We start from the raw sequence: 42,059 nt of genomic DNA on the forward strand, positions 1-42,059 counted from the left end.
ATTCAGCGTACCACTACACAGTAACCTTCCTTGAAGGTTGCTGCAACGATAAGTAGATTCTGAAACCGTCGAACTAATCTTGTATTGTATTGAGCGATCAAAGGCTCAGGAATATAGTACTTAAGAGCAACTTTCTGTGTGTTTCCCAAAATTCGAGAAGCTGAAGCTATCGAACCAGTTCTGAACCACTCTAAAACACCTTCAGACGCTCGGATCTTAGAGTGATTTATGGCGCCCGGCCCTAACCCAATACCAAGTAATGAAGGGAAGTGGCTTGATAAGTGTATCTGCTTATGACCTAGCTCAATTGAGCGTTTAGATTCGGATCCTGTTATGATTTTATCCACCTTACAAGAGTCAGGATTAACTAGTCCTTTACTCTTTCGGGAGTAAGCCAAAAATAGGAAATTTTCTTGTTTCTTATTTTTTATTAAATGCAGGTGTTTTTTACGGATTTCATGAAGAAATTCAATGATCTCTAAGCTAACGTCATCAAGGTTTTCTTTTTTCATATCTGACGCGCGAGCTTTAGTAATAGAGAACGACATCCCTAAATCATCAAGCTCCAATAAAGGTTTATTATCTGTATATTTAACCTTAGCTTGCAACAATGATATGTAGGTAAATTTGGGGTTTAGCATCATCAAGAGTGCAATCAAACAACCAATATCAGCATTACGAATGTAACCAAAACACCAATCAAAACGATGTGAAATATCGATATTATCAGTAGATTCAAAACCTAACTTAGGTAAGCATCTAACCGCATCGCTGGTGAATGCCCGATCTGATAATGAGCTGGGTAATTTAGCTTTGGGTAAATCTTGTAGCTTAAAAATGCCATTACATTCCGAACCAACTACATACATGAATAGCATTGAACCAAATAATGACGTTGGATTGGCTATATGTCTTCTACGCGGAGGTTTTGGTTTTCCATCTTTTCCTAAGTCATTCCGGTCATAGGAAAAGTCATAGAGATCACTATTTATATAACGAGCCAATAATTGGGGGTGCTTTTTAGGGAATTCTTCCATCAAAGACTGAGCAAAGTCATAATGTAATTTAATAGCTTGCCAATATTTTAGTAGGCAATCATGCAATGCATTCCTTGAACGCTTCAAATCAAACTGTATTTCATCAAGGTATTCGACATCACTTCTAGAAAGAGAAATTGGAACTAAGACATTGTTAATGGTGTCATCAACTTTAACTTCAGTCGCTTTTTTTTCACCGATCAGCACAGCCTTAAAGCTACTTTTCTTAGTAAGTTCACCTGTCTTTTTCATTCTAGGGATAATCACGTGGGGAGGTATAACGTCTCGATCCTTCAAGAACACTAAGAAAGGTTTGAGGTTCTTATTCCACTCATCAACACGAGTAGATAACGCCTTGTTGTTTGAGGATACTAGTGTCTTAGCATACGCTTGCTTCACTAGTTCGCGCCACTCTGTGGCATTAGTTGGTAGGCAGTCTATGCATATATATTCGAATGTTGCATAGAGTGTACTGTTGATACGTTTAATCCAAGACACATAAGATGCAGATCTCTTGCCTTGACAATAAAGAATCATTAGCTCAGATAAGACATCTCTATCTTTAAGCTGAAGGTGATAAGTTGAAAGCTCAATGAATCGATCGATTCCACGATCGCAAGTATAGTTAAAGCCTGGTTTACCGTTTTGGACATGATATTTCATGAACCCACCTAATTGTCATTATTTTAATCAAAAATAAACACTTAAAAATCAAGCAATATCATTATAGAACATATGCTTAAATTAAGTATTAACTCCGATTTTGACAACTTAGTGTGTTAGGAATAGCCCGGTACGGTAACCTTCGGTGCCGTTTGGCGCGATTTTCCAGTTCTCTAAATGCTCTACAATGTCATTCAGCTGTTTTTCATTGAACTGCTTGAGCGGCTTGTCTTCCAGCTCTTTGCGGTCAATCAACACTTCAACAAAACGCTTCGGCAGTGCTTTCGCCAAGGTGTTTTTCAGGCTCTGATTTGGGTGCTTCTCGCGAGAGTTAGCCAGCAGTTCAGCTACATCGACTTCTGGTACTAGATTAATCGAAACCGACTGACCCGCCTTCCAGAAAGAAGAGATTTGCAGTACCGAAGGACCCGATAGGCCGCGGTGGGTAAACAGCAACGCTTCTTTGAACAAGGTTCCGTCTTGCGCGGTGATCTCGGCAGGAATTGCGATACCAGAAAGCTCTGCGAAAGCTTCTTTATCTTCTTTATGTAGAGTGAATGGCACTAAGCCTGCGGTAGTTGGTATCACAGACAAACCAAATTGCTCGGCAATCTTATAGCCAAATGGCGTTGCGCCCAGCTTAGGCATCGACAAACCACCTGTCGCCACAACCAGTGAGTCACACTCAACTTCGTCGGTATTGAGGTGCATCTTGAAGCCAGCGTCTGTTTTTTCGATGGAGTGAACATCACAACGGTAGCGTTGTTCGACTTTCGCCTGCTTACACTCGTCAAGCAGCATGCTCACGATATCTTTTGCTGTGTGGTCATTCACACAGAACAACTGGCCGTGATCACGCTCTTCGAACTCAATACCGTACTTGCTCACCATCGAGATAAAATCCCAGTTGGTGTATTGAGATAAAGCTGACTTCACGAAGTGAGGGTTGTTACACAGGAAGTTGTTGGCTGAAACATCATAGTTAGTGAAGTTACAACGACCGCCACCTGAGATTAAAATTTTTCTGCCTGGTTTCTTTGCATGATCAACCACCAGCACTCGTCGGCCACGTTTACCAGCTTCCGCAGCACACATTAAGCCTGCGGCGCCCGCACCAATTACGATTACATCAAATTTTTCACTCATGTGGTTCTGCTTTTCTTCACTTTTGCAGCCCGAGTACACCCTGTTCTCGAAATGCCATCAATAAAAAAGGATGTGCATAAACAGCACATCCTTACTAATTGCTCGCTATTCTAGCGGCAATTTTAAACTTTGCAATTGATGTTCAATTGTACAATTTGCAGACAGCAGCAAAACCACTACTTGGCTTAGCGAACCAACAACCGAAGCTTTACACCAAAACCTAAACTCTACTTCACACGTACTAAATAACTTAGACGATGAAAGAAGACAGCAACGTTACACCCAGCAGAGCGGAAGAAAGTATAAACAACTGTCTTACGCGATCACACTTCGACATAAACACTTCGTCGTGATGATGGTGGTACTCTTTGCTTTTGATGTAACTAAACAAGCGAACCTGCTTGGTCATATTGCCATGAGTTGTGAAGAATCCACCTCCGTCTACTTGTTGATAAAGTAGAGGATGTGCTTCTCGCATTATATAAATGAGTGTTCTTAGCGCAGTAAAATATCGCGCCCAGTTCACGCAAGTCACAACCATTAGTGCAAATAGAATAGTGTCGCCGCTGATCATCCTTTCCTCCCTACATCTTCATAAGAAAACTCAAAAGAAAAAGATAATCAGTGTCTTTCCCGTACTACCTAAACGGCAGGAGCTTCCATAATTGAAGATGAACCATCTTTTGCCAATTGCGCTAGGTCTTTATCAATAAAGAACAGTGCTTTACCGTCTTCACCAACAAGCTCTAGCTTATCCAATACACCTTTAAACAACTTCTCTTCTTCGTGTTGCTCTGCAACGTACCATTGCAGGAAGTTAAAGGTTGAGTAATCTTGTGTGCTGAAAGCAACGTGAGCCAGTTTGTTGATCTTTTGAGTAATCATTTGCTCATGTTCATAAGTTTCACGGAACACAGCACCAAGGCTATCAAATTCATGTTTTGGCGCTTCAATCGCACCTAGAATTGGCATTGCACCTGTTTCACTTACGTAAGTGAAAAGACGCTGCATATGTTCCATTTCTTCTACTGCATGAACACGCAGAAACTCTGCTGCACCTTCAAATCCTTTGTCTTCACACCAAGCACTCATTTGTAAGTATAGATTGGATGAGAAAAATTCTAGGTTAATTTGATCATTCAGTTGCTCAACCATAGTTTTTGACAGCATTTAAGACTCCTAATTACATCCTCAATTTTCTCTACTATATCACTATTTAATGAATATCTCGCAGGCCATTAGTTAACCAATATTTCGAGCTGTCATTACGCAAGACAGTGGATATGAGATCACTTCAGCAAAAAAAACCATCGCATAGTGCTAATCTTAAATCAGACAATGAATAAAGGAGGTAGCGATATGAGTTACAAACATATTTTGGTCGCGGTCGATTTATCAGAAGACAGCAAATTAATTGTGGATAAAGCGGTAGCATTGGCTAAGCCATTGGAAGCCAAAGTCTCTTTTATCCATATCGATATTAACTACGCAGAGCTGTATACCGGCCTGATTGATATCAACATGGCCGAAACCCAGCACAACGCGATGGAAGCGTCTCGTATTCAGCTGCAAAATTTTGCGGAGCACGCCCAATACCCGATCACCCATACCTTAGTGGGCAGTGGCGATTTGAGTCATGAGCTGTGTGACACCATCAACGAGTTTAATGTTGATTTAGTGGTTTGTGGTCACCATCAAGATTTCTGGAGCAAGCTACTTTCTTCAACACGACAACTGATCAACGCCTCTCCGGTTGATATGCTGGTCGTGCCTCTAAGAGATTCAGAAGACTAATGAATTAAGGTTAGGTAACATACAGCTCATATCTTATTAACGAAGTTTTACTATGAGCTATTTAGCTGGTGTTACCCTCCTATGGGCCTTCTCCTTTAGCCTGATCGGCGTTTACCTTGCTGGTCAGGTTGATGCTTGGTTCTCTGTACTGATGCGTGTTGCCCTTGCAGGTATCGTGTTTCTTCCTTTCCTTAAATTCCGTGGCGTCTCGCGTAAGCTGATCGCTAAATTGATGGCCATTGGTGGCATCCAGCTTGGCTTAATGTACTGCTTCTACTATCAGTCTTTCTTACTGCTATCCGTTCCTGAAGTCCTTTTGTTTACCGTTTTTACCCCAATTTACGTCACGCTTATTTATGATTTCCTCAAAGGGCAATTCTCTCCGTGGTACTTAGTGACTGCGGCAATTGCGGTATTGGGCGCGGTATTCATTAAATTTGCAGGCATCAATGAGAACTTTTTAGTTGGCTTCCTCGTCGTGCAAGGCGCGAACCTGTGCTTTGCTATCGGTCAGGTGAGTTACAAGGTAGTGATGGAGAAGGAATCGACTGAATTACCTCAGCGAACCGTATTTGGTTACTTCTACTTAGGGGCGTTATGCGTCGCTTCCGTTGCTTTCATGCTACTGGGCAATCCAGAGAAGCTGCCCACCACCACACTTCAATGGGGAATCCTGATCTACCTTGGCTTGATTGCGTCGGGGCTGGGTTACTTTATGTGGAATAAAGGCGCGTGCATGGTGAATGCTGGCGCGCTGGCAGTGATGAACAATGCCTTGGTTCCTGCTGGTCTGGTGGTGAATATCCTGATTTGGAACAGAGATGTCGATTTGGTTCGCTTGTCTATTGGTGGCGCCGTTATCTTATTCTCTTTATTCGTCAATGAGACGTGGGTGAAGAAGCGCGTAGCAAGATCCGCAAGCAACGCTTAGCTGATTTGAACGAGCTACATGAGTCAGCTCGGATAACCCCAAAAAGCAAAAGAGCGACCTAAGGTCGCTCTTTTTAAATCATCGCTGTAGCAATAAACCATTCAAATCAACTTCAGTGGATTTGATTGTGGCTCACTACCTGAGTCTTGGTTTCAGTGAAGGCAACATCATCAAGTTGTAGGTTGATTCGTTCCAATTCACTTTCCAGCTTCTGACTTTTCTTAAACAGCTTTTGCTGCTTCTTAATCATCTTCGCCAGTTTCTTATTGTACTTCTCTTGTTTCTTAGCCGCTTTCTTCGCTTGTTTGAGTTCAGCTTTCTCATCACCGCTCGCCTTCGCCATCAGTTTTTTCAGCTTGGCTTTTTTCTGTGCGGCTTCTTTTTTGGCAAGCTCAGGGGCCATATCAGCGGCGGCTGGATCGAACATTTGTACGCTCGGTTCAATTGCCTCGTTGATTTCCGCAAGCGACAGTTCTGGTGCAGGTAATGTTTCCGCTAGCAGGCCGCATGCGACTTTCTCTTCAACGGGTTTGTTTTGACAACCAAGAGGTGGAATTGCGGTGGGTTTGCATAGATTCGCTTGATCCGCCGAAGAACGCGCGCAAGAACGACACACGAACTTAGGTTCAGTCACCAAGCTGTGGATCTCGCCCAAGTGTTCGGTGATATCTCGACGGTTTAACTTACAAAAGCGTTTAGCCATGCTTCAACTCCAGCTAAGAATAATAATGATTCTTAGTTAGATATACATCTGTAACGCGACTATCGCAAGTGTTAAATGGCAATTTATCGTATTTATGACGGGAAATTTTCTTAGCGTGTATCTAAGTTATTGATGCTTCAATTAAGTCATTGATGCTTTCACATAGACGTCAAAACGGTTCTTTTTGGTTTCGATCGCCATGCTCGGTTTTTGCTCGTCTAACCAAGCTGCGTAATCCGGTCTTTTAACCACAACTCGCTTCGATGCCAACTTCATCGCTGGCTCAAATAGGCCATCAGCATCCAGATCGGCACCCACCAAAGATTGGAATACGCGCATCTCTTTTTTGACCAGAGCCGATTTCTTTTTGTTCTCTGGGTGTGGGTACATTGGGTCGAGGTACACCACGTCTGGCTGTTCGAAGTCAGGATCGTTGCTGAGCTTATCCAACGCATCGTGACTGGATGCGTGAATCAGCTTCATACGCTCACTTACCCAACCACCGATGTCTGGGTCTTGTTGCGCTCGCTGCAAGCCATCATCAAGCAGTGCAGCCACAACTGGATGACGCTCGACCATTTGCACCTTACAACCTAGAGAAGCCAACACAAACGCATCGCGCCCTAAGCCTGCAGTACCATCAAGAATAGTTGGCGTTGCGCCTTTGTTTAAACCAGCTGCTTTGGCAATCGCCTGACCTTTACCACCGCCAAACTTACGTCGGTGACCAACAGCGCCTCCCACTAAATCAACAAAGATAGCGCCAAGCTTGGGCTCATCGACTTTACGTAGCTCAAGTCGCTCACTAGTCAGTACCAAAGCAAAATCGCTGCTTTCATCATGAGATAAGTTCCAGCGGGTCGCTAAGTCATTCAAATGATCGATTTGGGTAGCATCTTCGCAAATCAGTTGTAGTTGCAAGGTCGTCTCCAACAGACAGTAGTATTCAAAACAAAAGAGGCAACCAGTTTACCTGATTGCCTCAACAATACATATTAGCGGTGAAAAGTATTCCCAGCTAAAGTCGGCTTACCTAAACCAATGGCTCTGTCTCTCGCTCTTGTCTTAACTCTTCAACAAGCTCTGCGAGTGGCTTAGGTCGCCCTATGATGTAGCCCTGCGCGTAGTTCACACCCAGTTCGATAAGCTTGTCGATAATCTGGGTATTTTCAACGAACTCAGCCACGGTGTGCTTGCCCATCTGCTTGGCAAGATCATTGATCGAGCGAACCATCACATGGTCCATCTCATTCACATCAATATCACGTACAAACAAGCCATCGATCTTCACAATATCGACAGGCAGCTTTTTCAGATAGCCAAATGACGATAGCCCTGAGCCAAAATCATCCAATGCAATCATGCAGCCAAGCTCTTTGATTCGAGTGAAGAACTTGATCGCCTGCTTCATGTTACTCATGGCCGCTGTTTCGGTGATCTCTAAACAAATCTTATGACACGGTATCGATGAATCGCTCAGGCTATCTATCAAAAATTCGACAAACTCACGGTTACCCATCGAGTGACCGGAAAGATTGATTGAACACATCCCCAGTTCCTCAATAACCTCAGGGCGTTGCTCCAACCAACCCAAGGTTTGACTGACGACTTGGCGGTCAATCAAATGCGCGATGTTATAACGCTCTGAGGCTGGCATGAAGATCCCCGGGGAGATGTATTCCCCTTGGATGTTCTTGATGCGGACCAAGATTTCAAAGTGCATTTTATCGCTGTCTTCATCTAGGCCAAGAATTCGCTGCGCAAACAACTCTAAGCGATCGTTAGCCAAGGCCTCATGCACTAGGTTAACGCACTCCATCTCAAGATGGCGACGACGCAGGTCTTCATCATCTTGATGGTAAAGATGATAGCGATTGCGACCTTCTTCTTTAGCGGCATGACAAGCTGCATCCGCCTGAGCGTGCACCATCTGTGGTGAAGCTGCTGTATGGTCGATCAATCGAATACCGATAGAGCACGTCAGGTTGAGTCGAATATCATCCCACAAGAATGGATTCTCACTCATCATCGAGATAATACTGCGACACACATTCACCGCATCTCGTTCAGTACAGTCTTTCATCAGCACAGCAAACTCATCACCACCCATTCGCGCTAACACCGCATTGTAAGGCAGTACGTCTTCTAGCAGTTTGGCGCTAAACAAGATCGCAGCATCACCCGCTTCATGTCCTGCGGTATCGTTCAGCACTTTCAGCTGATCCAAATCTAGGAACAACATTGCGTGAGTTCGCATGTGGCTCTCAACCTCTTTCAGCGCCTTTTGCAGCTCTTGCTCAAAGTGGTTGCGGTTAAAGGTGTCAGTCAGTAGGTCATAGCGAGCCTGATACTCTAGCTTTTCAGAAAGCTCGTGCGTTTCGGTGATGTCTTCACCCACAATCAACAGCTGATCAGACTCCACCAACGGGCGGATATTTTCACGAATCCAGCTCTTGCTGCCGTCGGCATGGCGATATTCGATATCACGACGCCACACACCACGAATCTTATGCTGAGGTTGCAGCAAGATATGACGAGGAATCATCGCGTTCTCATCAACATAGAATTCTCTAGGGCGATGGCCCAACAACTGATCGAGAGGGTATCCCAAAAGCTCTTCGGCAAACTGGTTCACTTGTTGAATGCGATTATTGCCATCGAGCGTAATCATCATCACCGGCTGTTTGTCGTAATACAGCTTCAAGTTTGCTTCACGTTGGAACAGCTTATTCTCAGCAAGCTTACGCGAGGTCACGTCGCGCGCCTCAAAGAGAAACTGAATGTCTTCGTCTTCACTGCCCGGCATCGGCTTCAATGAAATATCCAACACCATCGCACCGCGATCTCGACACCACACCTCGGCTTCAAATCGTAAGGCTGGGTGCTCACTTTTTGCGATGAAATATTCGGCTAGCACTTCTCGCGCAGAACTTTCCCAATGTTGGTGTTGTTGCAGCGGCGTTCCCAGTTTATAGCCTTGATTATAAAGCAGCTCATGTAACTTGCTGTTACTCGACAGCAGCACGCCACCCTTATCAATGATGCCCATAAATTGCAGGCTCTGATCAAATATCGACTCCAACAGTCGTTGGCTTTGGCGACTTGCACGTTCGCTCTTCTTCAGACGGTTAAGGTAATACACCAACACCGCGATAACACACGACATGCTCAAGAACATTAAACCGATGGTGCGAATTTCATCGCGATAGCGCATTAAGAATGACTTCGGCTTATTGAGGAAGGTTACTGAGGCTTCATTCTCTGCACCCAAATCCCAACGTGAGATCTGTTGGTAATCGAGTTTGATTTCTGGCGCGCCAGCAACCACCAATGGCAATGGAGCCTTAGGATTGTTCAGCACGCTCAACAGCACGCGCCCCGTGTCTCGACCTTGCGTTTCTCCACTGTGGATCACGCCACCAATCGCACCAAACCCAAGTCCTAAATCATGCACAATATACAATGGCATCTGAGTTTTTTTGTTGAGCTGACGCCAGTCTTCTTTGCTGCTGACCCGACCATTGATGTCGCGGTAGTAGGCCCAGAACAACAAGCTTTTAGTTAGATCAGCGCGTTGCGCGAACGTCATCAGTTCTTGATAAGAATCAGGCGTATATTGCTCCACCATCCCAGAAAACTCAGGGCGTTTTTGTAGAAATAAATCCACTTGAGCGCGAATAGCTTCACCCGTTACCGAGTGATCGGTAACCACGTAAACTTTTTTAACCGTCGATTGAAGTCGATTGATCAGCTCAATATTGCTCGCCATATCAATATCTTCAGTGATACCGGTTGCGTGCAAGCCTTCAATCATTTGCGGAGAAAAATTGTTGATGCCACCAAAAATAACGGGCGTGCCATTGAGTTCGGGCGCTAAGCGTTTCATCAGATTGAGGGCGTTATTATCACTGACGACTACAGCGGCAAACTCTTCATGCGACAGCTTAGTGCGGTATAGCTGATAAATTCGCTCTAAGTATTCAGCGTTTTGAGTTCGCTTGGTATCGAGATAAACAACCCGGTAAGATAACCCATCGCGATCGAGCTCATCAGATAGTCCTTTATGGAAATCATCTGTCCAGAAAAAGCCTTGATGATAAGAGTGAATAACCAACACATCTTTTGCCTGAGCTGAAGCAAAAACACTCCAACACATCACAATAAAAAATAACGAAAATCGCACTGAATTCACCCTAACCCTATAGTTACTGCTAATATTATCACCCTTGGCTATGATGTGTACTCAAGCCGGTATGTTTTTCATTCAACCTAAGGATTATGCATGTCCACAACCACAGCTCGTCTAGATGATCTAGACCGTGCCATTCTCAAAACCTTGATGGAAGATGCACGAACTCCTTACGCTGAAATGGCAAAGCAGTTCGATGTCAGCCCTGCGACGATTCACGTTCGCATCGAAAAGATGAGATCGGCAGACATTATCGAACGAACGGAAGTTGTGGTAAACACCAAAAAACTGGGTTACGACGTGTGTTGCTTTATTGGCATCAACCTTAATGCTGCCAAAGATTACCACTCGGCGATCGCTAAGCTGAATGCCTTAGACGAAGTGGTTGAGGCGTACTACACCACTGGTGCTTACAATATCTTTGTAAAGCTGATGTGTAAGTCGATAGAAGAGCTGCAGTTTGTATTGATCGATAAGCTGCAAGCGATCGATGAAGTTCAGTCGACAGAGACACTGATTTCATTGCAGAACCCTATCAACCGCAATGTGAATCCATAACATTGATTCGCCTTGCTTGGCATAACGCACAGACAAAAAAAGAGCCTCTAACTAGAGGCTCTTTTCGCAATAAACTAGATAGTTACCGTGATTATGCGTTGATTCCCGCGTGGCGCAGCATTGCGTCGATTTGTGGCTCACGACCACGGAAGCGTTTGAACAGCTCCATTGGCTCTTCACTGCCACCCATTTCAAGGATGTTGTTCAGGAAGCGATTACCCGTTTCAGTGTTGAAGATACCCTCTTCTTCAAATGCTGAGAACGCATCTGCCGATAGCACTTCTGCCCACAGGTAGCTGTAGTAGCCCGCGCTGTAACCACCAGCAAAGATGTGACCAAAGCTGTGTGAGAAACGGTTCCAATCTAGGCTTGGCAGTACCGACACCTTAGACTTAACATCCGCTAGCGTTTCTAGTACGCGAGCACCCACTTCAGGGTCGTATTCTGTGTGTAGCGTGAAATCGAACAAACCAAGCTCTAGCTGACGCAGGATAAACATCGCAGATTGGAAGTTCTTCGCCGCTAGCATCTTCTCTAGCATCTCTTTTGGTAGCGCTTCACCCGTTTCGAAGTGACCAGAGATGAACGACAGCGCTTCTTCTTCCCAACACCAGTTTTCTAGGAACTGACTTGGTAGCTCAACCGCATCCCAAGGCACACCATTGATACCCGCAACTGCGCCCGCTTCTACTTGCGTTAGCATGTGGTGGATACCGTGGCCGAATTCGTGGAACAAGGTCACCACTTCATCGTGAGTAAACAGTGCTGGCTTATCACCAACTGGCTTATTGAAGTTACACGTTAGGTAAGCAACCGGGGTCTGTAGCTCGCCAGATTCGGTAATGCGACGACCACGACAGTCATCCATCCAAGCGCCACCACGTTTGTGTTCACGTGCGTATAGATCTAGGTAGAAGCTACCACGCAGTGTTCCAGTCGCATCAAAGATATCAAAGAAACGCACTGACTCATGCCAAGTGTCTACGCCTTGACGCTCTGTTACCGACATACCAAACACGCGGTTCAGTACCTCAAACAGACCTGAAACCACATTAGATTCTGGGAAGTAAGGACGAAGCTCTTCATCAGAGATCTCGAACAGTTTCTGTTTTTGTTTCTCACTGTAGTAAGCGATGTCCCACAGGTTTAGCTCAGAGACACCAAATTCTTTCTCAGCAAACTGGCGTAGCTCTTCAACTTCTCGCTCACCTTGCGGTTTGGCTTTTACTGCTAGGTCGTTTAGGAAGCCAAGCACTTGGTCTGGCGTTTCTGCCATCTTAGTCGACAGTGATTTTTCGCTGTAAGTACTGAAACCAAGCATGCGCGCGATCTCGTGGCGCAGCTTAAGTTGCTCGGTGATGATCTCAGTGTTGTCCCACTTACCTGCGTTTGGACCGCGATCTGAAGCGCGCGTTACGTACGCTTCATAAAGCTCTTTACGCAGTTCTTGGTTATCACAGTAGGTCATCACAGGTAGGTATGATGGGATATCTAAAGTCAGTAGGTAGCCTTCTTGCTCTTTAGACTCAGCCGCCGCTTGAGCTGCCGCCAGTGCTGATTCAGGCATACCTGCCAGCTCAGCTACGTCTGTGATCTGCTTGCTCCAACCCATGGTTGCATCAAGCACGTTATTTGAGAATTGAGAGCCTAACTCAGACTGGCGCTTGCTGATCTCGCCGTAACGATGCTGTTCATCTGCAGGTAAGCCAATGCCCGACAATTCAAAGTCGCGCAGTGCGTCGGTAATAGTTTTTTGTTGAGCTCGGTTCAGTGCAGAGAATGCTTCACTCGCCTTGATCGCTTTATACGCTTCGAACAAGCCTTTGTGTTGGCCAACCCAAGTGCCGTATTCAGATAGCACAGGTAAGCAGCTCTCATACGCTTCACGCAGTTCGTCACTGTTCACGACAGAGTTCATATGGCTTACAGGTGACCAAATGCGACCTAAACGATCATCCACTTCTTCAATTGGAGCAACTAGGTTGTCCCAGCTTGGTGAAGTATTACCTTCAAGTACTTGTTCTATCTTGTTGCGACACGCTTCAATCACTTGCTCAACTGCAGGCTTTACGTGCTCTGGCTTGATCTGTGAAAACGGAGGTAAGTCCGTGAAGGTTAATAGCGGATTAGACATATAAACATTCCTTTGGCTTTAGAGACTTTCGTCTTTTTTGTAATGAGGTCGTCTTACAGTCATCAGGCTAAAGTTCGCCCTAAAAAATCACCTGCGAATAGTTATTAAATAGTGCCCAACAAGGCAAATTTCAATAGTAGAACCAATAACTAACTGCATATTGCTAGCGACTGTTCCTGAATTGTTCGAGAATTTATGGTCCATTGAGGGTTATAATAGTCTGATTAACCCCACCTACACTAACCACACTCTAATTCGAGAGTGTTACGAGAGTTTAATTTGTTAAGTTATCGCCACAGCTTCCACGCAGGTAACCATGCCGACGTAGTAAAGCATATCGTACAGAGCCTTATTCTTAATTCTTTGAAACAAAAGGATAAGCCTTTTGTTTATCATGACACTCACTCTGGTGTAGGTCGTTACGACTTAACGCATGAATGGTCTGAAAAAACCGGTGAATACAAGCAAGGTATTGCTCGTGTGTGGGAGCAAACAGACCTTCCTGAAGACATTCAAAGCTACCTTGAGTCTATTTCCATTCTCAATAATGGCGAGAAACTGCGTTACTACCCGGGTTCTCCACGTGTTGCACGTGCACACCTGCGTGACCAAGACCGCATGGTACTGACTGAGCTTCACCCAGCCGATCACCCGCTGCTTGAGCAAGAGTTCCACCGTGATCGTCAGGTATCTATCTACAAAGAAGATGGTTTTAAGCGCTTAAAGGGCAGCCTGCCACCAAAAGAACGTCGTGGTTTAGTACTGATCGACCCGCCTTACGAGCTGGCAAAAGAGTACCGTGATGTCGTGACTGCAATCGCTCAAAGCCACAAGCGCTGGGCAACCGGTATCTACGCAATTTGGTACCCGGTAGTAAATCGCTGTGATATCGAAGATATGATCGAAGGTCTCGAAGGCTTAGGCATCAACAAGATTCTACAAATCGAACTTGGCGTATCACCAGACACCAACGAGCGTGGCATGACGGCATCAGGCATGATCGTGATTAACCCGCCTTGGAAGCTAGAAAGCCAAATGAAAGAGATTCTTCCATTCTTGAAGGAAGCAATTGCGCCAGCGACCGGTCACTTCAAAGTAGAGTGGATCGTACCCGAGTAATCTCGAGTCCACATCATAGACTGAAGAATCTTCAACAGACTGTGATGTGGACGAATAAATTTTAAACAGGGAGATTGAGTTCAACCGATCTGCCCTCAATATAATAATTAGACAATTTAAGAATCTATAGGACGTAGGTATCCAGTGCTCTCACTGTGACTACAACCTTCAATAAATGGAGAAAGTAATGGCGACTCATTTTGATTACATCTGTATCGGTGGCGGTTCAGGCGGCATCGCATCGGCTAACCGCGCAGCTATGCACGGTGCAAAAGTTGCACTTATCGAAGCTCAAGACCTTGGTGGTACTTGTGTAAACGTTGGTTGTGTTCCTAAAAAGGTAATGTGGCACGGCGCTCAAGTCGCTGAAGCAATCAACCTATACTCTGAGGACTACGGCTTCGACGTTGAAGTAAAAAGCTTTAACTGGAGCAAGCTGATTGAAAACCGCCAAGCGTACATTGGTCGTATCCACCAATCTTACGACCGCGTACTAGGTAACAACAAAGTAAACGTAATCAAAGGCTTTGCTAAGTTCGTTGATGAAAAGACAGTTGAAGTGAACGGTGAACACTACACAGCAGATCACATCCTGATCGCGGTAGGTGGTCGTCCAACAATTCCAAACATCCCAGGTGCAGAATACGGCATCGACTCAAATGGCTTCTTCGACCTAATGGAGCAACCAAAACGCGTTGCGGTTATCGGTGCTGGCTACATCGCAGTTGAGATCGCAGGTGTACTAAGCGCACTAGGCACAGAAACACACTTGTTCTGTCGTAAAGAATCTCCACTACGTAGCTTCGATCCAATGATCATCGAAACGCTAGTAGAAGTAATGGAAGCAGAAGGTCCAACACTTCACACGCACTCAGTGCCTAAAGAAGTTGTGAAAGAAGCGGATGGCACACTGACTCTGCACCTAGAGAACGGCAACACTCAAAACGTTGACCACCTAATCTGGGCTATCGGTCGCCACCCAGCCACTGACGCTATCAACCTAGCATCAACTGGCGTTGCAACGAACGACCGTGGCTACATCAAAGTAGACGAGTTCCAAGCAACCAACGTTCCTGGCATCTACTGTGTTGGCGACATCATGGAAGGCGGTATCGAGCTAACACCTGTTGCTGTTAAAGCCGGTCGTCAGCTTTCTGAGCGTCTATTCAACGGTCAAACAAACGCGAAGATGGACTACAAGTTAGTTCCTACGGTTGTATTCAGCCACCCGCCTATCGGCACAATTGGTCTAACGACTCAAGAAGCTGAAGAGCAATACGGCAAAGACAACATCAAGGTTTACACGTCTGGCTTCACGGCTATGTACACAGCGGTAACCAAGCACCGTCAACCTTGTAAGATGAAGCTAGTATGTGCTGGCGAAGAAGAGACTGTAGTTGGCCTACACGGCATCGGCTTCACGGTTGATGAAATGATTCAAGGCTTCGGCGTTGCAATGAAGATGGGCGCAACCAAAGCAGATTTCGACTCTGTTGTGGCGATTCACCCAACTGGCAGCGAAGAATTTGTGACGATGCGTTAATCGCAAATCATAAGATTGAAGAAAGAAGCAGGCTTAGGCCTGCTTTTTATTAACCAGCTTGAACAAAAAAAGAACGCACAACGTACTGATATGTAAAAAATTATAAAAGATTGTCAAATCTCAGCAAAATCTATAGTTCGTGCTTATAGAATCCCGTTCATAGTAATTCTTGAACAAGTGATAATGTCAGTAGCCAACACCCGCATCACCGATCTTTTTTATCAATTATTGGATCTATCTGAGGCAGAAAAAACAAAATATCTAAAAGAATTAAAAGCACACCAAGTCGATCTATATGACAAGATTTATCCCTTTATCTGCACCTCAGAGCTAGAGCCTATTACACATATATTTGGTGTAGGCGCCCTCCAAGCTACAAACAAAAAAGCGACTTATTCTGATACATACATTGATAAGTACCACCTGTCTTACGAAATAGGTCGTGGAGGTATTGGTGTTGTCTATGCTGCTACTCGAGTGGATAAGACATTCCATCAAGATCTTGCCATAAAACTCATTCAACCCGCTTTATCTCACCTCATAGATAAAGAGTATCTGTTTCAAGAAGCACAAGCGCTTGCGACGTTGAATCACCCATATATAACCAAGGTGATCGATGGAGGGACACATGAAGGGTCTGTTTATATTGTAATGGAACACATAAAAGGTTGTACCCTTAGTGAATACCTTGCTACGTATGCATTAAACAAAACAAAGAAGCTCAATCTATTTTTAAAGATATGCGCTGCTATCTCACACGCACACAAACACCAAGTTCTGCATACCGATTTAAAGCCAGAAAATATATTAATCGATTGTGAAGGTCACCCGAAGATACTCGACTTTAATTTAATGAGAGGAATCAGTGACCAATTATCTGCTTTCCCAATCACAATCAATGCCTACAGTCATGACTACGCTAGTCCAGAGCAAATCAGCGGAAGCCCTCCCACAGTCCAATGCGATATTTACGCTCTAGGAAAGATCTTAAACTTCATGTTTCCTAAACTACCGATAAGTCAGGGGGATCTAAACTGCATAATTCAAAAAGCGACACGACGCCACGCCTTACTGCGCTATTCGAGCACCAATGAACTCTATAACGACATTACGCAGCTGATCGCTTGTCGTCCAATCTCCGCATATCAAGACCAACCATTTTATTCCGCTCTGAAGCTATGCCAACGCCGTCCAATTCAATGCGCCTTATCTACTGTGCTCATTTGGTGTGGTGTAGGTTTCTACACGCCTTTGATCAAAAAAAACCAACAACTTCAGATAGAAAAGCGCGCTTCAGAAAGAGTCACAAGGCAATTTGTCCGAACGCTTTCTCAAATAAAAGAGAGCCCTAAGTCGAAAGTATCGATCAATACAGTACTGAAACATACCCATAAAGCGGTTTTAGGCGATCCTGGTATACCAAAAAAAACAAAGATGAAACTGTTACGAATCATTGCCCCACAAACAACTAGGACAGAATCAACAAAAGGAAACTGCTAACCATGAGTAACCAACTGACTAATATAGAGTCGATCATCAGAGATTGGAAAGCGGGGCATAAATGGGCAGAACAGAAACTCTATCGCTTCGCTTACGCCCACCTCTACGATCTCGCTCAAAAAGAGAGAAAAAGGAGCACGACCAAGCATGAGCAAAAGTGTTGGGTCTCTTGGAATAGCATCAACAACACAACGGCGTTAGTTCACGATGCTTACCTAAAGCTCTCTTTTGCTGATACTCAATCAATAAAAGACACTCGTGATTTTCTGTTAATAGCAGCAAAAATCATGCGACAAATACTCATCGATAACGCTCGACGTCAACAAGCACAGAAACGCCAACTCCCCACAAAAGTTCCCCCTCAAGAAGAAAGGCATTTCGAGCAGCTAATTATTATGGATAAGGCTGTTGACCACTTTACTTTGAATTACCCAAGGCAATCACAAGCATTCAAACTGAAATACCTTATGGGGCTTCAAACTCAAGAAATTAGCCAGCTACTAACCTGTAGCGACAGCCTAATTGAAAAGGATTTAAAGTTTTCTCGCTGTTGGTTAACGAGGAAAATAAACACGCAGCACAACCCAATTTATTGAAAATAATTTACGGTATTTCACTCAAATTTCGTGTCTTGTGAAATCCATTCTACAAAGGTAAAAACGCCACAGATCTTAATTAACCTAAAAATAATTACTCTTCAGAGTAAGGATAAAAAATGAAAAAGGTAACGTTATTAGCGGCTGCGGTGGCACTAGGCTTAACAGGTTGTGGGAGTGATAGCCCCCATACGAGTAATACCCCTGGCAATGATGGTACTCCTCCTGGCGGCAATTCAGGTGATAAATCGAGTAGTATTGTAGTAAAGGGGTTTGATGGCTACTTCCATAACGCCGTAGTGTTTGCTGATGTGGACGACAACGGGAAACTGAATCTAGACATCGATACTGTGTTCGGTCTAACAGACGAAAACGGTGAATTAACACTACCGAAAAATACAGAGGTCAAACACAGCCTAGGTTTACAAACACTCCGTCCTGGCGATGTAACTCCAGAGCTGGCTCAGAAACTGAGTACTCTTCCTGACAATACAAAATCACTGGATAAACTGTTAGATCTATATACAAGAGATATGGACCTTCCGGACCAACCTATGTCCAACGCTGTCGTACTGCGCACACCAAAGGTTGATGGCAGTGAAGGTGTCGTTATATCTCCAATTACCGATCTAGTCGCTATCGAGATGCGCAAAAATAACAGCACACTTGAAGCTGCCGTATCAGCAGTAAGTAGCAACCTTGGGGGCACAGAAGAAGCACCGATTGATCTTTTCTCTGACTTTGTCGAAGACTCTAAGAGCAACCTGCAAAGTGCTCGACTTCATAAAACTGCGCAGATTCTTACGGAGTCAAAAGCGAAAAACCCTTCAGAATACGAAAAACAAATTGAGGTAATCACGGACACGGCTACTGAAAAATCAGAAGAAATCGTTACAGAAGACAATATGGGCGATGAGAACCTGGTAAACGACAGGCCAATCATTGATCCAACTGAGCCAGAGACCGCTATTCGCAACTTTAAGTTGTTAGTTAATCCATCAGCAGCATCAGCGATCCAGAAACAGATCCATACACTCAAAATTACCGAAACAGATACTGTTTTAGAAACGATTGAAGTACCAAACAATCTTTTTGAAGATAAGTATTCAGTAGACGGTGCTCTAACTCCGGTAAGGCCTAGAGTTAAAATTGATGGAGAAGGAGAGATCACTGCTGAGCTTGACGAAACTGGTACTACGTTAACATTATCAAGTTCAGGCTCATTGGAGAATCCGCAGCGCAGTTACACAATTACGTTTGAAGCAGAAGACAAAGATACACAAGATGAAGATGCGAAAGTAACCAGTACACTGCGTACTACTTTTTCATTCGATGTTGACCTACTCAACACACCTCCAAGCATTGTGGATACGGAAGAGACACGAATCCAGACTGAAATTGTATCTACATGGAATCTAATCCAAGGTGCCCAGTTTACCGGAGAGATCCCAGTAGATACGTTGTTTGAAGATCGTGAAGATTCTCACCTAACATACACAACAAATATCGACAGTGCAGTTCCTGGTCTTAAATCTGAGTACGATTCAGTATCTGGCGTAATTCACATAACGGGTTACCCAAAAAAGGTTAATAGCAACAAGGTAAACTTCACCATTCATGCTGATGATGGTCACACTTCAACCTTCTTAGCGTCTGCACCAGCGAACTTTACAATGCCTCCAGTGCAAGCTGGCAGCATCAGTATTAACGAAGAGTTAGAAGCAGATCTACAAGCACAAATTACGACGCAATGGTCACTGACTGTTGGTAAAGACTTTGAAGAAGCTTTCAGCGTTGCAAATCTGTTTAGCTCAAAGGTTTCGGGCGATATTGAATATTACGCTCACTATGCGCCACATGATAATGAAGCGCCAAGCAACCCGATTCCGGGTGTATCGGTAAGTGTTGATAGTTCGGGCTTCGTAACATTAAGTGGGCGCCCAACTTCAGAGACCAATAATGTTGTTCTGTATATCGCACAGGGGATCAACTTTTCGGGTGGTGAGGAAAATGATATTGAATCAGAAATGGTAACGTTTAGGTTGCCTAACGTTCAGCCAGGAGATGTTACACCTCCCACAACATCTATCGAAGACCAATATTTGTATCAATCAGCACTAGAAAACTACAATGATGAAGGTACAGGCTTAGCTTGTGAGGTTCGATATTTCGATTCAGAAACACAAACGCTCTACGCATACACTCGTACTCAAGACAGCTTTACTTCTTGCCCTGAGATTAATACTTCGTCGTCTCCTGCTAACAACAATAATTTTGAGTCACTTGGTTCATACACTATTGATGCTAGTGGGGGGTATGTACTTAATATCAATGATGGTGATGAATCATTCACTATTCGCTATAGTGCTCAAAAGTACCAAGACTACTTTGTGTTCCAAAATACAGAAACTTTCGACTATTCAATTGACGACAAAGTAGAAAGTATGACTTTTGAGGAAATGCACCCTGCCTATACTACTCCACAACAGTTGAATGCCTTAATATCTCAACGCATTACTGATGGCGTTACTGATGACGTATGGGTTGAAGGTACTCTTCATTATATTGACCAAAATGGCAACATTAATGATATGGATGTTGACGCAGCTATGAATGATGTAGATGACAATTGCACTGATACTAACATGTGTGAGAGTGGTGTATCAGATGCAGACATTTACCTTAAAATGAGCTGTGAAGAAGTAAAAGCAAACTACACATTCGACGTGTACTCAATGTCGGGAACACCGTTTTCCTGGGAAGTGCAGTACTTTGATTCTGCGAAAAATAACAGCTGTGGTATCGATTTTACTTCTATCACTCCAATCACGAGCGGTATTAGAACCATTCATGGTGAAGTGAAAGAAGAAAAACTTGGTAAATTTGCAGACATCCTGTTTAGTTTCGCAAGATAAAGTTGAATTAGTTCAACATATAATTTAACTAACATTAAGCCTTGTCGCTCTCGACAAGGCTTTTTTATGCGTACGATCTGAACCTTCAGCGGAAATTCCGCGTACGGAAAACAAACCAACACTAAAAGAGCGGAGCTCATTATGAATCTACTAATTGAATCATTTGAAGGCGGGATCTACTTGGCTTACCAAGTTATTGGCGAGCAAAAGCAATTAATTAAAGATGACCACCAGCATCCTATGAAGTTTTTGAGTGTTAACCAAGCACGCGATCACTTTAGCGACCAAGGTGTCGCATCAGCTATGCTGGTTCATAACAGCGCCTACGACGAAATGTGTGGTGAACACTGTGGTAGCACACAACCTTTCGAGATTGATTTGAAGTGGAGTTAAATCAACCTCAAATCAATCGCGATAAAAATTGAAAGGCTTGCATCAATGCAAGCCTTTCTTATGGGATTGACTTTCCCTTTTAACCACTTAGATTAGCGCGATGTCCGTTTAAGTCTTCGTTTAATGTTCTGCTCTTTCACTACAAAGTCGAACAGCGGAGCGAACAGGTTGGCGAACAAGATAGCCAGCATAATGCCCTCTGGATAAGCAGGATTGAGCACTCGGATACCGACCGTCATAACACCAATCAAGATCCCGTAAGCCCACTTACTCTGATTGGTAAACGCGGCAGATACAGGGTCTGTTGCCATGAAGAAGGTACCAAACGCTACACCACCCAACACAAAGTGCCAGTAGAACGGCATCGAAAACATCGTGTTGGTTTCTGACCCTATCCAATTCATCAAGCTAGATGTCACAACGAGACCAATAATCACACCGGCGACAATGCGCCAAGAAGCTATCTTCATCGCTATCAGAATCAACCCCGTCAGCATGATAAGCAGTGACGACACCTCACCCATCGAACCTGGAATATTACCGATAAAGGCATCCATCCAAGTGATCGCCTCGCCAGTCATGTTATTGATCAGTGACGTGCTGCCGCCTTCATACCATTGACTCAGTGGTGTCGCGCCTGAATAGCCGTCAGCGGCAACCCACACAAGCCCACCCGACATGTTGGCTGGATAGGCGAAATAGAGAAACGCGCGGCCTGCAAGGGCTGGGTTCAAGAAGTTTCGTCCTGTACCACCGAACAGCTCTTTGGCGACAACGATACCAAAGGTGATACCTAAAGCGGCTTGCCAAAGCGGGATGGTTGGCGGGAGGATGAGTGCAAACAGCACAGAGCTAACAAAAAAGCCTTCATTAACTTCGTGCTTACGTACAACGGCAAACAACACCTCCCAAAAACCACCGACCACAAACACCGTGGCATAAACGGGTAGAAAATAGAGTGCACCAAGCAACATCTGACTTGCCCAGCCACTTGCCATCAATGACTGCGCATCACCAAATGCCCACGACAGACGCCAGCTACTCTCGATAACCGAGGCAAGTTCATTTAATTGATAACTGGAGGTTAGTGCGAGGACGCTTTGGTGTCCGACGTTATACATCCCCCAGAACATTGCCGGGAAGGTCGCCAACCACACCAGAATCATGATGCGCTTTAGGTCAATGCTGTCACGAACATGGGTTATGCCGCGATTTACGTTGCCGGGTGTATAAAATATTGTCGCGAAAGCCTCATACACTGGGTAGAGCTTTTCGTACTTCCCTCCGGCTTCAAAGCGTGGAGCCACGTCTTCTAATCGTTTTTTTAAACTCATAATCTCAATCACCTTATTGCTTGAGTTATGGTTTTCTACGCATCAACCGTGCTATTTGAACAATTTTTAGCGATTTTTAATCAAATTCGTCTTGAAGAACGAGAGTCTATAAGTCAAACCTATGTTGAAAAAGAAGGGTGTATAAACAACAAAGCCCCAGCAATGGCTGAGGCTTATTTGGTTTGGTAACGGTCGTCGTTACTTAACGCACATCACATTAAGCAATGAAGAACCTTTCAATTGGTTGACGTTACCGTTGGTAAACAGACCTTTCTTATCTGCGCCCCAATAAGGGAGATGCATTGGCCAGTTCTGTTTTTCCATAACCTTTGAGTTCAAGATGCTCTGCCATTGCTTTTCACTCATCAGCTTCATGTTGACCTGATTACACACCAATTCAGCGCTATCGTAATCTAGGCGGCTCCAAGGCTTACCTTGCTCCATGTAGAACTGTTGTTGATGGTCTAGAAGGTAAGGGATCGCATACTGGCTACCCGCAACGTCTGCTTTCACGCGAATCTCGATCTCTAGATCATTGTCTGAGCTCGCGTTGCCGCTTGGTAGCGTCTGAATAGCTGCCGCACTCGTTACCGCCGCCGCTTGCTTAGCAGCCACAGGTTTCGGGGCAGGCTTAGCTTCTACTTTTGCAGTAGCCTTGGGCTTAACCGCTTTTGGCTCTGCTGATTTTGCCACAATAGGCTGTGATGAGGTTTTCGACTTATCAACCATTCGAATAAAGGCTTCACCGTAACCAGGAACCTTACGTACCTGAGTTAGGTCTTTTCTCGCATCAGAGAAGGTAGAGTAAGGTCCGATTAAGCAACGGTAGTCTCCGCCTTCCGGCTTCATCCAAACGTTGGTCGAGATCTTCTCATACAGAGGCTTTGCTCTGCTCAGTGACAGAGGCTTGTTCAGCAGGCCACATTGAACCCAAAACAGTTCGTTATCTGAATGACGTTTTGGTGCTTTACTGCCCCACACGCCCTTACCGATCGGACATGATTGCTCTAGCTGTGGTAATTGGTTGGTGCTTGCCTGAGTTGCATCACATAGAACCGACTCTGCATTCACTTGGCTCGATACCAAAAGAGATGCAGCGATAAGTCCCATACGATAATTTCTCGTCACAGCACGACATACAGCATTCATTGTCAATTTCATAACCACCACTTAAACCCTTGCGGGCTAATTATTACCGAATCTATGTCGATAAAACATGAATTCCATTTTAACTATTATTGACACTGTCAATAATACTAAGTTCCAGATCCATTAAGCAAAAAAAGAGCCGTAATTGCTTACGGCTCTTAATTTAGTGACTTTTTTTACTAAAAATCAAACCGGGCTATCACCCTTTATAAATTTTCGGGTTAAACACGTCACGTAACCAGTCGCCTAATAGGTTAATAACGAGAACCAATGTTACCAAAAGCACACCTGGGAATGCTGTGATCCACCATGCTCCTGAGAAAATGTAGTTAAAACCAGTACTGATCAGGGCACCGAGTGACGGTTGGTCTACCGGAAGACCTAAACCGAGGAAAGAAAGTGCCGCTTCTGACATGATGGCATTTGCCACCTGTACCGTAGAGATAACCAAAATCGGTGATAAACAGTTAGGCAGAATATGGCGGAACATGATGCGAGGCGCTCTAAAGCCCATCACACGTGCCGCTTCTACGTACTCTTTCTTCTTCTCTGCCAATACCGATGCACGAATCGTACGAGCATACTGCGGCCATTCAGCAATACCGATGATCACCACCAGCATAACAACCGCATATTGCGCGTAGAAGTCACTACCGAAACTCGCCTTGAAGATGGCCGAGACAATGATCGCAACCATCATGGTTGAGAACGAAAGCTGAACATCGGCAAAACGCATCAGGAAGCTATCAATACGACCACCGAAGTAACCTGCAGACAAGCCAATGATGATACCGAGAGTCAGCTGAAGACCTACCGCTAGGAAACCGATCGTCAATGACAGACGCGAGCCGTAAAGCATCGTAGATAAGATGTCACGACCCTGCTCATCAGTACCCAGTAGGAAGCGTTCTTCGCCGTCTTCCATCCAAGATGGTGGCAACTCAGAATCCATGATGTCGATAGACGTCACGTCATACGGGTCTGTTGGCGCTAGAATAGGTGCCGCTAATGCCATAACAAGGAAAGCTGCAAAGATAGCGAAGCTCACCATTGCCACTTTGTCACGTAAGAAGTAGTACAGAATGTCTGACTGCTTGAATCGCTCCCAACGAGATGGAGCTGTTGTTGTTTGTTCCATGATTATGCTCCTTTCCCTGTGATGTTCACTGTTGGGTTAATGATGCCGTATAGCAGGTCAACAATGGTGTTAGTTACTACGAAGATCAGGCCAACGAAGATAACGTATGCGGTAATCAGTGGTGTATCCACTCGGTTAATCGCTTCAAGGAATAGGAAGCCGGTACCCGGCCACTGGAATACAGTTTCAGTAAGAATGGTGTAAGCCACCATAGTACCGATTTGAACACCGCCTACCGTTAGTACTGGCAGCATTGTGTTCTTCAAAGCGTGTTGGTAGTAAATCTTGTTCAGCGCTAGGCCTTTTGCTTTACCAAACTTGATATATTCAGAGCTAAGAACCTCTAGCATTTCAGAGCGTACTAGACGAATGAACAGAGGCAGCATGATAGATGCTAGAGCAATACTCGGCAGCACTAAGTGTGCAAGGCCATCGAGCGTTAAGAAACCAGACTCCCAGCCAAACCAGTTTGCGGTCTCACCACGTCCAAACGACGGCAGCCAACCTAACTCAATAGAGAATACATACATCAACATGATTGCGGTTAAGAAAACAGGCACAGAAATGCCGATACTACTGCCCGCCATCACCAGTTTAGTGAAGAAGCTTTTTGGGTGTATTGCAGAATAAACGCCAAGTGGAATCGACAGACAAACAATGATCAGAGAAGCGCCGAACACAAGCTCAAGCGTTGCGACTAGTTTATCTAAGATTACGTCCACAGCTGGGCGTTTAAAGAAATATGAAGTACCAAGATCACCTTGTAGAGCTGCGCCCACAAAGCGAGTGTATTTTGTAATGAAGGGATCATTTAAGCCGAGTTCATCACGCAGCGCTTGACGCTCCGATTCTGAAACAGATTGACCGACTAACTCACGCAACGGGTCGCCCAGGTTATCCTGAATGGCAAACGCCACCAAACTGATCACAAACATCACTATCAGTGCCTGAAACAGGCGCTTGACCAGAAACGTAACCATTCCTTGCCCCTTATCTATCCATGACTATCTAGTCGAAATCCGCGACTAGATAACAAAATTCAGTCTTAAAAAAGGTATTTAGCCAGACTGAAGGAAGACCAAATACCGAAACTTAAATCTATATCTTAATAATTTGAGAGCCTGAAAAGCTTCAGGCTCTCGATTCTAGCAAGCTAGATTATTTTACAACTAGGTCGCCGAAGTAAGGCATAACCATTGGGTTTACTACGTCTGCTGCACCTACGTTAGACTTCGCGCCCCACGCTTCACTTTGCCAGTGTAGCGGTACGAATGCTGCGTCGTTGTAAAGTGTTGCTTCAACGCCTTTCAGCATTTCAGCACGCTTAACTGGGTCAGTTTCAGTGTTAGAAGCTTCTACGATCGCATCCATTTCTGGGTTTGAGTAGCCAGAACAGTTGTATTGACCACGGCCAGTCTCTTCGTTACGAGTCATAGTTAGGAACTCGTTGAAGTTAGCTGAATCTTCTGTATCTGAGTGCCAGCCGATCATCATCATGTCTGCTGAACATAGGTCAAACTCAGGCCAGTACTGTGCTTTAGGCATAGTTTTAAGATCAACTTTGATACCAATCTTAGACAGCATTGCCGCAGACGCTTGCGCTACTTTCGCATCGTTCACGTAACGGTTGTTTGGAGCCATCATAGTTAGCGTAAAGCCATCTTCGTAGCCCGCTTCTTTCATCAGCTCTTTCGCTTTTTTCAGATCGTAACGAGGAACTAGGTCTTCGTTGTGACCCGCGTAGCCTGTTGGGCTTTGCTGACCAGCTGCTGTTGCGAAGCCTTTCATGATCTTCTTAACGATACCTTCGTTGTTGATTGCGTGAACAATCGCCTGACGAACGCGAACATCTTTAAGTGCTTCGTTGCTGTTTTGGTTCATTTGGAACGTGATGATACGAGTACCAGGTAGCGTCACTAGATCGATGTTCTTAGCGTTTTTAACACGCTTGTGATCGTTTGGTGCTACTGGGTGAATCATATCAACGTCGCCAGAAAGAAGTGCTGCAACACGTGTCGCGTCTTCTTTGATTGGCACAAGTGTTAGCTTGTCTACGTTGCCTTCAGTTTCTGTGTCCCAGTAATCGTTGAAACGCTCGAACGTTACTTTAACGCCTTGCTCACGCTGCGTTACGATAAATGGACCAGTACCTGAAACGTTAGTCGAAGCAAACGAGTTACCGTGCTTAACTAGCTCAGACTTGTCTTTACCTTCCGCTGTTTGGCCAGAGTAGAACTTGCTGTCCATTGGGAAGATGTAAGTTGCTGTTTGTAGTACTAGTGGGTAAGCCGCTTTTGATACTAGCTCAACTGTGTAGTCATCCACTTTTACCATTTTTTCGTATGGCGTGAAGATAGACTTAAAGTCTGGAGAAGCTTGTAGACGTTCAAAAGTCCACACAACATCATCAGCAGTCAGTTCGTTACCAGAATGGAATTTCACACCTTTACGTAGGTTGAAGCGGAAAGTCGTTTCATCAACACGCTCCCAGCTAGATGCTAGGCGGCCTTCAAAATCCATCTCTTGAGTGAAACGTACTAGAGGGTCAAACACCATGTGAGACATTTGCAGTGTGCCACCAGACAGCTGCTCGTGCGGGTCAAGTGATACTGGGTCAGCTGCGTAGCCAACGGTAATATCTGCTGCTGCTGCACTAAAGCTTAGGCCAGCTGCCATTAAAGCTACTGCTAATTTGCTTTTCATGGTTTTCATTGCATAACTCCTTCATGCGGGAATCCAGATCCCTAGTTGTTGTATTTGCGTCTGTTTATTGTTGTTAGCAAGCTAAACTCCAGCCTGCTGATTTTTATACCGCGGCTTGTGCCACTGCTTTTTCTTCTCTTAAGCCTGTAAATTCAGGCATTAAAGAAATCAGTTGTTTGCTGTATTCATGCTGAGGTGATTGGAACAGCTGCTCCGTTGGCGCAACCTCCAATAATGTCCCCATCTGCATCACACCAACACGGTCACACATTTGGCGAATAACCGGTAGATCGTGACTGATGAACAGCATGGTTAGGTTTAGCTCGTCTTGTAAGTCTTTTAGTAGGTTAAGAATCTGAGCCTGTACCGACACGTCCAGTGCCGATGTTGGTTCATCACAAATCAAAAGACGTGGGCGAGTCGCCAAAGCGCGAGCGATAGAAATACGCTGACGTTGACCACCTGAGAATTCGTGTGGGTACTTCACCCCAGCCATTTTGCCTAAACCCACGTGCTCTAGCAGGTCGTTCACGATCTGACGAGTTTCATTTTCGTTGCGAGTAAGCTTATGGAATCGGATAGGTTCAGCAATGATGTCGAATATCTTCATTCGAGGGTTCATTGATGTGTAAGGGTTTTGGAAAACCATCTGCATTTGACGACGCATAGGGCGACGTTCTTTTTCAGATTTCAGACCAGTAAGATCAACGCCTTCAAACGTTACCTTGCCTGAGTTTGGTGCGTACAAGCCAGCAATCACACGAGCAATCGTTGATTTACCTGAACCTGATTCACCTACTAAACCAAACGTCTCACCTTCATGCACTTCAAAGCTCACGTTGTTTGATGCTTGAACGTACTCACGACGGCTCTCAAAGAAAGAATCTTTGGTAGTAAAGCGTAAGTTTACGTTCTCAACGTTCAACAGAGGGCCAGTGTAATCACGGTGATCTTGGCTTTGACCTAACCAGTGGTTCTTCACATCCAATGGTTCCATCTCTTGTGCTTCTTCGATGTAGCTAACAAGAGGGAAACGATCGAGTTTGCGATCCGAACGAGGAACCGCAGAGATAAGACTATGTGTATATGGGTGCTCAGGAGTACCCAGAACTTTCGCTGTTGGGCCAAACTCAACTAAGTCACCACGATACATAACGGCTACGCGGTCGGTAACGTTAGATACCACGCCCATGTCGTGCGTGACCAACATGCAACCTACGTTCTTCTTAATACATAGGTCGCGAATCAAACCCAAGATCTGGTCTTGGATAGAAACATCCAGTGCTGTTGTTGGTTCATCTGCGATGATTAGGTCAGGTTCACCTGCCAATGCGATCGCGATAACCACACGCTGACGCATACCGCCAGAGAATTGGTGAGGGTACTGCTTTAAACGGTTTTCTGGTTGTGGGATACCCACTTGGTTCATCAAGTCTAATGAGCGCTGGTAGGCTTCTTGATCCGAAACCTTCATGTTGGCATGAATCGTCTCTTTTAACTGCTGTTCTACTGTGAATAGAGGGTTAAGAGAAGTCATTGGGTCTTGGAAGATAAAACCAATCTTTGAGCCGCGAACAGAACGCATCTGTTCAGGAGATAAACCAGAGACTTTTTCGCCATCCAGAAATACCTCGCCGCTAGCAATGCGGCCAGGAGGGCTCAGCAAATCGATCACAGCATTACCTACTGTTGATTTACCTGCACCAGACTCGCCTACAACACCAACAATCTCACCACGTTCAATGTTGAACGAAAGTGATTTAACTGCGGCGTGAACTCCATGGCGAGATGGGTATTCGATACGAAGATTTTTTACTTCTAAAAGTGACATTACCAGACCTCTACTGCTTTGGCAGCTTTCTGCCCTGTCTGCAAAATTGAATCCATTCTTACCAGAATATTGTTCTGATATTTTATACGGTTGACAATTTGGCAAATAATTCACAGAAAAGCAACAAAAATAGGATAAAAAGTCGACATTAAACGCTTAGCAAGCAAAAGTGCCACATAACTATTCACCAAAAGAGCATATAGTAAGAAAAATCAACATTATATTATCGGCAAGAAATACTCACAAACTCCTTACCACTACTTACTTGTAGAGTTAAATCCGTGCTTCAAAGCAGATCTCACTACCAGTCACTAAAAACAAATAATTATTCCAAAAAACAATTAACACTATAGAAACAAGCGCTAATTTTGTTAATTTGAACAAATAAAACAACCAGATAAACGTTAATTAGCCATACATTTAACCATCTGTATTATTTTGGTAAATACAAAACAGACAAACGAAAGGCCTAATAAATCAGAGGAGTTTTTGAACGACCAAATGCGTACAAAGCTGTCAAATTCAGGCCTTAGTGAGCAAATTTAGGGTCAGGTTTCACTTTTCATAAAAGTCTTTAGACCAAACCCATTAATATGTCGAATTATTGAGCACTCCATTTATATAAAATTAGATATAGAACTGTACATTTGATAAAGAAAGCAACTCTGTAGCAGCACCATTATCAAGCAGATCGTTAGGAATCTGTCTTATATAAGAAGGGGAGATAGATGTAAGAAGCCCCGTCATTTCTGACGCGGACGGCTAGTTGAGGCTTCTTAAGTGATCAGTGAAGAGACATTCTTTGAACATCAGGCGAACCCCACTCTGTTCAAGTTATCTAAGTTTCAGACGTAAAAAAGCCCCGTCATTTCTGACGAGGCTTCTTAAGGTGGTCGGTGAAGAGGGATTCGAACCCCCGACCCTCTGGTCCCAAACCAGATGCGCTACCAAGCTGCGCTATTCACCGAGACGTTTCGTTTGATTTCTCAAACTGGGAACTTCAAAGAAGCTACCAAAATTAATGGGGTGGCTAACGAGATTCGAACTCGCGACCACCGGAATCACAATCCAGGGCTCTACCAACTGAGCTATAGCCACCACTAATTTTTTATATAACCGCTTAACAAGCGATTATTGAAATAGTGGTCGGTGAAGAGGGATTCGAACCCCCGACCCTCTGGTCCCAAACCAGATGCGCTACCAAGCTGCGCTATTCACCGACTAATTTTGTATCGACTCTTGGGAATAATGAATCAACACTGGAAGCCGAAGCTACCGATATTTTGTAAAGAAAGAATGGGGTGGCTAACGAGATTCGAACTCGCGACCACCGGAATCACAATCCAGGGCTCTACCAACTGAGCTATAGCCACCATTATTTCTTTTTTGCCAATTTCTCACTTACCGAAGTAAGAGACCGGATGGCGCGCCTGAAAGGATTCGAACCTTCGGCCTTTGGCTCCGGAGGCCAACGCTCTATCCAGCTGAGCTACAGGCGCATGCCCTGTCGGCGGAGTGGAATAATACGTATATCACCCAATGCCGTCTAGTACTTTTTTAACTTTTTTCTCTGTTTGGTCTCTTTTTCGACAGTTAATATGTGATAAACCCCTTATTTGAGTACTACAACCCGCCACAGCTTATAAGTTGTTGTTTATTGCAACAACTTATCGGGATATAATCACCCATTATTTACATTGGTTTAACAGTTGCTCTTTGCTGGTTAAAGCCAAAACACCCTTCCAACACTATAAATTGGTAAGCATGTACTTACCTTGGGAATGTAAAGTGAGTTTAATGGATATGTCTCGTCGAATTTTAAGCGTTGTCATCGCAGTTTTAACCTTTTCAACTGGCGCAATGGCTGCAGGCCTAAGCGAAGCGGAGCACGATGCAATTGCTGAACGCATCAAACCAGTTGGCCAAGTTTACCTAGTCGGCAGCGAGCCAGTAGCCGCAGAACCAACAGGCCCTCGTGATGGCGCAGCAGTTTACGGTACCTTTTGTATCGCTTGTCACGCATCTGGCGTAAGTGGCGCACCTAAAACAGGTGATGCTGGTGACTGGGGTCCTCGCATTGCTCAAGGTCGCGACATTCTAGCTGACCACGCAATCAACGGCTTCAATGCGATGCCAGCGAAAGGTTCATGTATGGATTGTTCAGACGACGAAATCAAAGATGCTATCGAGCACATGATTGCCGGTCTGTAATTAAAAATGCCAGATTCAGAAAAGGTGACCTCATGGTCACCTTTTTTATTGGCTTCTATATAGTGCGATTAAAGTAGGGCATTACTTCTTGTTGAACATCGCTCGAATATTCGCAATGTGCGCCTGCCCTTTTTCCATTCTTTCTTCAGCGGATTGAGGCTTCTTAACGCTTTCCCACTCCACATCATCGTGCGGCAGCTCATCGAGGAAGCGGCTTTGTGTTGGCTTTATTAATTCACCATATTGACGACGTTCACGACACTTAGTAAAAGTCAGCTCTTTCTGCGCTCGAGTAATCCCCACATACATAAGACGACGTTCTTCTTCTACGTTGCCCTCATCGACACTGGTTTGGTGCGGCAAGATGCCCTCTTCTGCACCCATCAGGAATACATATGGGAACTCTAGACCTTTCGATGCATGCAATGTCATTAATTGGACTTGATCTGCATCGTCATCATCCTCACCACGCTCCATCATATCGCGCAGCGTTAAACGTTGAACCACCTCGCGCAGGGTTTTCTCTTCTTTATCGTAGTTGTCACCCTCAAGATCGGCCACAATCCAGCTATACAGATCAGAGACGTTCTTCATTCGCATTTCAGCGGCTTTCGGGCTCGCTGAGGTTTCGTACAACCAATCTTCGTAGTTGATGTCACGAACCAAAGAACGAACGGCTTCAACCGTATTACCACGCTCGGCATTGTCTGAGATACGAACAATCCAGTCACCGAAGCGGCGCAAATTTTCTAAACCACGCCCCGTCAGTGTCTGCTCTAAGCCCATCTCAAAGCTGGCTTCAAACAAGCTCTTGCCACGCATATTGGCGTAGCTGCCTAACTTCTCAAGCGTCACCGGACCAATCTCTCGGCGCGGTGTGTTTACAATACGTAGGAAGGCGTTGTCATCATCAGGGTTCACCAACACACGCAGGTAAGCCATGATGTCTTTAATCTCGGCTCTCGCGAAGAAAGAGGTACCGCCAGAGATCTTGTAAGGCACACGGTTCTGCATCAGCGCTTTTTCAATTAAGCGCGATTGGTGGTTACCACGGTAAAGCACCGCGTAATCTTTGTACTCAGTACGGTTCAAAAACTTGTGGGCGATGATCTCGCCGGTAATACGCTCTGCTTCATGCTCTTCATTCTTAGCATTCAGTACCTTGAGCTTTTCACCGTCTGGGATCTCTGAGAACAGTGACTTTTCATAAACGTGTGGGTTGTTGGCGATCAAGATGTTCGCCGCACGTAAGATTCGACTGGTTGAACGATAGTTTTGCTCGAGTTTGATCAAACGAAGATTCGGATAGTCCTCACCCAGCAACACCAAGTTTTGCGGTTTTGCACCACGCCATGAATAGATAGATTGGTCATCGTCACCTACTACTGTCAAGCGACCACGCTCTCCCACCAGTAAACGAACCAACTCATATTGGCTGGTGTTGGTATCTTGGTATTCATCGACCAGTAAATAGCGGATACGCGACTGCCAGCGCTCACGCACCTCTTGATTGGTTTTCAGTAGTAATACAGGCATCGCGATCAGATCATCAAAATCGAGTGCGTTGTATGCCTTCATCTGTTTCTGGTACATCTCAAAACAGAATGCAAACAACTGCTCTTGTTCGCCTTGAGCACGTGCTTTCGCCTGATCTGGCGTCAGCATGTCATTTTTCCAATTCGAAATGGTGCTCATTAAAGCGCGTAGCAAATCCTTATCACCATCGATCTGTCTCTCTGTTAACTCTTTTAACAAAGCTAACTGGTCTTGGTCATCAAACAGAGAGAAACCCGCTTTCAAACCCAGCGCTTTGTATTCACGGCGAATGATGGTTAAGCCCATGGTATGAAAAGTCGAAACAATCAGCCCTTTCGATTCGCCCTTACCTAGAGTTTGCCCAACACGCTCTTTCATCTCGCGTGCCGCTTTATTAGTAAAGGTCACCGCCGCAATATTACGCGCCTTATAGCCACATTCCTGAACCAGATAAGCAATTTTATTGGTGATAACACGTGTTTTACCGGATCCAGCGCCCGCTAATACTAAGCAGGGGCCCGAAACATATTTCACGGCTTCATCTTGTCTTGGGTTCAGTTTCATTTGATTCTCAGTTTGGTCTAGAGGGGCGAATTCAATTGCGCGCCTATAATAATGCTGCAACAGCACGAATGCTACGTTCTCTTATACAAGATTTTTACGCTGATTATGTAAAACTTTGTTGCACATGTGTGTGGTTATTAGGCTATAATGAATGAACGTTCATTCATTGGTGGTTGAAATATGACAACTCATGCACCTCGGGATAAACGCCAGCAAATACTTTCTGCAGCTGAAAAGCTAATTGCAGAGGTCGGTTTCCAAGGCCTTTCAATGCAAAAATTAGCCAAAGAAGCGGGAGTGGCTGCAGGCACTATCTATCGCTACTTCGATGATAAAGAGCATTTGATAGAAGATGTTCGAATGCTCGTGACTCAAAGAGTAGCTGATGCTGTTCAACAAGGGGTTAATGATTCGGATCCAATTAAACAACGCTACCGTACTATGTGGTTGAACATATGGAACTTAGCAGGAACGAATTTAGCCGCAATAAAAAATCGGGTTCAGTATGACTCTCTACCCATCACAAATAGCCTAAACTTCAGGGAACTAGAACGTAAAATGTTTGCCCAAGTTGAGCTGCTATTTAATGAGGGGAAAGAACAAGGATTGTTTAAACCACTTAACAATGAAGTATTAGGTGGATTGAGCTTGGCGGCTAGTGTTTCTCTAGCACGCAAGCATTCTTTAGGATTTTACCAACTTGATGAGGCAGAACTAGAATCTGCAATCGAAGCCAGTTGGGACGCAATAATTAAACACTAGATCGGAGTTTTGACCATAATGAAAAAGTGGACTTTCTTCATGTTACTCATCGCTGTACTACTTTTCGGCAGCGTTATTGGGTTTAACATGTTCAAACAACAAAAAATTGCTGAGTATATGGCCAACCGCCCTGAACCAGAGTTTCCAGTAACGGTAACTGAAGTTCAGCCGATCGACTGGGTTCCAGTGATTGAAGCTATCGGCTTCATCGAACCTAACCAAGGTGTGACACTAGCGAACGAAACCAGCGGTGTTATCGATCAAATTTCTTTCGAATCAGGTACTGAGGTTAAAAATGACCAACAACTGATCCGCCTTGATTCTGATGTAGAGAAAGCCAATCTAAAAAGCTCTGAGGCACGCTTACCGGCTGCTGAAGCTAAATACAAGCGCTACCAAGGGCTATTCAAGAAAGGCTCTATCTCTAAGGAAGCCTTCGATGAAGCAGAAGCTAATTTCTTATCGTTAGCGGCTGATATTGAAAGCCTTAAAGCATCGATTGCCCGTCGCGAGATCCGCGCTCCGTTTGACGGCACTGTCGGTATTCGTAATGTGTATCTAGGCCAATACCTACAATCTGGCACTGACATCGTTCGCCTAGAAGACACCAGTGTTATGCGCCTACGCTTCACTATTTCTCAAAATGACATCTCTCGTATTGAGGTTGGTCAGGCGATCGACATCTTCGTTGATGCATACCCAGAAAAACCGTTTAAAGGTTCTATTAGTGCCATTGAGCCTGCGGTTAGCATCCAAAGTGGTCTTATCCAAGTACAAGCCGATATCCCAAACAACGATGGTAAGTTACGTAGCGGTATGTTTGCGCGCGCTAACATCATTCTACCTAAACTAGCAAACCAAGTGACACTGCCTCAGACGGCCATCACTTTCACACTTTACGGTGACAATGTTTATATTTTACGTGAAGAAGATGGTGTGCAGCGTGTGAAACAACAAGTGGTGAAAGTAGGTGAACGTACAGAAAGTATTGCTCACATACTGGAAGGCGTAGAGCCTGGCGATGTTGTCGTGACAACGGGTCAAGTTCGTTTAAGTAACAATGCTAAAGTTCGAGTTGTAGAAAGTGATGCAACGACGCCGCCAGCTGAAACACCAATGCTGTAATTGGAGGAATCATGCGCTTTACTGATGTTTTTATTAAACGTCCAGTTCTGGCTATTTCAATCAGCTTTTTGATCGCATTGCTTGGCTTCCAAGCAATCTTCAAAATGCAGGTTCGTGAATACCCAGACATGACAAATACGATCGTGACGGTCACGACGAGCTATTACGGTGCCAGTGCCGATCTGATCCAAGGCTTTATAACTCAGCCATTAGAACAAGCGATCGCTCAAGCCGATAATATTGATTATATGACGTCGCAGTCCGTACTCGGTAGCTCGACTATTACGGTCAATATGAAGCTCAATACCGACCCGAATGCCGCGCTGTCGGATATCTTGGCCAAGACTAACTCGGTACGTTCTCAGCTTCCTAAAGAAGCCGAAGATCCAACCGTAACTATGTCTACCGGTTCAACAACGGCGGTACTCTACATTGGTTTTACGAGTGATGAACTCTCTGCAAGCCAAATTACCGACTACCTTGAGCGAGTGGTTAACCCACAACTGTTTACCGTTAATGGCGTATCAAAGGTCGACTTGTACGGCGGGATCAAATACGCATTACGTGTATGGCTTGATCCTTCCAAAATGGCAGCATTAAACCTGACAGCCACTGACGTGATGACGGTGCTTAATGCAAACAACTACCAATCAGCAACTGGCCAAGCAATTGGTGAGTTTATGCTGTACAACGGCAGTGCCAATACCCAAGTAACCAATACCGATGAATTAGAAAGGTTGGTGGTCAAAACCAGTCAAAATGGCGGTTCTATTGTTCGCTTAGGTGATATTGCTAAGGTTTCACTAGAAAAAAGCCACGATGTGGTTCGCGCAAGTGCTAATGGCAAACAAACGGTTGTAACCGCCATCAATGCAGCGCCAAGTGCTAACCCGATCAACATTGCTGCTGATGTTATGCAGCTGTATCCTGAGTTGGAGCGAAACCTACCAAGCAATATCAGCATGAATATCATGTATGACTCAACCATTGCGATTAATGAATCCATTCAAGAGGTTATACACACGATTGTTGAAGCCGCGCTGATTGTATTAGTGGTTATCACGCTATTCTTAGGCTCATTGCGTGCGGTTATCATTCCTATCGTAACCATCCCTTTATCGCTGGTTGGTGTTGCGATGGTGATGCAAGTCATGGGTTTCTCATGGAACTTAATGACGCTACTGGCGATGGTATTAGCAATCGGTCTAGTGGTTGATGATGCAATCGTAGTACTGGAAAACGTCGATCGACACGTCAAATTGGGGGAATCTCCTTTCAGGGCTGCCATCATTGGTACCCGTGAAATTGCAGTACCGGTTATTGCAATGACACTGACATTGGGCGCGGTTTATGCCCCTATCGCAATGATGGGTGGTATCACAGGCTCGCTGTTTAAAGAGTTCGCATTAACCCTCGCTGGCGCGGTATTTGTTTCTGGAATCATCGCTTTAACACTGTCTCCAATGATGTGTTCAAAGCTGCTAAAAGAAAATGCACAGCCGAGTAAGTTTGAACTGAAGGTACACAGCGTACTTGATCGTATGACAGGCCGTTACTCTAAGATGCTGCATGCGATCATGGATCATCGTCCGGTTATCATTGGCTTTGCGGTCATTGTATTTTTAAGCTTGCCGATGCTGTTTAAATTCATCCCAAGTGAACTTGCCCCTGCAGAAGATAAAGGGGTGGTGATGATGATTGGTACTGGTCAATCAACGGCTAACCTAGACTACCTAAGTAACACGATGGATGACGTGAGCGGTATCTTGGTGACCCAGCCTGAAATCCAATACGCTCAATCCTTCACTGGTGTACCAAACTCAAACCAAGCATTTGGTATTGCCTCAATGGTGCCATGGAGTGAGCGCACGGCTAGCCAATCTGAGGTAACGAACCGTATCAGTGGATTGCTACAAGATATCCCAGGCATGGCAGTAACCGCGTTCCAAATGCCAGAGTTGCCGGGTGCCGGTTCTGGTCTACCACTCCAGTTTGTGATTACCACACCAAGCAGCTTTGAGAGCTTATTCGCTATCGCAACCGATATTTTAACGGATGTGAAAGATAGCCCTCTCTTTGTCTACTCTGACCTTGATTTGAACTACGATTCAGCAACGATGAAGATTCAAATTGATAAAGATATGGCGGGCGCTTATGGGGTAACGATGCAAGATATCGGTGTCACCCTAAGCACCATGATGTCGGATGGTTACGTTAACCGTATTGACCTCAACGGTCGTTCTTATGAAGTGATCCCTCAGGTTGAGCGTAAGTTCCGCTTAAACCCAGAGTCAATGAATCATTACTACGTTCGAGCCAGCAATGGTGATGCTGTTCCTCTCGGTAGCTTGGTAACAATTGATGTGGTGGCAGAGCCTCGCTCTCTTCCTCACTTCAACCAGTTGAACTCAGCGACGGTCGGTGCGGTTCCTATGCCGGGCGCGGCGATGGGTGATGCGGTAAACTGGTTTGAAAACATTGCCCAAACCAAATTACCTGCAGGCTATAACCATGACTACATGGGTGAGTCGCGTCAGTTTGTAACAGAAGGCAGCGCACTGTATGTGACGTTCGGTTTAGCACTGGCGATCATCTTCTTGGTTCTGGCGATTCAATTTGAGTCGTTAAAAGATCCATTGGTTATCATGGTGTCGGTGCCACTCGCAATATGTGGTGCATTGATTGCGCTCGCTTGGGGCGCAGCGACGATGAACATCTACTCGCAAGTGGGGCTGATTACCTTGGTTGGTCTGATTACCAAGCACGGTATCTTGATCTGTGAGGTAGCAAAAGAAGAGCAGCTGCATAATAAATTATCACGCAAAGAGGCGGTTATGGAGGCGGCAAGGGTACGTCTACGTCCAATCCTAATGACAACAGCGGCGATGATTGCAGGCCTGATCCCATTGATGTACGCCACGGGTGCAGGTGCAGCTCAGCGCTTTAGTATCGGTATTGTTATCGTTGCTGGTCTGGCGATTGGTACGCTGTTTACGCTGTTTGTTCTGCCGGTTATTTATAGCTACTTAGCCGAAAAACATAAACCAATTCCAGTTTTCCTCGAAGATAAAGATCTCGAGAAGCTGGCCCGTGTTGATGAAGCAAAAGCGGCGCACAGAGAATTAGCTAACAATAAGTAATTTCCCTGTCGTATTAACAATAAAAAGGCTACTTCGGTGGCCTTTTTTTGTACGCCATAGGCGACATCTTTGATGTGATTAAATAGAATAGTGATAAATATTCAGGAGTTTTAATTGATATGTTTGATCCAAAAAAACTAGAGCAAATTGCTAAGCAGATCCACGATTCTATGCCTCAACCAGTAAAAGAGCTTGGTTCAGACGTAGACCAAAAAGTTCGCCAAGTTATCCAAGGCCAACTCAACAAGCTAGACGTTGTGAGCCGTGAAGAGTTTGATGTTCAAACACAAGTACTGCTTCGCACTCGCCAGAAGCTCACTGAAATGGAACAAAAACTGGCTGAACTAGAAGCAAAGCTTTCAGACAAATAGTCATTTTTTTCAATCAGTTCAAGTTCGAATAAAGGCTTACCTTCGGGTAAGCCTTTATTTTTTCCTCAATCTATCAAGCCTTCACCGGTAAAATAGTTGCAAGCATAAAAAAGCCCCGAACAAATGTTCAGGGCTATTTTTATTCAGTGATGAACTGGAAGATTAACCGCCAACAGCGATACGCTTCATGTCGCTCATGTAGCTACGTAGCTCTTCACCAATGTATTCTACAGGGTGGTTACGGATAGCTTCGTTTACTTCAATTAGCTTAGCGTTATCAACTTGGTTAGATGTCTCACCTAGACCACGGCCGATGACGTCCGTTGCTACTGAAGGCATGAACTTCTCACGTAGTAGCGGTGTTGCTACGTTAGCGAATAGGTAGTTACCGTACTCAGCAGTATCAGAGATTACAACGTTCATTTCGTAAAGACGCTTACGAGCAACTGTGTTTGCGATTAGTGGAAGCTCATGTAGAGATTCGTAGTAAGCAGACTCATCAATGATGCCTGATGCCGTCATAGCTTCGAATGCTAGCTCAACACCGGCACGAACCATAGCAACCATTAGGATACCGTTGTCGAAGTACTCTTGCTCTGAGATTTCTACGTCAGAAGCTGGGTAGTTTTCGAATGCAGTTTCGCCTGTCTCTTCACGCCAGCCTAGTAGGTTCACGTCATCGTTCGCCCAGTCAGCCATCATTGTGCTAGAGAAGTGACCAGAGATGATGTCATCCATGTGCTTGTTGTAAAGCGGACGCATTAGGTCTTTAAGCTCTTCAGAAAGCTCAAACGCTTTAACTTTAGCCGGGTTAGATAGGCGATCCATCATGTGAGTTACGCCACCAAACTTAAGTGCTTCAGTAATCGTTTCCCAACCGTATTGTAGAAGCTTGCCTGCGTAGCCAGGTTCGATGCCATCAGCAATCATCTTCTCGTAAGATACGATAGAACCCGCTTGTAGCATGCCACAAAGGATAGTTTGCTCACCCATCAGGTCAGATTTAACTTCTGCTACGAAAGAAGACTCTAGGCAACCTGCACGGTGACCACCAGTACCTGCAGCCCAAGCTTTAGCGATATCCCAACCTTCGCCTTTAGGGTCGTTTTCTGGGTGAACAGCGATAAGTGTTGGTACACCGAAGCCACGTTTGTACTCTTCGCGAACTTCAGAGCCTGGACACTTAGGTGCAACCATTACTACAGTAAGGTCAGCACGTAATTGCATGCCTTCTTCCACAACGTTGAAGCCGTGAGAGTAACCAAGAGCAGCGCCTTGCTTCATTAGAGGCATTACTGTTTCAACAACGTTTGTGTGTTGCTTATCAGGAGTAAGGTTGATTACTAGGTCTGCTTGAGGGATTAGCGTTTCGTAGCTACCCACAACAAAGCCGTTTTCATCAGCATTTTTGAATGATTGACGCTTTTCATCAATTGCCGCTTGGCGTAGAGCGTAAGATACGTCTAGACCAGAATCACGCATATTTAGACCTTGGTTTAGGCCTTGAGCACCACAACCAACAATTACGATTTTCTTACCTTCAAGGTATTCAGCTTCTGTCGCGAATTCTTCACGATCCATAAAGCGGCAACGACCTAATTGGTCTAGTTGTTCACGAAGGTTTAATGTATTGAAATAGTTAGCCATTCTAGGGCACTCCTTTAAAAATAAGTCCGTAAGGTCGATATCTCTCTATCGAATGACTTCATACTAAAACAGACACTCCGTTGCTGAAAGTGATATATTCACAATTAGTTATTGCAATAAATGCAACATGGAAACGATCGCAGAACATGAACATAAAATCTCTACAATTATTTATACATTTATGCGACAGCAAGAGTTTCAGCAAAACCGCTGCTGCTATGCACGTCAGTCCTTCAGCGCTGAGCCGTCAGATACAAAAGCTTGAAGAGGAAACAGGACAAGAACTGCTAATCAGAGACAACCGCAGTGTTGATCTTACCCCAGCAGGAAAACACCTATTGCCTGTAGCATTGAGCATCGTGGGAGAGTGGCAGCAATATAACCTTCACCTGAAGGGCGGAGAGCAAGAACTTAAAGGTGAGATCCGTATATTTTGTTCAGTAACGGCTAGCTACAGTCACCTACCTGAACTCATAACCGAATTTAGGGCTATTCATCCGTATATTGAATTTAAGCTCTCTACTGGTGATCCAGCTCAATCCATCGACAAGATCTTAAACGATGAAGCGGATATCGCGATTTCAGCAAAGCCAGACATCCTTCCTTCAAGGTTAGAATTCGAAACCATCAGCGATATTCCACTGTCAGTCATCATTCCATCTGGTGTGAGTAGCTTTAGCCAACAACTGCAATCCGATAAGCCAAACTGGAATGAAGTGCCCTTTATCATCCCAGAAGCAGGAACAGCGCGTGAACGAGCCAATGCATGGTTTAAAAAGATGAAGATAAAACCCAACATATACGCGCAAGTTTCTGGCCATGAGGCGATTGTAAGTATGGTGGCACTAGGATGTGGAGTTGGCATCGCACCTGATGTGGTCATAAACAACAGTCCAGTAAGAGATAAAGTTAGCCGCTTAAAGATAGAACCTATCAAGCCATTTGAGTTAGGCGTATGTTGTAAGCGAGCACAGCTAGATAACCCTCTAATTCGAGCGTTCTGGCAAGTTGCAGAAGGGAAATATTTAGCGGACTAGTCGTCATTGTTTTAAATACAAAAAAGGGAAGAGCACGTCAGTGCCCTTCCCCTTTTATTTATGTATATCGCAGATAAGAAAAAAGCCCGCTGATTTCTCAGCGGGCTTTCTAATGGTGGTGGAGGGATAGGGATTTGAACCCTAGAACCGCTATTAACGGTTGCCGGTTTTCAAGACCGGTGCTTTCGACCACTCAGCCATCCCTCCAAAAAATTGTCATCAACAGATTAGTACACTGTAGATGTTGTTACATGTATACACAGGTAACGATATTTAAAGCCTGGCGATGT

29 protein-coding genes, 6 tRNA genes and 2 pseudogenes are annotated in these 42,059 nt (G+C 44.8%); 15 read left to right on the forward strand and 22 right to left on the reverse strand.

Annotation, left to right across the window (positions count from 1 at the left end; translation table 11 throughout):
- Positions 1-2: 2 nt before the first annotated feature.
- The 4 genes and pseudogenes from AB4154_RS01860 to ftnA all read right to left on the reverse strand — a co-directional run bounded on the left by AB4154_RS01860 (position 3) and on the right by ftnA (position 4,016).
- The gene (locus AB4154_RS01860; protein ID WP_372122080.1) at positions 3-1,700 is read right to left on the reverse strand and encodes a hypothetical protein; all 1,698 of its coding nucleotides are present in this window, start codon (positions 1,698-1,700) and stop codon (positions 3-5) included.
- A 129-nt stretch (positions 1,701-1,829) separates the two neighbouring features.
- A pseudogene (locus AB4154_RS01865) lies at positions 1,830-2,846 on the reverse strand (NAD(P)/FAD-dependent oxidoreductase); the annotation flags it as partial.
- A 250-nt stretch (positions 2,847-3,096) separates the two neighbouring features.
- A complete protein-coding gene (gene uspB, locus AB4154_RS01870) occupies positions 3,097-3,420 on the reverse strand; it encodes a universal stress protein UspB (protein ID WP_004735557.1) in 324 nt (107 codons plus the stop codon).
- A 68-nt stretch (positions 3,421-3,488) separates the two neighbouring features.
- On the reverse strand, positions 3,489-4,016 hold the full coding sequence (ftnA, locus tag AB4154_RS01875; protein WP_004735556.1) for a non-heme ferritin: 528 nt from the start codon (positions 4,014-4,016) through the stop codon (positions 3,489-3,491).
- Between the two features lie 189 nt (positions 4,017-4,205).
- Here ftnA and uspA point away from each other — a divergent pair, with 189 nt between their 5' ends.
- Together uspA and AB4154_RS01885 are read left to right on the forward strand one after the other, a co-directional pair.
- Entirely contained in the window at positions 4,206-4,640 is a 435-nt protein-coding gene (gene uspA / locus AB4154_RS01880) for a universal stress protein UspA (protein ID WP_017060149.1), read from the forward strand.
- A 52-nt stretch (positions 4,641-4,692) separates the two neighbouring features.
- Positions 4,693-5,571, forward strand: coding sequence for a carboxylate/amino acid/amine transporter (locus tag AB4154_RS01885; protein WP_136981807.1), 879 nt, complete (start codon positions 4,693-4,695; stop codon positions 5,569-5,571).
- A gap of 112 nt (positions 5,572-5,683) precedes the next feature.
- On the opposite strand, the gene AB4154_RS01890 is transcribed toward AB4154_RS01885, so the two are convergent.
- From AB4154_RS01890 to AB4154_RS01900, 3 genes are all read right to left on the reverse strand, one after another.
- Complete coding sequence (locus AB4154_RS01890) at positions 5,684-6,274, reverse strand: hypothetical protein (protein ID WP_017060147.1); 591 nt, start codon at positions 6,272-6,274, stop codon at positions 5,684-5,686.
- A 141-nt stretch (positions 6,275-6,415) separates the two neighbouring features.
- Positions 6,416-7,195, reverse strand: coding sequence for a class I SAM-dependent methyltransferase (locus AB4154_RS01895; RefSeq protein WP_017060146.1), 780 nt, complete (start codon positions 7,193-7,195; stop codon positions 6,416-6,418).
- Positions 7,196-7,307: 112 nt separating this feature from the next.
- Positions 7,308-10,430 carry an EAL domain-containing protein gene (locus tag AB4154_RS01900; protein ID WP_372051201.1) on the reverse strand — a complete coding sequence of 1,041 codons (3,123 nt, stop codon included), beginning with the start codon at positions 10,428-10,430 and terminating at the stop codon, positions 7,308-7,310.
- A gap of 126 nt (positions 10,431-10,556) precedes the next feature.
- Between AB4154_RS01900 and asnC the strand changes: the two genes are divergently transcribed.
- A complete protein-coding gene (gene asnC / locus AB4154_RS01905; RefSeq protein WP_008218581.1) occupies positions 10,557-11,021 on the forward strand; it encodes a transcriptional regulator AsnC in 465 nt (154 codons plus the stop codon).
- Between the two features lie 91 nt (positions 11,022-11,112).
- Here asnC and prlC read toward each other — a convergent pair whose 3' ends face one another.
- Positions 11,113-13,155, reverse strand: coding sequence for an oligopeptidase A (gene prlC / locus AB4154_RS01910; protein WP_017071475.1), 2,043 nt, complete (start codon positions 13,153-13,155; stop codon positions 11,113-11,115).
- Between the two features lie 279 nt (positions 13,156-13,434).
- Here prlC and AB4154_RS01915 point away from each other — a divergent pair, with 279 nt between their 5' ends.
- The 6 genes and pseudogenes from AB4154_RS01915 to AB4154_RS01940 all read left to right on the forward strand — a co-directional run.
- On the forward strand, positions 13,435-14,274 hold the full coding sequence (locus AB4154_RS01915; RefSeq protein WP_017060143.1) for a 23S rRNA (adenine(2030)-N(6))-methyltransferase RlmJ: 840 nt from the start codon (positions 13,435-13,437) through the stop codon (positions 14,272-14,274).
- Between the two features lie 187 nt (positions 14,275-14,461).
- Positions 14,462-15,817, forward strand: a complete 1,356-nt coding sequence (gene gorA / locus AB4154_RS01920; protein ID WP_372122082.1) for a glutathione-disulfide reductase — start codon at positions 14,462-14,464, stop codon at positions 15,815-15,817.
- Positions 15,818-16,000: 183 nt separating this feature from the next.
- Entirely contained in the window at positions 16,001-17,317 is a 1,317-nt protein-coding gene (locus AB4154_RS01925) for a serine/threonine-protein kinase (protein ID WP_017060141.1), read from the forward strand.
- 2 nt (positions 17,318-17,319) lie between these two features.
- The gene (locus tag AB4154_RS01930; RefSeq protein WP_372122084.1) at positions 17,320-17,913 is read left to right on the forward strand and encodes an ECF-type sigma factor; all 594 of its coding nucleotides are present in this window, start codon (positions 17,320-17,322) and stop codon (positions 17,911-17,913) included.
- A 119-nt stretch (positions 17,914-18,032) separates the two neighbouring features.
- On the forward strand, positions 18,033-20,828 hold the full coding sequence (locus AB4154_RS01935; protein WP_372122086.1) for a hypothetical protein: 2,796 nt from the start codon (positions 18,033-18,035) through the stop codon (positions 20,826-20,828).
- A 132-nt stretch (positions 20,829-20,960) separates the two neighbouring features.
- Positions 20,961-21,221, forward strand: a pseudogene (locus tag AB4154_RS01940) (DUF6482 family protein); the annotation flags it as partial.
- 92 nt (positions 21,222-21,313) lie between these two features.
- On the opposite strand, the gene AB4154_RS01945 reads toward AB4154_RS01940, so the two are convergent.
- From AB4154_RS01945 to AB4154_RS01995, 11 genes are all read right to left on the reverse strand, one after another.
- Complete coding sequence (locus AB4154_RS01945; protein WP_372058882.1) at positions 21,314-22,555, reverse strand: NADH:ubiquinone reductase (Na(+)-transporting) subunit B; 1,242 nt, start codon at positions 22,553-22,555, stop codon at positions 21,314-21,316.
- Positions 22,556-22,753: 198 nt separating this feature from the next.
- Positions 22,754-23,716 (reverse strand): SPOR domain-containing protein, encoded by a 963-nt coding sequence (locus AB4154_RS01950; protein WP_102398028.1) that lies wholly within the window; start codon positions 23,714-23,716, stop codon positions 22,754-22,756.
- 187 nt (positions 23,717-23,903) lie between these two features.
- Positions 23,904-24,842, reverse strand: coding sequence for an ABC transporter permease (locus AB4154_RS01955; protein ID WP_017060135.1), 939 nt, complete (start codon positions 24,840-24,842; stop codon positions 23,904-23,906).
- A gap of 2 nt (positions 24,843-24,844) precedes the next feature.
- Entirely contained in the window at positions 24,845-25,822 is a 978-nt protein-coding gene (locus AB4154_RS01960) for an ABC transporter permease (protein WP_017060134.1), read from the reverse strand.
- Positions 25,823-26,000: 178 nt separating this feature from the next.
- A complete protein-coding gene (locus AB4154_RS01965) occupies positions 26,001-27,554 on the reverse strand; it encodes an ABC transporter substrate-binding protein (protein ID WP_017060133.1) in 1,554 nt (517 codons plus the stop codon).
- Between the two features lie 94 nt (positions 27,555-27,648).
- Positions 27,649-29,376, reverse strand: a complete 1,728-nt coding sequence (locus AB4154_RS01970) for an ABC transporter ATP-binding protein (protein ID WP_017060132.1) — start codon at positions 29,374-29,376, stop codon at positions 27,649-27,651.
- An 890-nt stretch (positions 29,377-30,266) separates the two neighbouring features.
- Positions 30,267-30,343, reverse strand: a tRNA-Pro gene (locus AB4154_RS01975).
- A 55-nt stretch (positions 30,344-30,398) separates the two neighbouring features.
- Positions 30,399-30,474 (reverse strand) — tRNA-His (locus AB4154_RS01980).
- A 45-nt stretch (positions 30,475-30,519) separates the two neighbouring features.
- Positions 30,520-30,596 (reverse strand) — tRNA-Pro (locus AB4154_RS01985).
- Between the two features lie 77 nt (positions 30,597-30,673).
- Positions 30,674-30,749, reverse strand: a tRNA-His gene (locus AB4154_RS01990).
- 49 nt (positions 30,750-30,798) lie between these two features.
- A tRNA-Arg gene (locus AB4154_RS01995) sits at positions 30,799-30,875 on the reverse strand.
- Positions 30,876-31,173: 298 nt separating this feature from the next.
- Here AB4154_RS01995 and AB4154_RS02000 point away from each other — a divergent pair.
- Positions 31,174-31,587: a cytochrome c5 family protein gene (locus AB4154_RS02000; RefSeq protein WP_017063036.1), complete on the forward strand. Its 414-nt coding sequence runs from the start codon at positions 31,174-31,176 to the stop codon at positions 31,585-31,587.
- Positions 31,588-31,668: 81 nt separating this feature from the next.
- On the opposite strand, the gene rep is transcribed toward AB4154_RS02000, so the two are convergent.
- Positions 31,669-33,687: a DNA helicase Rep gene (rep, locus tag AB4154_RS02005; RefSeq protein WP_017061960.1), complete on the reverse strand. Its 2,019-nt coding sequence runs from the start codon at positions 33,685-33,687 to the stop codon at positions 31,669-31,671.
- 180 nt (positions 33,688-33,867) lie between these two features.
- On the opposite strand from rep, the gene AB4154_RS02010 reads away from it, so the two are divergent.
- From AB4154_RS02010 to ubiK, 4 genes are all read left to right on the forward strand, one after another.
- Positions 33,868-34,449: a TetR/AcrR family transcriptional regulator gene (locus AB4154_RS02010; RefSeq protein ID WP_017061961.1), complete on the forward strand. Its 582-nt coding sequence runs from the start codon at positions 33,868-33,870 to the stop codon at positions 34,447-34,449.
- A gap of 18 nt (positions 34,450-34,467) precedes the next feature.
- Positions 34,468-35,574, forward strand: coding sequence for an efflux RND transporter periplasmic adaptor subunit (locus AB4154_RS02015; RefSeq protein ID WP_017069625.1), 1,107 nt, complete (start codon positions 34,468-34,470; stop codon positions 35,572-35,574).
- A gap of 11 nt (positions 35,575-35,585) precedes the next feature.
- Positions 35,586-38,714, forward strand: coding sequence for a multidrug efflux RND transporter permease subunit (locus tag AB4154_RS02020; RefSeq protein ID WP_017061963.1), 3,129 nt, complete (start codon positions 35,586-35,588; stop codon positions 38,712-38,714).
- A 119-nt stretch (positions 38,715-38,833) separates the two neighbouring features.
- Complete coding sequence (gene ubiK, locus AB4154_RS02025) at positions 38,834-39,085, forward strand: ubiquinone biosynthesis accessory factor UbiK (protein ID WP_017061964.1); 252 nt, start codon at positions 38,834-38,836, stop codon at positions 39,083-39,085.
- A 162-nt stretch (positions 39,086-39,247) separates the two neighbouring features.
- Here ubiK and ilvC read toward each other — a convergent pair whose 3' ends face one another.
- The gene (gene ilvC, locus AB4154_RS02030; RefSeq protein WP_017061965.1) at positions 39,248-40,732 is read right to left on the reverse strand and encodes a ketol-acid reductoisomerase; all 1,485 of its coding nucleotides are present in this window, start codon (positions 40,730-40,732) and stop codon (positions 39,248-39,250) included.
- Between the two features lie 146 nt (positions 40,733-40,878).
- Between ilvC and ilvY the strand changes: the two genes are divergently transcribed.
- Entirely contained in the window at positions 40,879-41,769 is an 891-nt protein-coding gene (ilvY, locus tag AB4154_RS02035) for an HTH-type transcriptional activator IlvY (protein ID WP_017061966.1), read from the forward strand.
- A gap of 116 nt (positions 41,770-41,885) precedes the next feature.
- Here ilvY and AB4154_RS02040 read toward each other — a convergent pair.
- A tRNA-Ser gene (locus AB4154_RS02040) sits at positions 41,886-41,976 on the reverse strand.
- Positions 41,977-42,059: the final 83 nt, after the last annotated feature.

The organism is Vibrio sp. 10N.286.51.B11, assembly GCF_041469245.1.
GTDB lineage: Bacteria > Pseudomonadota > Gammaproteobacteria > Enterobacterales > Vibrionaceae > Vibrio > Vibrio crassostreae_C.

Bases quoted from the DNA above. Each gene is read 5' to 3' on its own strand.
- AB4154_RS01860 (WP_372122080.1), bottom strand. From the start codon at position 1,700: ATGAAATATCATGTCCAAAACGGTAAACCAGGCTTTAACTATACTTGC.
- uspB (WP_004735557.1), bottom strand. From the start codon at position 3,420: ATGATCAGCGGCGACACTATTCTATTTGCACTAATGGTTGTGACTTGC.
- ftnA (WP_004735556.1), bottom strand. From the start codon at position 4,016: ATGCTGTCAAAAACTATGGTTGAGCAACTGAATGATCAAATTAACCTA.
- uspA (WP_017060149.1), top strand. From the start codon at position 4,206: ATGAGTTACAAACATATTTTGGTCGCGGTCGATTTATCAGAAGACAGC.
- AB4154_RS01885 (WP_136981807.1), top strand. From the start codon at position 4,693: ATGAGCTATTTAGCTGGTGTTACCCTCCTATGGGCCTTCTCCTTTAGC.
- AB4154_RS01890 (WP_017060147.1), bottom strand. From the start codon at position 6,274: ATGGCTAAACGCTTTTGTAAGTTAAACCGTCGAGATATCACCGAACAC.
- AB4154_RS01900 (WP_372051201.1), bottom strand. From the start codon at position 10,430: ATGTGTTGGAGTGTTTTTGCTTCAGCTCAGGCAAAAGATGTGTTGGTT.
- asnC (WP_008218581.1), top strand. From the start codon at position 10,557: ATGTCCACAACCACAGCTCGTCTAGATGATCTAGACCGTGCCATTCTC.
- prlC (WP_017071475.1), bottom strand. From the start codon at position 13,155: ATGTCTAATCCGCTATTAACCTTCACGGACTTACCTCCGTTTTCACAG.
- gorA (WP_372122082.1), top strand. From the start codon at position 14,462: ATGGCGACTCATTTTGATTACATCTGTATCGGTGGCGGTTCAGGCGGC.
- AB4154_RS01925 (WP_017060141.1), top strand. From the start codon at position 16,001: ATGTCAGTAGCCAACACCCGCATCACCGATCTTTTTTATCAATTATTG.
- AB4154_RS01930 (WP_372122084.1), top strand. From the start codon at position 17,320: ATGAGTAACCAACTGACTAATATAGAGTCGATCATCAGAGATTGGAAA.
- AB4154_RS01935 (WP_372122086.1), top strand. From the start codon at position 18,033: ATGAAAAAGGTAACGTTATTAGCGGCTGCGGTGGCACTAGGCTTAACA.
- AB4154_RS01945 (WP_372058882.1), bottom strand. From the start codon at position 22,555: ATGAGTTTAAAAAAACGATTAGAAGACGTGGCTCCACGCTTTGAAGCC.
- AB4154_RS01950 (WP_102398028.1), bottom strand. From the start codon at position 23,716: ATGAAATTGACAATGAATGCTGTATGTCGTGCTGTGACGAGAAATTAT.
- AB4154_RS01955 (WP_017060135.1), bottom strand. From the start codon at position 24,842: ATGGAACAAACAACAACAGCTCCATCTCGTTGGGAGCGATTCAAGCAG.
- AB4154_RS01960 (WP_017060134.1), bottom strand. From the start codon at position 25,822: ATGGTTACGTTTCTGGTCAAGCGCCTGTTTCAGGCACTGATAGTGATG.
- AB4154_RS01965 (WP_017060133.1), bottom strand. From the start codon at position 27,554: ATGAAAACCATGAAAAGCAAATTAGCAGTAGCTTTAATGGCAGCTGGC.
- AB4154_RS01970 (WP_017060132.1), bottom strand. From the start codon at position 29,376: ATGTCACTTTTAGAAGTAAAAAATCTTCGTATCGAATACCCATCTCGC.
- AB4154_RS02000 (WP_017063036.1), top strand. From the start codon at position 31,174: ATGGATATGTCTCGTCGAATTTTAAGCGTTGTCATCGCAGTTTTAACC.
- rep (WP_017061960.1), bottom strand. From the start codon at position 33,687: ATGAAACTGAACCCAAGACAAGATGAAGCCGTGAAATATGTTTCGGGC.
- AB4154_RS02010 (WP_017061961.1), top strand. From the start codon at position 33,868: ATGACAACTCATGCACCTCGGGATAAACGCCAGCAAATACTTTCTGCA.
- AB4154_RS02015 (WP_017069625.1), top strand. From the start codon at position 34,468: ATGAAAAAGTGGACTTTCTTCATGTTACTCATCGCTGTACTACTTTTC.
- AB4154_RS02020 (WP_017061963.1), top strand. From the start codon at position 35,586: ATGCGCTTTACTGATGTTTTTATTAAACGTCCAGTTCTGGCTATTTCA.
- ubiK (WP_017061964.1), top strand. From the start codon at position 38,834: ATGTTTGATCCAAAAAAACTAGAGCAAATTGCTAAGCAGATCCACGAT.
- ilvC (WP_017061965.1), bottom strand. From the start codon at position 40,732: ATGGCTAACTATTTCAATACATTAAACCTTCGTGAACAACTAGACCAA.
- ilvY (WP_017061966.1), top strand. From the start codon at position 40,879: ATGAACATAAAATCTCTACAATTATTTATACATTTATGCGACAGCAAG.